This window comes from Bacillus sp. KNSH39 (assembly GCF_052656585.1).
On the sequence record NZ_JBQXYO010000001.1, the window covers coordinates 3,890,001 to 3,940,000 of the forward strand.

Below are 50,000 nucleotides of genomic sequence, written 5' to 3' on the forward strand. Positions count from 1 at the left end.
CCCGTGCGAGGTTAAGCTGAAGAGGCGGAGCCGCAGCGAAAGCGAGTCTGAATAGGGCGTTTAGTACGTGGTCGTAGACCCGAAACCAGGTGATCTACCCATGTCCAGGGTGAAGTTCAGGTAACACTGAATGGAGGCCCGAACCCACGCACGTTGAAAAGTGCGGGGATGAGGTGTGGGTAGCGGAGAAATTCCAATCGAACCTGGAGATAGCTGGTTCTCCCCGAAATAGCTTTAGGGCTAGCCTTAAGTGTAAGAGTCTTGGAGGTAGAGCACTGATTGGACTAGGGGTCCTCATCGGATTACCGAATTCAGTCAAACTCCGAATGCCAATGACTTATCCTTAGGAGTCAGACTGCGAGTGATAAGATCCGTAGTCAAAAGGGAAACAGCCCAGACCGCCAGCTAAGGTCCCAAAGTGTGTATTAAGTGGAAAAGGATGTGGAGTTGCTTAGACAACTAGGATGTTGGCTTAGAAGCAGCCACCATTTAAAGAGTGCGTAATAGCTCACTAGTCGAGTGACTCTGCGCCGAAAATGTACCGGGGCTAAATACACCACCGAAGCTGCGGATTGATACCAATGGTATCAGTGGTAGGGGAGCGTTCTAAGGACAGTGAAGTCAGACCGGAAGGACTGGTGGAGTGCTTAGAAGTGAGAATGCCGGTATGAGTAGCGAAAGACGGGTGAGAATCCCGTCCACCGAATGCCTAAGGTTTCCTGAGGAAGGCTCGTCCGCTCAGGGTTAGTCAGGACCTAAGCCGAGGCCGACAGGCGTAGGCGATGGACAACAGGTTGATATTCCTGTACCACCTCTTTATCGTTTGAGCAATGGAGGGACGCAGAAGGATAGAAGAAGCGTGCGATTGGTTGTGCACGTCCAAGCAGTTAGGCTGATAAGTAGGCAAATCCGCTTATCGTAAAGGCTGAGCTGTGATGGGGAAGCTCCTTATGGAGCGAAGTCTTTGATTCCCCGCTGCCAAGAAAAGCTTCTAGCGAGATAAAAGGTGCCTGTACCGCAAACCGACACAGGTAGGCGAGGAGAGAATCCTAAGGTGTGCGAGAGAACTCTGGTTAAGGAACTCGGCAAAATGACCCCGTAACTTCGGGAGAAGGGGTGCTTTCTTAACGGAAAGCCGCAGTGAATAGGCCCAAGCGACTGTTTAGCAAAAACACAGCTCTCTGCGAAGCCGTAAGGCGAAGTATAGGGGGTGACACCTGCCCGGTGCTGGAAGGTTAAGGAGAGGGGTTAGCGTAAGCGAAGCTCTGAACTGAAGCCCCAGTAAACGGCGGCCGTAACTATAACGGTCCTAAGGTAGCGAAATTCCTTGTCGGGTAAGTTCCGACCCGCACGAAAGGTGTAACGATTTGGGCACTGTCTCAACCAGAGACTCGGTGAAATTATAGTACCTGTGAAGATGCAGGTTACCCGCGACAGGACGGAAAGACCCCGTGGAGCTTTACTGTAGCCTGATATTGAATTTTGGTACAGTTTGTACAGGATAGGCGGGAGCCATTGAAACCGGAGCGCTAGCTTCGGTGGAGGCGCTGGTGGGATACCGCCCTGACTGTATTGAAATTCTAACCTACGGGTCTTATCGACCCGGGAGACAGTGTCAGGTGGGCAGTTTGACTGGGGCGGTCGCCTCCTAAAGTGTAACGGAGGCGCCCAAAGGTTCCCTCAGAATGGTTGGAAATCATTCGTAGAGTGCAAAGGCATAAGGGAGCTTGACTGCGAGACCTACAAGTCGAGCAGGGACGAAAGTCGGGCTTAGTGATCCGGTGGTTCCGCATGGAAGGGCCATCGCTCAACGGATAAAAGCTACCCCGGGGATAACAGGCTTATCTCCCCCAAGAGTCCACATCGACGGGGAGGTTTGGCACCTCGATGTCGGCTCATCGCATCCTGGGGCTGTAGTCGGTCCCAAGGGTTGGGCTGTTCGCCCATTAAAGCGGTACGCGAGCTGGGTTCAGAACGTCGTGAGACAGTTCGGTCCCTATCCGTCGTGGGCGTAGGAAATTTGAGAGGAGCTGTCCTTAGTACGAGAGGACCGGGATGGACGCACCGCTGGTGTACCAGTTGTTCTGCCAAGGGCATAGCTGGGTAGCTATGTGCGGAAGGGATAAGTGCTGAAAGCATCTAAGCATGAAGCCCCCCTCAAGATGAGATTTCCCATAGCGTAAGCTAGTAAGATCCCTGAAAGATGATCAGGTTGATAGGTTCGAGGTGGAAGCATGGTGACATGTGGAGCTGACGAATACTAATAGATCGAGGACTTAACCATATAATATGTAGCAAATGTTATCTAGTTTTGAAGGAATATGCCTTCATAGTTTGGTGATGATGGCAGAGAGGTCACACCCGTTCCCATACCGAACACGGAAGTTAAGCTCTCTAGCGCCGATGGTAGTTGGGACCTTGTCCCTGTGAGAGTAGGACGTCGCCAAGCAACTAAAAACACAAGTCATTTGACTTGTGTTTTTTTGTATTGTTAAAAAGAATGGGAAAGAAGTAATGGAAATACAAACACGTTGCCCAAGAGTTAATCATATTATATAAAAGATGGGTGTATATTTTTCTGTAAATTGTTAAGGATTAGAAGTATAAAATAGGTTCACTTAAATAGGGAGGGAAGATTATGAAATTACAAAGTGAAGTTTGTATTGTTTGTGAGACAAAAAGAAAAGAAGGTATATATGTTTATAATAATTTAATATGCCATGAATGTGAAAAGGATATGGTGAATACAGAGACAGATGATCCGAAATATATATATTATTTAAAGCAGCTTCGAAAATTAGAAGTATCATATTTTTAAATAGGCATATGCCTATTATTTTTTTTGTTCTGTATAATAGATAGAGAATGAATAATAAGGAAGAGATGTAGATGAATCAAAATCGTATGCCTTTATATGAGGCGTTAATAGAGTTTAAAGAAAGAGGGCCGTTATCCTTTCATGTTCCTGGTCATAAGAATGGTTTAAACTTCCCTCAGGAGGCAATAAGAGAGTTTAAAGGTATTCTATCTATTGATGTAACTGAATTAGCAGGACTAGATGATTTGCATAGTCCGTTTGAATGTATAGATGAGGCACAACAATTATTGGCTGAAGTTTATAATACAAAGAGAAGTTATTTTTTAATTAATGGTTCAACAGTCGGGAACTTAGCAATGATTTTGTCTTGTTGCGGGGAACATGATATTGTTCTTGTACAAAGAAATTGTCATAAATCAATTATTAATGGTTTAAAACTTGCAGGAGCAAATCCCATTTTTTTAGATCCATGGATTGATGAAGCTTATAACGTACCAGTGGGAGTTCGTAATGAAATTATTAAGAACGCAATTGGAAAGTATCCAAATGCGAAAGCACTTATTTTAACGCATCCTAATTATTATGGTATGGGGATGGATCTAGAGGCAAGCATCGCTTTTGCACATGCACATAAAATCCCTGTTTTGGTAGATGAGGCACATGGGGCACATCTATGTTTGGGAGAACCATTTCCGAAGTCAGCATTAACATATGGTGCAGATATTGTAGTTCATTCTGCACATAAAACATTACCCGCAATGACAATGGGTTCCTATTTACATATAAATAGTCATTTAGTAGACGAAGATAAGGTTACTACTTATTTAAGTATGCTACAATCTAGTAGTCCATCGTATCCAATTATGGCTTCCTTGGATATAGCACGCTTTACAATGGCGCGTATAAAAGAAGAAGGTCACAGTGAAATTGTTGAGTTTTTACGAAGATTTAAGGAACAATTACGTTCTATTCCCCAAATCGCCATTTTAGAATATCCGTTGCAAGATGAGTTAAAGGTCACCGTACAAACTCGTTGTCAGTTATCAGGGTACGAATTACAGTCTGTATTTGAAAAGGTCGGTATATATACAGAGATGGCTGATCCGTACAATGTCCTATTTATTTTACCCTTACAAGTAAATGAGGGATATATGAAGGTTATAGAGATGATCCGAGTAGCATTGCAACATTATGAGGTGAAAGACAAGAGGGAATCTATTCGTTATACTTATAATGGTGAATTCTCTCTTTTACCGTATACGTATAAACAACTAGACGGATATGAAACAAAGATAGTATCTATAGAAGAGGCTGTTGGAATGATAGCGGCGGAAATGGTGATTCCGTATCCACCTGGAATTCCATTAATTATGTATGGAGAGAGAATTACTTCAGAGCATAAAGAGCAAATTATGTATTTAGAAAGAGCAGGAGCTCGTTTTCAAGGTAATACGAAATATATGAAAGTGTATGATATAGAAAGTAGGTTTTAGGATGAAGGGATTATTTGTAACAATTGAGGGCCCAGAAGGTTCAGGTAAAACAACGTTAATTAAAAGCTTATTGCCATATTTTGAACAAAAAGCACAGAAGGTAATGGCGACAAGGGAACCAGGCGGTATTGCAATTTCTGAGGACATTAGGACGATTTTACATAAACAAGAATATACGATGATGGAAGCACGTACAGAAGCGCTTCTTTATGCTGCTGCGCGCAGACAACATTTAGTAGAAAAAGTTATGCCAGCACTTAATGAGAACTACCTCGTGTTATGTGATCGTTTTATAGATAGCTCTTTAGCATACCAAGGCTATGCAAGAGGATTGGGTATGGATAAGGTATTTGAAATAAATCGTTTCGCAACAGAGGACTGTATGCCTAGTTTAACAATTTATCTAGACATTGAGCCTGAGGTTGGTTTGGCTCGGATTGAAAAAGATGCAGGACGTGAAGTAAATCGACTAGATATGGAAGATATCTCTTTCCATAAAAGTGTGCGCGAAGGGTATTTACAAGTTGTAGAACGTTTCTCGGATCGTATTGTATTGGTAAATGCTGATCAACCGATGGAAAAACTTATAGAAGAAGTTGTTCAGATTATAGAAGATAAATTGTTATAATAGAAGGAAAGAATGAAATAAGTGAGGTATGCATTATGACGAAGACGTGGGAGCAGCTTTCTGCTATACAACCCATCGGTGTAAAAATGTTGATGAATAGCATTGCAAAAGAGCGTATATCCCACGCTTACTTGTTAGAGGGAGGGAAAGGGACAGGAAAGTTTGCGACAGCAATTCAAATGGCAAAGAGTTTCCTCTGTTCTGAGCGGAATGGAGTAGAGCCCTGCCATGTATGTACAAACTGTAAGCGAATTGATTCAGGTAACCACCCTAACTTACATATTGTAAAACCAGACGGATTATCTATTAAGAAGCAGCAAATTCATGATTTACAAGAAGAGTTTTCCAAAACAGGATTAGAGGCAAATAAAAAAATATATATTATTGAGCACGCAGATCGTATGACAGCAAATGCGGCAAATACACTTTTGAAATTTTTAGAAGAACCAAGTAGTGATACAACTGCTATTTTACTTACTGAACAAAGTCATCAAATTTTAAATACGATTTTATCTCGCTGCCAAGTTGTTACGTTTAGACCGTTACCTACGGAATCTTTAATTAGAAGATTACAGGATGAAGGGATTACAGCATCTTTATCGACACTTGCTGCTCAACTTACAAATAGTTTTGATGAAGCTTTAGCTTTATGTAGTGATGAATGGTTTGCACAAGCACGAGCTTTAGTGATAAAATTATGTGAAGCGCTCGAAAAAGATAAAACCTCTATTTTTTTTGTACAAGAAAAATGGGGAAAACACTTTGGAGAGAAAGAACAATTACAGCAAGGTTTAGATATGTTACTCCTTATTTATAAGGATTTATTATATGTTCAACTTGGAGAAGAAGATCGTCTTGTTTTTCATGAGCAGAAAGAGATGTTTGAATCGTTTTCCTATGCTCAGAAGCGCATTGTATCAGCTCTCTTTAATATATTAGAGGCAAAAAATAGAATCAACGCTAATGTAAATGCGCAGCTTGTGTTCGAACAGTTAGTGTTGCGGTTGCAGGAGGGATGACCGTTTTGTATGATGTAGTAGGTGTTCGCTTTAAGAAGGCCGGAAAGGTATATTACTTTGATCCAAACCAGTTCGATATCTCTGAAAATGAGTTTGTCATTGTAGAAACGGTAAGAGGTATTGAATACGGAAAAGTAGTTATTACCAAAAAACAAGTTGATGAAAACGACGTTGTATTACCGCTAAAAAAGGTTATTCGTATTGCAAATGAAAATGATCGTACCATTGTTGAAGAGAACAAACATGCTGCCAAAGAAGCATATCAAGTCTGTCAACAAAAGGTAGTAGAGCATAATCTTGATATGAAACTTGTAGATGTAGAGTATACATTCGATCGTAATAAGATTATTTTCTATTTTACTGCGGATGGTCGGATCGATTTCCGCGAACTAGTGAAGGACTTAGCCGCAATTTTTAGAACAAGAATTGAACTAAGACAAATTGGTGTTCGTGATGAAGCGAAGATGCTAGGTGGTATTGGTCCATGTGGTCGTATGCTTTGTTGTTCTACTTTTTTAGGGGATTTTGAACCTGTATCCATTAAAATGGCAAAGGATCAAAATTTATCATTAAATCCTGCAAAAATCTCTGGTTTATGTGGTCGCTTAATGTGTTGCTTAAAATATGAGAATGATGAATATGAGGCAGCAAAGGAACAACTTCCTGATTTAGATCAACGTATACAAACCCCGCATGGTACTGGCCGTGTTATCGGATTAAATATTTTAGAAAGATTAATTCAAGTGGAACTAGTAGACAAGGAACGGATAGTAGAATATACGTTAGATGAGTTAGTGAATAAAGGGGTCGTTTCGAGTCAAACCACAGATTAATGAGGTGGGTGCTTGTGGAGAAAAAAGATATTTTTGAATCGGTTTCTAGTATGGAAGAGCAAATTGGACATTTATATAAACAGTTGGGAGAGTTAAAACAGCATCTTGCAGAGTTGTTGGAAGAAAACCAGCATATAAAAATGGAAAATAACAATTTGCGACACCGTTTTGAAGAAGTGCAGAATAAAGAAAAACAAAAAACTCAAAAACGTAAAGAAGTGAAGCCGAAAACAGATATTGGTGAAGGCTATGACAATTTAGCGAGACTATATCAAGAAGGTTTTCATATTTGCAATCTACATTATGGAAGTGTACGTAAAGAGGGAGATTGTTTGTTCTGTCTTTCATTCTTAAATAAAAAGTAAAATTACCTTTCCAATTATAATTGGAAAGGTAATTTTTTATACATGAAATAGGGTAGGTTAAGGGTAAGAAAAGGAGCAGTATATGAATTTATATGAAGATGAACGTTTAGATTACTTATTAGCACAAGACATGAAGATTATACAAAGCCCATCAGTATTTAATTTTTCTTTAGATGCCGTTTTACTCGCAGATTTTGCATGGGTACCAATTCAAAAGGGGAATTTACTTGATTTGTGTACAGGTAACGCGGTTGTTCCCCTTCTATTAAGTACAAGAACAAAAGGAAATATTACTGGTGTGGAAATTCAAGAACGCTTATATGATATGGGAGTAAGAAGTGTTCAATACAATGGATTGGAAGAAAGAATTCACCTCATACATGGAGATTTGAAAGATATGCCAGAGAAACTTGGGCGTCATCAATATGATGTTGTTACATGCAATCCACCATATTTTCAAACACCTCAAACTTCAGAGAAAAATATGAATGAACATTTAGCGATAGCTCGTCATGAAATTATGTGTACATTAGAAGATGTTGTATCTGCAAGTAGTCAGTTAGTAAAACAAGGTGGGAAAGTAGCGTTTGTACATCGTCCAGGGCGATTACTAGACATTGTCACATTAATGCGTAAATATAAAATTGAACCAAAGCGTGTGCAATTTGTTTATCCTAAGGTTGGAAAAGAAGCAAATACATTGTTAATTGAAGGAATTAAGGATGGAAATGCAGATTTGAAAATTTTACCGCCTCTCGTTGTATATGAGAACAATAACGAATATACAAAGGAGCTACGTTCAATTTTATATGGAGAAGAATAAGCACTTTTTTTATGTGGTAGAGTGCTCTGATGGAAGTTATTATGCTGGATATACAAACCATATAGAAAAGAGAATTCAGACTCATAATAGCGGCAAAGGGGCTAAGTATACACGCGTCAGGCTTCCTGTCGTTTTAAAATATGTAGAGACCCACGATGATAAGCGTACAGCTATGCAAGCGGAGTATTACTTTAAGCAATTAACGAGAAAACAAAAAGAGGCATATATGCAAAAAGGAGAACGCTATGTGGCAACAAAAAAGCTTTCAACAAAATGAAAAGGGAGTTTTATATTTAGTACCAACTCCTATTGGAAATCTAGAAGATATGACATTTCGTGCAATCCGAATTTTAAAAGAAGTTGATTTAATTGCTGCTGAAGATACGAGACAAACGAAAAAACTTTGTAATTATTTTGAAATTGAAACACCTGTCACGAGTTATCATGAGCACAATAAAGAAGTAAGTGGGAAGAAACTATTAGAGAAATTAGAGGATGGAAAGAATGTAGCACTTGTTAGTGACGCTGGTATGCCGTGTATTTCTGATCCAGGTTACGATATTGTCGTTGAGGCAGTAGCTGAGCAATATCATGTAATTCCGCTTCCTGGAGCAAATGCAGCCCTTACAGCATTAATTGCATCCGGTCTTGAAACAAAGCAGTTTTATTTCTATGGTTTCTTGCAGAGAAACAAAAAGGAACGGAAGATGGAGTTAGAAAAGCTTCGTTATGTACAAACTACAATGATGTTTTATGAAGCACCTCATCGTTTAGATGATACTTTAATTTCGATGCAGGAAGTGTTGGGAAATAGAGAGATTGTATTATGTCGAGAGTTAACGAAAAAATTTGAGGAATTTATTCGAGGAACAATCGAAGAAGCAATTGAGTGGACGAAGCAAAATGAAGTACGTGGTGAGTTTTGTATTTTAGTAGCTGGTTCAACAGAAGAACCTGCTCCAGAAGAACAATGGTGGGAATCTCTTTCGGTATATGATCATATTGAATATTATATAAATGAAAAAAGTATGAATTCAAAAGAAGCGATTAAAACAGTCGCTAAAGATCGAGATTTGTCGAAAAGAGATGTATATCAAATCTATCATGTCGATAAAAAATAAGCTTCTCATAATTGAGAAGCTTATTTTGCTGTTTCGATATAATCTTGAAGTTCGTTTAAGATTTGCTCAGCGCCTTCTTTGCTTAAGATGATTTTACCTTCAGCTAAAGAAAGGTTACCGTCAGATACTTCACCAGTTACTTGGCAAGTCATGTTTGGTTTATATTTCTTTAAGATGATTTTTTCGTCATCAACATAGATTTCAAGAGCGTCCTTTTCTGCAATACCTAAAGTACGGCGTAATTCGATTGGAATTACTACACGACCTAATTCATCAACTTTACGAACAATACCAGTAGATTTCATAATTTTTTTCCTCCTAAATAAATAGTTTATAAGTTTCGAGTCTATTTTTAGATTCGTCATTTTTCGACAAAATACCCTATGGACATATGATACCAATCATTTACATTTCCGTCAATTCTTAAATTCTATATTTTTTAAAAAGATTTATAGATTTCTTATTTCTTATATATAATAGATTGAGAGGAAATTCCACAATTATTTACATTATTTTCTGAAAAAATAATAAATTAAAAGTGGATATTGTATATTTTTTTGAAATATGAGCAATAGATGATAAAGATATTGAGCATTAAGACCTAAATTGAAAATTAGGTTGGCGTAAAGAAGATAAGTTAGATTTGGGCTGCTCGTAAAAGCCCAATTAACGTGGGCTAATAATTAGTGGGGAGGAACAAAAACCCTACTGATTAAAGTTTCACTTTATATATGAGTTTTTGATATACTGTTTATAAATACATATGAGGTTATTCGGGAGGTCCAAAACAATGACAGAGGAAAATAAGTCCTTTTATATTACTACCCCAATTTATTATCCAAGTGGAAAATTACACATTGGACATGCTTATACGACAGTAGCAGGAGATGCGATGGCACGATATAAGCGTATGCAAGGTTATAATGTGCATTATTTAACAGGAACTGATGAACATGGACAGAAGATCCAAAAGAAAGCAGAAGAGTTAAATATTACGCCACAGGCATATGTTGATAACATTGTTGCAGGAATTAAAGAGCTTTGGGAGAAGATGGATATTTCTTATGATGATTTTATTCGTACAACTGAAGATCGTCATAAAGATGTTGTCGAAAAAATCTTTAAACAATTAGTAGATCAAGGTGACATTTATCTTGATGAATATGAAGGTTGGTATTCTGTACAAGATGAGACGTTCTATACAGAGCATCAATTAGTAGATCCAATTATGGAAGGCGACAAAGTAGTTGGAGGAAAAAGCCCAGATAGTGGTCATGATGTAGAACTTGTTCGTGAAGAATCTTATTTCTTTAGAATGGGTAAATATGTCGACAGACTATTAAAGTTCTATGAAGATAATCCACATTTCATTCAGCCGGAGTCTCGTAAAAATGAAATGATTAATAATTTTATTAAACCGGGATTAGAAGATTTAGCAGTTTCTCGTACTTCATTTGACTGGGGAGTTCGTGTTCCTGGTAACCCAAAACACGTTATTTACGTATGGGTTGACGCATTATCTAACTATATTACGGCGTTAGGTTATGGAACAGCAAATGAAGAGAAATATAAAAAATTCTGGCCTGCAGATGTGCATTTAGTTGGGAAAGAAATTGTTCGTTTCCATACAATTTATTGGCCGATAATTTTAATGGCATTAGATTTACCTCTTCCGAAGAAAGTCTTTGCTCATGGCTGGATTTTAATGAAGGATGGAAAGATGAGTAAGTCAAAAGGAAACGTAGTAGATCCAGTTACATTAATCGATCGTTACGGATTAGATGCATTACGTTATTACCTACTTCGTGAAGTTCCATTTGGATCTGATGGCGTATTTACACCAGAAGGATTTGTGGAGCGTATTAATTTCGACTTAGCAAATGACTTAGGTAATTTATTAAATCGTACAGTAGCTATGATTGATAAGTACTTTAACGGAGAAATCCCTGCATTTAAAGCAAATGTGACGGAATTTGATGAAACGTTAGTAGCGTTTGCACAAGATACTTTGAAAAAAGTAGAAGAAGCAATGGAGGATATGGAGTTCTCTGTAGCGTTAGGATCTATTTGGCAACTAGTTAGTCGTACGAATAAATATATTGATGAAACACAACCATGGGTATTAGCAAAAGATGAGAATGATCGTGAAAAGTTAGCCTCTGTAATGGCTCATTTAGCAGAAGTACTTCGTCAAACAGGTATTATGCTTATGCCATTCTTAACAGTAGCACCAAGCAAGATGTTTGCTCAGCTTGGCCTTACTGATGAAGCTCATAAATCTTGGGAAAGTCTATCTACAATTGGCTGCATTCCAGCTGGAACAAAAGTAGAAAAAGGAAACCCAATTTTCCCTCGTTTAGAAATGGAAGTGGAAGTAGAGTACATTAAAGAACAAATGAAAAGCTCTGCTCCTAAAGTAGAAGAGAAAAAAGAAGAAGAACCGAAGGTAGAAGAAATTACAATTGATGATTTCTTTAAAGTAGAATTACGCGTAGCTGAAGTACTATCTGCTGAACCTGTGAAAAAAGCAGACAAGCTGTTAAAAATTCAACTAGACTTAGGTACAGAAAAGCGTCAAGTTGTTTCTGGAATTGCAAAATTCTATTCGCCGGAAGACTTAAAAGGTAAAAAGGTTATTTGTGTAACAAACTTAAAACCTGTAAAATTACGCGGTGAATTATCGCAAGGTATGATTTTAGCGGGTGAAGAGAATGGCGTATTGTCATTAGCATCAATTGACCAAAATCTACCAAATGGTACAAAAATCAAGTAATTAAGACAAGAAAAGAGATGTTTCACGTGTAACATGTGTGAAGCGTCTTTTTTCTTTTTACACTCTCTATTTTTGCATTAAGATTGTAGTATTGTTATCGTTAAGTTATTAAAGAACTTATTTTTGTAGAATAAACTTGATTTCAATATAAAAGGAGTTATGTATTATGTTGTTTGATACACATTCACATTTGAATGCAGAGCAATTCGAAGGAGATTTGCAAGAGGTTATTGCCCGAATGAAAGAAGCGGGAGTTACTTATACAGTTGTTGTTGGTTTTGATGAAGTAACGATAAAAAAGGCGATGGAATTAGCTGAAGCCTATGATTTTATTTACGCTGCGGTTGGGTGGCACCCAGTTGATGCAATCGACATGACAGAAGAACATTTAGCTTGGTTAGAAGAACTTGCTTCTCATCCTAAAGTCGTTGCACTTGGAGAAATGGGCTTAGATTATCACTGGGATAAGTCTCCAAAAGAAATACAGAAAGAAGTATTCCGTAAACAAATTGCATTAGCGAAAAAAGTAAAATTGCCGATTATTATACATAACCGCGATGCAACTCAAGATATTGTTGATATTCTAGAAGAAGAGAATGCAGCTGAAGTAGGAGGCATTATGCATTGCTTTAGCGGCAGTGTAGAGGTAGCAGAGCGATGTGTTGATATGAACTTTTTAATTTCGTTAGGTGGACCAGTTACATTTAAAAACGCTAAGAAGCCGAAAGAGGTTGCTACGGAGATTCCATTAGAGAAATTGTTAATAGAGACGGATTGTCCGTATTTAACACCGCATCCATTTCGAGGGAAACGAAATGAACCGAGTTATGTAAAACTCGTAGCAGAAGAAATTGCGAATTTAAAAGGGATTTCTTATGAGGAAGTAGCAGAAATGACAACTAAAAATGCAAAAGTTTTATTTGGTGTTGAATAAAAAAGAATGGGGAAACCTGTTCTTTTTTATTTTGAGAAAAACTAGTAGAAGTGATGAAGAAAATAAATGTGAATGATGAAGTGTTACAATAAGGACAGAGAACAAAGATTTTTCTATTCTATTTTTTAAAATATAAGAATGGGGAAAATAATAATGGAAAAGTCGTCATTTTTTTGTTTTACTAAGTAGAGACGAAATGAGTGTGGAGGCAAGCATGAAAATAAAAGAGATTATCGTTGTAGAAGGTAAAGATGATACAGTTGCGATTAAGCGTGCTGTTGATGCGGATACAATTGAAACGAACGGTTCAGCAATCGGTGATCATGTTATTGAGCAAGTTAAATTAGCGCAGCAAAAAAGGGGCGTTATTATTTTCACAGATCCGGATTATCCTGGAGAGCGTATTCGAAAAATTATTTCTGACAAGGTTCCTGGCTGTAAGCATGCCTTTTTACCGAAGGAAGAAGCGCTTGCTAAAAGGAAAAAGGGTGTTGGGATCGAACACGCTTCTAATGAGTCGATTCGCCGCGCTCTAGAGAATATACATGAAGAAATGGAAGCTTACACAAGTGAAATTAGTTGGAGTGATTTAGTCGATGCAGGCTTAGTGGGCGGAGAAATGGCAAAGAGCCGCAGAGAAAGAATGGGTAAGCTATTAAAGATTGGTTATACAAATGCAAAACAGTTACATAAACGATTACAGATGTTTCAAGTTTCAAAGGAATCATTTGCAGAAGCTTATAAGCAAGTAATACAGGAGGAAAAAAAATGAAGGATATCGCAACGCCAAATCGTACAAAAGACATTGTTGAAAAGTATGGATTTTCATTCAAAAAAAGTTTAGGACAAAACTTTTTAATTGATACAAATGTATTAAATCGTATTGTCGATCATGCAGAAATTGGTTCAGAAAGTGGTGCAATTGAAATTGGACCAGGTATTGGTGCATTAACAGAGCAATTAGCAAAGCGTGCTAAAAAAGTAGTGGCTTTTGAAATTGATCAAAGACTATTACCAATTTTAGATGAGACGTTAGCGCCATATGGTAACGTTACAGTTATTAATAAAGACGTACTAAAAGCAGATGTACATGAAGTATTTAATGAGCAATTTGAAGAAGGGCAAGATGTAATGGTAGTAGCTAACTTACCATACTATATTACAACGCCAATTTTATTTAAATTGCTTGAAGAAAAGTTACCAGTTCGTGGATTTGTTGTTATGATGCAAAAAGAAGTTGGAGATCGTTTAGCTGCTAAACCTGGAACGAAAGAGTATGGTTCTTTATCGATTGCTATTCAGTATTATACAGAAGTTGAAACAGTTATGACTGTACCGCGTACAGTGTTTGTCCCACAGCCAAATGTTGATTCTGCAATTATTCGCCTTCTAAAGCGTCCGAAACCGGTTGTAGAGGTGACAGATGAAACATTCTTCTTTGAAGTAGTACGAGCAAGTTTCGCACAGCGCCGTAAAACTTTGATGAATAATTTATCAAATAATTTAAATGGTTTCCCGAAAGATAAGGAATTATTGGATCGAATTTTAACAGAAGTAGGAATTGATCCAAAGCGAAGAGGCGAAACGCTATCTATTGAAGAGTTTGCAACATTAAGTAATGCATTAGTTCTTCATAAATTATCATAAGAATATGAAAGGGACAGTTCAACTTGAACTGTCCCTTTTGTCACCTTTCTCTCTTTAAATTCATACTTTAAAAACAGGTAAGATGGCCTAATGAGTTTGGAGGTAGGAGAATGGTTTTACATGTTGGAGAATTAGTGGAACGATATTCTCATAAGAGGGATATTCTTTTTCGTATTATAGAAATAAAAGGCGAGATAGCTATATTGTTTGGAGAGGAAATTAGACTGGTGGCGGATGCGCCACTTGAAGATTTAATTAGTATAGATCAAAGAGAACATAAAAAAAGGGTGAAGCGTGAGAAAGAAACAATGGAGCGCACGTATCGTTTGTTTCAACAAGATTATGTACTGATGAAACAAAGGCATGAACATACTTCAACTGGTGGATACACAAGTGAGGTGAATTATTTTCAAATGCCGGGACGTGTATTGCATATAGATGGAGACCCTTTATATTTGCGCAAGTGCTTAGATTTATATAATAAAATTGGCGTTCCTGTTCAAGGTATTCATTGTAAAGAAACGGAGATGCATGAAAAAGTAGTAGACTTAATAGATCACTTTCGCCCAGACATTCTCGTTATTACAGGGCATGATGCATATACAAAATCAAAAGGAGTGAAGGGAGATTTAGCGGCATATAGGCATTCAAGACATTTTGTACAGGCTGTTCGTGAAGTGCGAAAAAAATATCCATCATTGGATCAACTTGTTATTTTTGCTGGGGCATGTCAATCACATTTTGAGGCACTAATTCGTGCAGGGGCCAATTTCGCTAGTTCACCATCTAGAATTAATATTCATGCACTAGATCCTGTATATGTAGTTGGTAAAATTAGTTTTACTTCATTTATGGAGAGAGTCAATGTATGGGATGTCGTACGTAATACAATTACTGGTGAAAAGGGACTAGGTGGAATTGAAACGAGAGGGATTTTACGAACGGGATTACCTTTTCAACATTACGAAGAGTAAGCAGGATACATATGTATCTTGCTTTTTTGTATGGAAGGATTTAAATGAATTTGGATAAAAAGAGGTAAGAACGTGCAGACTACGTAATGATACTTTTACAATATAGTATTTCTTCTATCTATTCAAACGCAGGATGATATTAGCTGTGAATCGCGGTTAATAATTAGGATAGATATATCGTGCTTTAAGTGTTCAATCTAAATTACAGCGAGGTGTAGCGAAGTATATGTCAAAACGTTTAGATGAAATTAAAAGCGAATTAGATCACCATCTTGGACAGCGACTTATGTTAAAAGCAAATAGTGGAAGAAGAAAAACTGTGGAGCAATCAGGTGTACTAGCAGAAACATACCGTTCCGTTTTTGTTGTACAATTAGATCAACAAGAAGATGCGTTGCAACGTGTATCTTATAGTTATGCAGATGTTTTAACAGAGACAGTAGAGTTAACATTTTATGGAGACCCTCATAATGAGGTCATTTTATAATCCGTATATCATTACATATATTCCCATAAATGAAAAGCTATATTATTTTGCATACTAACTATACCGTAGCAAAATAAGGAGGGACTCTGCATTGAGTAGACGAAGAGGTGTCATGTCAAACCAATTTAAAGAAGAGCTAGCAAAAGAGCTTGGCTTTTATGATGTTGTTCAGAAAGAAGGATGGGGCGGAATTCGTGCGAAAGATGCTGGTAACATGGTGAAACGTGCTATAGAAATTGCAGAACAGCAATTAATGAAACGAAACCAGTAGTTGTAAGATACTTTCTATGCTACGGTAGCCGAGGAGACATTCCTCGGCTTTTTGTACTCTAAAAGGTGCCATCATTTTACATAAGTAGTTTCATTCTGAATGCTTTTCGTTATAATTAGGGAAGTGTCATCGTCTTACTATAAATTTATGGTAAAATAAACGATAAAAGATTGAGTACATAGAGTGGGTGAATAGATTGAAGCTACTAGTGAAAGCACCAGCAAAGATTAATCTGTCGTTAGATGTACTGGGAAAAAGACAAGACGGATATCATGAAGTGAAAATGATTATGACAACCATTGATTTAGCAGATCGTCTAGAACTAACGGAATTAGCAGAAGACCGTATTGAAATTTTATCCCATAATCGGTATGTCCCAGACGACCAACGAAATTTAGCTTATCAGGCAGCGAAATTATTAAAAGAGAAGTTTAATGTAAAAAAAGGTGTATCTATTACTATTGAAAAAACGATTCCAGTAGCAGCTGGATTAGCAGGTGGAAGTAGTGATGCAGCAGCGACATTACGTGGTCTTAATAAATTATGGAATTTAGGGCTTACAATTGATGAGTTAGCAGAGCTTGGCGCAGAAATTGGATCAGATGTATCGTTCTGTGTATACGGAGGCACAGCAATTGCCACTGGAAGAGGAGAGAAAATTGAGCATATAAAGACTCCGCCTTCTTGTTGGGTTATTTTAGCGAAACCACATATAGGTGTATCTACTGCTGATGTGTATGGAAATTTAAAGTTAAATCGAGTTACACATCCGAATGTAGATAAAATGGTTGATGTCATAAATTCTGGTGATTATAAAGGAATTTGTGATACTGTTGGTAACGTTTTAGAAGATGTAACATTTGGAATGCATCCTGAAGTTGCCCGTATTAAATCACAGATGAAGCGATTTGGAGCGGATGCTGTATTAATGAGTGGAAGTGGTCCAACTGTATTTGGACTTGTACACCATGATTCACGAATGCATCGCATTTATAACGGATTAAAAGGATTTTGTGAACAAGTCTATGCGGTACGTTTATTAGGAGAGCGAGAAACGCTTGAATAAAGACGTATAATACGTTATGATTTGTTTAGAATATTCGTGATTTGAGGTGAGAGTATGAAAATTAGAAGAAGTACAAGATTAGTCGATATGACTTATTACTTGCTACAAAACCCTCGTCAGCTAGTATCTCTCACTTTTTTTGCTGAAAGGTATCAATCGGCTAAGTCTTCCATTAGTGAAGATTTAGTTATTATTAAGCAAACGTTTGAACAACAAGGGGTCGGCACATTGCAAACGATACCAGGAGCAGCAGGAGGAGTGAAATATATACCGTATATAAGTGAAGAAGAGGCAGATCTAATTATTGATGAGCTTTGTGGCTTATTTGAAAACCCAGATCGTATTTTGCCTGGCGGTTACTTATACATGACAGATTTATTGAGTAATCCTCGCCATATTAATGGCGCAGGTCGTTTGTTTGCTTCTGTTTTTGCTAGGCAACCAATTGATGCAGTTATGACGGTGGCAACGAAGGGGATTCCACTTGCTTATGCAGTGGCAAATTACTTAGATGTACCAGTTGTAATTGCAAGGAAAGATAATAAGGTAACAGAAGGTCCGACTGTTAGTATTAACTATGTGTCGGGTTCTTCTAAACGAATTCAAACAATGACGTTAGCAAAACGCAGTCTTCCAGAAGGGTCGAATGTTTTAATTATTGATGACTTCATGAAAGCTGGCGGAACAATTCAAGGTATGATGAGTATGTTAGAAGAGTTCAAGGCTAATGTTGTTGGTATTGGTGTATTAGTAGAATCCACAGATATTGAAGAACGACTAATTAATAATTTTGTATCATTAATTCGTCTATCGGAAGTTGATGTGAAAGAAAAAACGATTCAAGTGGAAAAAGGGAATTATTCTCTTGCGCCATTTGATGAAGGGCTTGTAGAGGCGGAATAAAAGATAGAGCAGATAGCTCTATCTTTTTTTATTTTATTTATAGATTATAAAATAGATGGACAAACTGCCTTTCGTACACTATTTTTAAAGAGTAAAATAAATAATAAAAGGGTGAAAAGTATGAAAGTTGTTCAAACAAGCAAGGCACCACAAGCAATTGGACCTTATTCACAGGGGATTATTGTAAATAACATGTTCTATAGCTCAGGACAAATTCCATTGACGGCAAATGGGGAGCTTGTAACAGGAGATGTAACAGTACAAACAGAACAAGTATTTCAAAATTTACAAGCGGTATTAGAGGAAGCAGGTGCTTCATTTGATACAGTCGTAAAAACAACAGTATTTTTAAAGGACATGGATGATTTTAATGCTGTGAATGAAGTGTATAGCTCTTATTTCTCTACTCATAAACCAGCTCGATCTTGTGTGCAAGTAGCAAAATTACCGAAAGATGTTTCCGTTGAAATTGAAGTAATCGCCCTAGTTAAGTAACCTTTTGTAAGCGATAACCTCCACTAATCTCTATATTCAACTACTTTAAAAATTTTTATCTTAAAAATTTTTAAAAAATTAAAGGGAAAATAGAAAATTTGTGGAATTTATACAAATATATCGCTTATTTAGAAAAGGGTGGTGAACACAAGATGGAAGTGACTGACGTAAGATTACGCCGCGTAAACACAGAAGGCCGCATGAGAGCAATTGCCTCTATTACTCTAGACCATGAATTTGTTGTTCATGATATTCGTGTAATTGATGGTAATAATGGATTATTTGTAGCAATGCCAAGTAAACGTACTCCAGATGGAGAGTTCCGTGACATTGCACATCCAATTAATTCTGGTACACGCTCTAAAATTCAAGATGCGGTTTTAACAGAGTATCATCGTTTAGGCGAGTTAGAAGAGGTTGAGTTTGAAGAAGCAGGTGCTTCGTAAAATTCGAATGAAAAGGGCTTTTGACAAAAAGCCTTATAATTTTGTAGCAAACTCCTGTAAGCATTTACAGGGGTTTGTTTTTTTTGCTTTATATTTGGAAACTGCATAATTTATTAACATAAAAAGAAGAAACTACTAATTTTTTCAAAATCATTTTAAATAGTATAGCTTATTTCTTAAAAAAGATACTAAAGAGTAAAACATCTTATAAGAATTATGGTAAAATTTAATAGTTAAAATGTGTTTCTTGAAATATATGATGATTTAGGATAATATCTTTAATGGATAAATAGGTTGCGATGGAGGGTCTATATGTCAAACAGATTTGCAGTGATTCTAGCTGCAGGTAAAGGCACACGTATGAAGTCTAAGCTATACAAAGTGCTGCATCCTGTATGTGGAAAACCTATGGTACAACACGTAGTCGATCAAGTATCTCAATTAGGATTGCAGAAACTTGTAACGGTTGTTGGACATGGTGCTGAAATGGTACAAGAACAGCTAGGGAACGTAAGTGAATTTGCATTACAAGCAGAACAACTTGGTACAGCACATGCTGTAGATCAAGCTGCAAGTGTACTTGCAAATGAAGAAGGAACAACTTTAGTTATTTGTGGTGATACGCCTCTAATAACTGCTGAAACAATGGAAGCATTACTTCAGCAACATAAAGAAGCAGGAGCAATGGCGACGGTGCTAACAGCATACATAGAAGAGCCTGCTGGATATGGCCGTATTGTTCGTAATGAGAATGGTCATGTTGAAAAGATTGTTGAGCATAAAGATGCAAATGAGAAAGAATTAGCTATTAAAGAAATCAATACAGGTACGTATTGTTTTGATAATAAGGCTTTATTTGCTTCACTTTCTAAAGTTTCAAATGATAACGTGCAAGGTGAATATTACCTTCCAGATGTTATTGAGATTTTAAAAAATGAAGGTCATATCGTATCAGCTTATCAAACAGAGCAGTTCGACGAAACGTTAGGTGTTAACGACAGAGTCGCTCTATCGCAAGCGGAAATTATTATGAAAAACCGTATCAACCGAAAGAACATGGTAAACGGTGTTACAATTATTGATCCAAGTAACACTTATATTTCTGCTGATGCAGTTATCGGTAGTGATACAGTTCTTCATCCAGGAACAATTATTGAGGGGAACACTGTAATTGGCTCTGATTGTGAAATTGGACCGCATACAGTAATTCGCGATAGTGAAATTGGAGATCGTACGACAATTCGACAATCTACTGTACATGATAGTAAGCTTGGTACAGAAGTATCGGTTGGTCCATTTGCACATATTCGCCCAGATTCAGTTATTGGAGACGAAGTACGCGTTGGAAACTTCGTGGAAATCAAAAAAACTGTCTTTGGTAATAGAAGTAAAGCTTCACACTTGAGTTATATCGGGGATGCACAAGTTGGAGAAGACGTGAATCTTGGTTGTGGTTCAATTACGGTGAACTATGACGGTAAGAATAAATTCAAAACTGTGATTGGTAATGGGGTATTTATTGGATGTAATTCAAACCTTGTTGCTCCAGTAACAGTTGAAGATGGTGCTTATGTGGCAGCAGGCTCTACAATTACAGAGAATGTTCCATCAAAAGCATTATCGGTAGCACGTGCACGTCAAGTTAACAAAGAAGACTATGTTGATCAATTGCTGAATAAGAAAAAATCATAATGTGGAGGGTTAATCTAGATGTCGACTCAATATCTAAATTCTAATTTGAAAGTATTCTCTTTAAACTCTAATAAGGAACTTGCTGAGCAGATTGCAAAGCATATTGGAGTAGGGCTAGGAAAATGTTCTGTTGATCGTTTTAGTGATGGAGAAGTTCAAATTAACATTGAAGAAAGTATCCGTGGTTGCGATGTATTCATTATTCAATCTACAAGCTTCCCAGTAAACGAACATATCATGGAATTACTTATTATGATTGATGCATTAAAACGTGCATCTGCGAAAACAATTAATATTGTTATTCCTTACTATGGTTATGCGCGTCAAGACCGTAAAGCGCGTTCTCGTGAACCAATTACATCGAAACTTGTAGCAAACTTGCTTGAAACAGCAGGTGCAACTCGTGTAATCACTCTAGATTTACATGCTCCACAAATTCAAGGATTCTTTGATATCCCAATCGACCACTTAATGGGTGTACCGATTCTTTCAGATTACTTTGAAACAAAAGGTCTTAAAGATATCGTAATCGTGTCTCCTGACCATGGTGGTGTAACTCGTGCAAGAAAAATGGCAGATCGTCTAAAAGCGCCAATCGCTATTATTGATAAGCGTCGTCCTCGCCCGAACGTATCAGAGGTAATGAACATTATCGGTAATATTGAAGGTAAAACAGCGATTTTAATTGATGACATCATTGATACAGCTGGTACAATTACATTAGCAGCAAACGCTCTTGTTGAGAACGGTGCTTCTGAAGTATATGCTTGCTGTACACACCCAGTATTATCTGGTCCAGCAATTGAGCGTATTCAAAATTCAAATATTAAAGAGTTAGTTGTAACGAACTCTATCGTATTACCAGAAGAGAAGAAAATCGACAAAGTACATGAACTTTCAGTTGCTCCATTAATCGGAGAAGCAATCATTCGTGTATACGAAGAAGAATCTGTGAGTGTATTATTCAATTAATTGGATAGAATGAGACGTAACCAAAATTGGTTACGTCTTTTCGTATCGAAAAAAGAAAGTAGTGGTACAAGAATGAAATTGATAGTAGGACTTGGGAACCCAGGTAGAGAATATGAATTAACAAGGCATAATATTGGATTTATGGCCATTGATGAACTTGCGAAGCGTTGGAACATTTCTTTGAATGAACAAAAATTTAAAGGTGTATTTGGTGCAGGGTTTGTTAATGGAGAAAAGGTAATCTTATTAAAGCCGCTAACATACATGAACTTATCTGGGGAAAGTATTCGTCCACTCATGGATTATTATAAAATTGATGTTGAGGACTTCGTTGTTATGTACGACGATTTGGACATTCCTGTAGGTAAATTGCGTCTTCGCATGAAAGGTAGTGCTGGTGGACATAATGGTGTAAAGTCAACGATTTCGCACCTAGGAACACAAGAATTTCAACGTATCCGTATGGGAATCGATCGCCCGAAAAATGGAATGAAGGTAGTCGATTATGTATTAGGACGCTTTACATCTGAAGAGATTCCGGATGTTAACCATTCTATTGAAAAAGCAGCGGATGCATGTGAAGAGTGGCTAAATAAGCCTTTTCTCCAAATCATGAATACTTTCAATAGTTAAAAATGAGATTGGGAATATTTCTCTTTTGTTTTACCCATACTAGTAGTAATTGAATTTTTAGGAGGCTAGTATGGAAGGGTATTATTATTGCAGACACTGCGGAGGTAATGTAGGCTCCATTAACGCAGAAAAAGTATATAGCGACGTTTTATTTCAACTAACAGAGCAAGAAGTAGTAGAAATGATTCATTTTCATGAGAATGGAAATATATATATAAAAACGATTTGTGAATCGTGTCAAGAAACGCTCGCATCTTATCCTGAGTATTATGAGTATGAAAAATTTCTGCAATAAAATGTTGTCGCTTTGGCATGTCCAAAGCATTTTTCTGTTTTCCTTTTCCAAAATATTTGCATAAAATAGAATGACTTGCTCTTTATGTTGAGAGGAGTTTTAAAAATGATAGGTTTATTAGAGCAATTTTATAAAAATGAAGAGATACAATCGGTTATTAATGGATTAGAAGATGGGTTAAAAGAACAACTTATATCAGGGATGGCAACGTCTTCTCGTTCGTTATTAATGGCGGCTTTATATAAAAAAACAAAAAAATCACAATTAATCGTGACACATAACTTATACCAAGCACAAAAAGTACATGAAGATTTAGTGGCATTACTTGGTGAAAAAGATGTGTGGCTATATCCAGTGAATGAACTGATAGCATCGGAAATTGGGGTTGCAAGTCCAGAATTGAAGGCGCAACGTATAGAAGTGTTAAATCGCTTGGCTGCGGGAGAGAATGGAATCATTGTAGCGCCAGTGGCAGGATTGCGTAGATTTTTACCAATAAAAGAATTGTGGAAGCAAAAGCAAGTTGAAATCAATCTAGGGCAAGAGATTGATTTAGATGCGCTCTTGCATACTTTACATCATATTGGCTATGAACGTAAGTCGATGGTAGAAGCTCCAGGGGAGTTCAGTTTGCGTGGGGGAATATTAGATATTTATCCTTTAACTGAAGAACTACCATTTCGTATTGAATTCTTTGATACAGAAGTCGATTCTATTCGATTATTTGATGTGGATGAACAGCGTTCTCAAGGTAAAAAAGAAAGCGTTAGGTTTGGTCCGGCAACAGAGTTTTTATTTTCACAGGAAGAATTAAAATCAGGAATTCAGCATCTTGAAGAAGGTTTAACTAAGACGATGCAAAAACTTTCTGATGATAAACTAAAGACTACAGTGCTTGAGACGGTAAGTCATGAAATTGAGATGTTGAAAAACGGGCAAAGTATAGAACAGATGTTTAAATACTTATCTATTTTCTATAAAGAACCTGCTAGTCTGATAGATTATTTACCAGAAGACGGTGTTGTAATTTTAGACGAGATTTCCCGTATTCAAGAAACAGCATCGCATCTTGAAACAGAAGAGGCGGAATGGTATATATCGCTTCTTGGTGAAGGAACAATTATTCAAGATTTATCTTTCTCTCACCCATTCGAGGGGTTTCTTCATCATAAAAAAAGAAGTTTTGTATATTTAACGTTATTCTTGCGTCATATCGCACACACACATCCGCAAAATATTGTTAATGTAACATGTAAAACAATGCAAGATTTCCATGGACAGATGAATTTGTTAAAAACAGAAATTGATAGATGGAATGAAGGGCATTTTACGACTGTTGTACTTGGAACAGATGATGAACGTGTGAAAAAATTACAACATATTTTAAGTGATTATGATATTGAGGCAGATATTGTAGAAGGTACAGATATCTTATTGCCTGGAAGGTTACAAATTGCTGTAGGTGATTTACATGCAGGATTTGAAATGCCGATGCAAAAGCTTGTTGTCATTACTGAAAAGGAGCTTTTTCATAAGAAAGTTAAAAAATCACAACGTAAACAAAAGTTATCGAATGCTGAACGTATTAAAAGTTATTCGGAATTAAAAGTTGGAGATTATGTAGTTCACGTAAATCATGGTATAGGTAAATTTTTAGGTATTGAGACATTAGAGATTAATGGTGTTCACAAAGATTATTTAAATATTAAATATCAAGGTAATGATAAGCTATACGTTCCAATTGAACAAATTGATCAAGTCCAAAAATATGTAGGATCTGAAGGTAAGGATCCGAAAGTTTATAAATTAGGCGGTAATGATTGGAAAAAGGTTAAAACGAAAGTTGAAAAATCTGTACAAGACATTGCGGATGACCTAATTAAACTATATGCTGAGCGCGAAGCTTCAAAAGGCTATGCATATACGCCAGATACGGCAGAACAACAAGAGTTCGAATCCTCTTTCCCATATCAAGAGACAGAGGATCAGTTACGTTCTATTGACGAGATTAAAAAAGATATGGAACGCGGACGCCCGATGGATAGGCTCCTTTGTGGTGACGTAGGGTATGGAAAGACTGAAGTGGCTATTCGTGCGGCATTTAAAGCAATTATGGATGAAAAACAAGTTGCAATTTTAGTACCGACAACGATTCTTGCGCAGCAACACTATGAAACAATTCGAGAGCGTTTTCAAGATTATCCGATCAATATAGGCTTATTAAGTAGATTCCGTACGAGAAAACAACAAAATGAAACAATTAAGGGCTTAAAGGATGGAACAGTAGATATCGTAATCGGAACACATCGTATTTTATCTAAAGATGTTACGTATAAAGATTTAGGGCTTCTTATTATTGATGAAGAACAAAGATTTGGTGTAACACATAAAGAAAAAATTAAACAATTGAAGGCAAATGTTGACGTATTAACATTAACGGCAACTCCGATTCCGCGGACGCTTCATATGTCTATGCTTGGTGTGCGCGACTTATCTGTTATTGAGACACCACCAGAAAATCGTTTCCCAGTCCAAACGTATGTAGTCGAGTATAATCCAGCGTTAATGCGAGAGGCAATAGAGCGAGAGCTTGCAAGAGGTGGTCAAGTTTACTTCCTATATAACCGTGTAGAGGATATTGAAAGAAAAGCAGATGAAATTTCGATGTTAGTTCCAGATGCCCGCGTAACGTACGCACATGGGAAAATGAACGAAAGCGAATTAGAGTCTGTTATGCTATCATTTTTAGAAGGACAGCATGATGTTCTTGTAAGTACAACAATTATTGAGACGGGTGTAGATATTCCGAATGTAAATACGTTAATTGTATTTGATGCAGATCGTATGGGATTATCACAGTTGTATCAGCTTCGTGGGCGTGTTGGACGTTCTAATCGTGTTGCGTATGCATACTTTGCGTATAAACGTGACAAAGTGCTGTCAGAGGTTGCAGAGAAGCGTCTACAAGCAATTAAAGAGTTCACGGAACTTGGATCTGGTTTCAAAATTGCGATGAGAGATTTATCTATTCGTGGAGCAGGTAATTTGTTAGGGGCAGAACAGCATGGATTTATTGATTCTGTCGGATTTGATCTATATTCGCAAATGTTAAAAGATGCAATTGAACAGCGTAGAGGAACAGATGGGGCTGAAAATATAGTTAATGTTGAAATTGACTTAGAGGTAGATGCATATTTACCAGATGCTTATATTTCAGATAGTAAGCAAAAAATTATGATGTATAAACAATTTAGAGGTGTTTCTGCAATTGAGGATATTGAAGAATTGCAGGAAGAAATGATCGATAGATTTGGCGATTATCCACAAGAAGTTGGTTATTTATTACAAATTGCAAATATTAAAGTGTTGGCAATGAAAGAACAAATTGAATTAATTAAGCAGAATAAATTTGAAGTAACATTCCTGTTTTCTGAACAAGCAAGTCAAAATATTGATGGTGGAAAATTATTCATGCTCGGAAATAGTTTTGGACGTATGATCGGTTTAGGAATGGAAGGATCTCAATTGAAAATTGTTATGAAAACAAATGGCTTAGAGACATCGAAGTGGTTAACAATTGCTGAAAATTTATTAAAAGGCTTACCAGATGTAAAAAAAGAAGTAATAAATGCCTAAAATAAGATAAAAAAATACAATTCGACGTGCATAGAAGAACTAATGTGTAAAATACTATGTCTAACAGTTGGTGATTTTTACATGAACAGGTAAATTCACCACTTTGATCATCAGTAGAAAGTGAGGCAGCATTAGAATGAAAGCAACTGGAATCGTACGTCGAATTGATGATTTAGGCAGGGTAGTAATCCCGAAGGAAATTCGTAGAACTTTACGTATTCGAGAAGGAGACCCACTAGAAATATTTGTTGATCGCGATGGAGAGGTAATTTTAAAGAAATATTCTCCAATTAGTGAGCTAGGTGATTTTGCAAAAGAATATGCTGATGCTTTATATGACAGCTTAGGACATAATGTGCTTGTGTGTGATCGAGATTCTATCATCGCAGTATCAGGCGTATCGAAAAAAGAATACTTAAATAAAAGTGTTGGCGATCTAATTGAAAAAACGATGGAAGAACGAAAGTCTGTTATTATGACGGATGAAAGTGATATTTCCATTATTGATGGTGTAACAGAAAAGGTTCATTCTTATACAGTTGGACCGATTGTTGCAAACGGAGATCCGATTGGAGCCGTCATTATTTTTTCAAAAGAAGCCATTATAAGCGAGATCGAGCATAAAGCGGTTAATACTGCTGCCAGTTTCTTAGCGAAACAAATGGAACAGTAAGGGTATATTGATTTTAGAAGTAGCAATCTTTCCTAATTATGATCTTTCTTTTTGAGAAATCAATTATTTGGAGATATATGTATATTGAATGAAGGTAGCACTTTGCTACCTTTTTTCGTTGAATATTTTTAACATTTAGGAACTCATTATTACCCGTGTTGGTAAGGGAGTTTGTTCTTTTCTTTATGATATAATACGAGAGGTGAGAATAGAAAAAGGAGTTTTCTTGTATGGAAGCGAAGAAGTATCAAGCCTTTTGGCGTGGGGCTATTATATTAACGATTGCAAGTTTCGTTACAAAAGTATTAAGCGCTTTTTACCGTATTCCATATCAAAATATAGCGGGGGATATTGGGTTTTATATTTACCAACAAATTTACCCGTTTTATGGATTTTGTTTAATTTTAGCTACTTATGGATTTCCTGTTATCATTTCGAAAATGGTTGCAGAACGACTAGAGCGGGGAAAACAAAAAGAAGCAGAAGAAATTATTTGTGTATCTTTTTGGTTCTTATTAGGGATTGGTTTTATAGGCTTCTTTACATTGTTTTTTGGGGCCGAAACAATTGCGGTAGCTATGGGCGATATACACTTAGATAAGTTACTACGTGTTATTTCATTTTCATTCTTATTGATGCCATTTTTGTCTGTAGCAAGAGGGTATTTTCAAGGATTCAATAATATGATGCCAACGGCTGTTTCGCAAGTAATAGAACAAACAATTCGAGTTTCTATTATTGTATTTTTATCGCTATTCCTAATTGCTCACGGATTTGATTTATATACAGTTGGTGCAGGGGCTATGTTAGGCTCAATTGCGGGTGGACTTATTGGGATTATTGTACTTATATTGTATATGCGTCAAGATTTTCGTTCTATATTCTTCAAAAGTGCAGCGAGAATTAAGGGTAAAAGGAAGATAGTTAAAATCCTTTTTTGGCAGGGGTTAGCGATTTGTGTTAGTAATTTAGTGCTTATTTTTATACAGATGGCTGATTCAGTGTCCTTTTACAGCTTACTTATTGGTGCGGGAGAACAGGCTGAAAATGCAAAGGTATTAAAGGGTGTTTATGATAGAAGTATTCCGCTAATGCAATTAGGTACTGTTGTGACGACTTCTTTCTCGTTGTCACTTATTCCGATTATTACAGCGGCGAAGGAAAGAGGAGATCTTTCCTTTATTCAAGAAAAGGTAAAGTTAGCAATGAAAATAACATTTGTTATTGGACTTGCAGCAGCTATTGGACTAACTTGTATTATTCAACCTACCAATATTATGTTGTTTGAAAACAGTGATGGATCAGATGTTTTATCTATTTTATCGTTATCTATTTTATTTAGTTCATTGTCAATTACGACAGCTTCTATTTTACAAGGATTAGGGCAAACGTTTAAGCCAGCGTTATTTGTTGTATTTGGAGGTTGCTTAAAGTTAGCGTTAAATTATATATTCATGCCTTATTTTGGTGTGAAAGGTGCAGCTTTTGCGACTTTATGTGCGTTAATTATAATCTCTGGATTAAATAGTTTGTTGCTTACGAGAGCTGTATCAGGGTCACTTATCAATAAGCGAAATATGTTAGGGATAGTAATTAGTGGTATCTGTATGGGGTTTGTATTAATGATGTTCACACGTGTGTTACAGATGTCTGGATTAGTAATTAATACGGAACATAGAGGAAGCGCGACGCTTGAAGCGTTGTTAGGTGTAGCCATCGGCGGATTGACATATATGTTTTTTATTTTGAAATTACGTGTATTTACAAAAAAAGAATTAGGAACCGTTATGAAACAAGAGAAAAAAGAAGGTTCATTGAAGAAGAGTGGATAGAGGTGACTAGTTGTGAGTGGAATCATTACTATTTTAGGTTTAGGAGCTGGTGAATTAGATCAGCTAACGATGGGTGTATATCGAAAAATAAAAGAAGCAGACCATCTGTTTGTTAGAACGAAGGAACATCCAGTTATAGAAGAATTGGAGAAAGAAGGCGTACAATATACGTCTTTTGATGCTGTATATGAAGCGCATGATACGTTTGAAATTGTATATGAAACAATTGCGAATAAATTGCTAGAACAAGCTGAAGGTACAGAAATTATCTATGCTGTTCCCGGGCATCCACTTGTAGCAGAAAGAACAGTTCAGCTACTGTTAGAAAAAGGAGAAGTTTCAAATGTTGAAGTGCGAATTGAGGGTGGACAAAGTTTCCTTGATCCTATGTTTGCAAGTCTAAAGATTGATCCGATTGAAGGATTCCAATTACTTGATGCTACATCATTTGAAAGAGGGCAATTAGAACTGCGTCAACATTTAATCTTTTGCCAAGTATATGATGCATTCGTTGCATCTGATGTGAAATTAACATTAATGGAGATGTTACCAGATGATTATGAAGTGTATATCGTAACAGCTGCAGGAACTTCATTTGAACAAGTAAAGAAGGTACCGTTGTACATGTTAGATCATGAAACGGAATTGAATAATTTAACGAGTGTGTACGTGCCGCCAGTTCAGGAGCGTGCGTCCTTGTATCAACAGTTTGATGTTCTTAGAGAAATTATTGCGGAACTTCGTGGTCCAAATGGTTGTCCGTGGGATAAAAAGCAAACACATCAATCATTAAAGAAATATTTAATTGAGGAAGCTTATGAAGTGTTGGAAGCAATCGATGAAGAGGATGATGATCACTTAGTAGAAGAATTAGGTGATATATTATTACAAGTTATGCTTCATGCTCAAATCGGAGAAGATGAAGGTTGGTTCTCTATAGATGATATCATTCGAACTCTATCTGAGAAAATGGTTCGTCGTCATCCGCATGTGTTTGGAAATACGGATGTAAACAGCGCTGATGAAGTGATTGCAAATTGGGAAGAAATTAAAAAACAAGAAAAAGGATTCGTGAAAGAATCTGTTTTAAATGGCGTTCCAAAAAGTTTGCCGCAGTTACTACGCGCCTATGAAATTCAGAAGAAAGCTGGTAAGGTTGGATTTGATTGGGTTGATGTGCAACCGATGATAGAGAAAGCTTTGGAAGAATGGCAAGAGTTCCAACAAGAGGTTACAAATATGGATGAGGAAAAGATGCTGGGTGAGTTTGGTGATTTACTATTTGCATTTGTTAATATAGCTCGTCATTACAAAATAGATCCAGAAGAGGCGTTACGTTCAACTAATGAGAAATTTACTGGTCGTTTTTTATACATGGAGGCAAAAGTAGCTGAAATGAATAAAGAGATGAAAGATTTATCATTAGAACAGTTAGATGTTTTATGGGAAGAAGCGAAACAAACAGAGCGTTAATAGGGGGATTTGATATGCGTCTAGATAAGTTTTTAAAAGTATCACGTTTAATTAAAAGAAGAACATTAGCGAAAGAAGTAGCTGATCAAGGAAGAATATCTATTAATGGCCAAGTGGCAAAAGCGAGTTCTGATGTGAAAGTAGCTGATGAATTAACAATTCGTTTTGGTCAAAAAATAGTGACTGTGAAAATAAATGAATTAAAAGAAACAACTAAAAAAGAAGATGCAGCAAATATGTATAGCTTAGTTCGTGAAGAAAAAGTAAAAGCGGAAGAAGGCTTGTTCTAAAATCATGTATCCCCTCATACATTACTATTAGCTAGTAAAAACCTATGGGGGGATTTACGTGAATAATGGTTACTCACCTACGTCTTCTAATCAACAAAATGTTTCTGTAGAGCATGACATTATTATGCGTGGCAGGCGTATAATTGATATTACCGGTGTGAAGCAGGTAGAGAGTTTTGATAGCGAAGAGTTTTTACTAGAGACCGTAATGGGTTTTTTAACGATTCGTGGTCAAAATTTACAAATGAAAAATTTAGATGTGGAAAAAGGTATTGTGTCGATTAAAGGGAAAGTTAATGAGATGCTGTATATTGATGAAAATCAAGGGGAAAAAACTAAAGGTTTCTTTAGTAAGTTGTTTAAATGAGCTTAACAATTCAGTTGTATACAATGCTTTCAATGATTGGAATGGGTGCTTGGATTGGAGCGTCTTTAGATACATATCAACGTTTTTTAAAGCGCCAAGAACGTAAACGTTGGCTTGTATTTATACATGATATATTATTTTGGATTGTCCAAGCATTATTCGTCTTTTATGTATTGCTTCTCGTAAATGAAGCTGAGCTACGTATATATGTGTTTTTGGCATTATTATGTGGTTTTGCGGCATATCAAAGCTTATTGAAGGCACTATACATGAAGCTGTTAAATTTTCTCATCTATATTTTTATGCAAACAACATATTTTTTTGTTCGAATTATACAGCTACTCATGATAAAACCTGTTATTATTATAGCGCAGCTATTTATTGCATTTATATTATTCTTATTTCGTATACTGCTTTCAATTGGACATGTGTTATGGAAAATGGTGATTTGGATATTACTTTTCATATGGAAAGTTTTTTTCTGGCCTGTTCGATTTATTGCTTCGCTCATATGGAAACTTCTCCCTAATCGTGTTAAACTTTTTATAGTGAAACATATAGGGTTCCTGCAATATATAGCAAAATTGAAGGGACATATCTTCCAACTATGGGAGCATATAAAAAAGAAGTTAGGGGGACCTCGGAAATGAGGGAACTGAGACAAAGAACAATCGAAAAACAGAGTCCAAATCCTGTTAAAGAGCATATAATACAAACGGATGAGAACAGGAAGCGACTTTATCGCCGTTTAGCGGTTTTTCTTGTCTTTACTTTTACAATTATTGCGAGTATTAGTGTAACGTTTTATCAACAAAACAGTTCCATTAAAGCAAAAGAAGCAAAAGTTAAGGACATGAAAAAAGAACTGGATTCATTAACGAATAAAGAAAAAAGTCTAAAAGACGAAGTTCAAAAGTTAAATGATGAAGAGTACGTATTAAAGATTGCTAGAAGGGATTATTTCTTCTCTGGTAAAGGGGAGATAATTTTTCCTGTTTCTAAGTAGAGTATGTCTTATTGACACTATATTTTAGGATTATATATAATAAAGTAAAATTTGACTTTTTAACCACTAAGGAGGAGCATTTTTTTTATGTCAATCGAGGTAGGCAGCAAGTTACAGGGTAAAGTAACAGGTATTACAAATTTTGGGGCTTTTGTGGAGCTGCCAGAGGGCTTAACGGGTCTTGTTCATATTAGTGAAGTTGCTGATAACTATGTAAAAGATATTAACGATCACTTAAAAGTGGGCGACCAAGTAGAAGTAAAAGTTATTAATGTTGAAAAAGATGGAAAGATTGGTTTATCTATCAAAAAAGCGAAAGAACGTGAAAAAACAGAAGGAGATCGTCCACGTGGTGAATACCAACGCGGTGGTGATCAACAACGTTCTGGACGTCCACAACGTAATAATCGCTCTTTCAACAGAGATAATCGCGGTGGCGGTAACGACCGAGCTCCGAAAGAAACATTTGAGCAAAAGATGGCACGCTTCTTAAAAGATAGCGAAGATCGTTTAACTTCTTTAAAGCGTAACACAGAGTCTAAACGTGGTGGCCGTGGCGCGCGTCGCGGATAATAAGGACGTTTAGTTTTTAACATATAGAGAGGTACCCAGAGTAATGTCTCAGGGTGCTTTTTTATATGTAAAAAATATTTTCAAAAAAGTTTTTGAGATGTATTGACTTTAATTAGTATCTGATGTAAGATACTAATTGTCCGTTAAATAAGACGACATGGCGGTGTAGCTCAGCTGGCTAGAGCGTACGGTTCATACCCGTGAGGTCGGGGGTTCGATCCCCTCCGCCGCTATATTTAATTTAACGGCCCGTTGGTCAAGTGGTTAAGACACCGCCCTTTCACGGCGGTAACACGGGTTCGAATCCCGTACGGGTCATCTAAAAAGATCATGCAAATTTGCATGATCTTTTTTTGTTAAATAAATTAAGATATACAACACTTCTACAAAATCACCCTATATTTTCTGAATGTTTAATTAAAATATCGAAAATAACTTACATACCCTGTATATCTGTAGAGTTATTTCGAATAAAAAGTCGAACGATTATAAAAGTGAAAACTGTTGTTTTGACAAAAAAACCAACAATCATCTTTTATAATGACAGTAATTAAACTATGCAGGTGGTGTTAAAAATATGCCTAAAGCAGGAAGGAATACTATGAATACAAGTGCATTGGCAATGAATGAGAGTCAGCTTGATGGAATAAAGTGGACGAGTAAGTTGCGAATGAAATTTGAGCAAGTTTTCTTTAGATGGGGATTTATTATTGTTGTTATTGGTTTTCTTTTGGGACGAGCATATATATTAACAAATATTTTACCGTTTGCACTGCCATTTTTTGCTGCTGTTTATGTTATGAAGCGGGATAAGATGCCGCTAGCATTTTTAGCTCTAATGGGAGGAGCTCTTTCAGTATCGATAGATAATTTGTTTTTTACCTTTGCATCTATCTTTACCTTCTTCATTTATAATATCTTCTTTAGTCGATTTACACGTAAAACTGTTGGACTTGTTCCATTTCAAGTATTTATCTCCGCATTAACCGCACACTTAGTTGTTGTATATTTTGCACAACAAACTGTCACCATGTACGATTTACTCGTTAGTACCATTGAGGCTGGGCTTAGTTTTGTATTAACTATGATATTTTTACAAAGTGTCCCACTTTTAGTGGAAAGGAAAGGAAAACAACAGGCATTAGAGACGGAAGAAATTGTTTGTTTGATTATATTACTAGCATCTGTTTTAACGGGTACAACAGATTGGTTTGTATATGATGCTTCTATTCAACATATTTTTACAAGGTATTTAGTGCTAGTATTTGCATTTATTGCGGGTGCTGCCACAGGGTCTACAGTGGGGGTTGTAACAGGACTAATATTAAGTTTAGCAAATGTGTCTAGCTTGTCTCAGCTTAGCCTTCTTGCTTTTTCTGGATTGCTTGGTGGATTGTTAAAAGAAGGAAAGCGTTTAGGTGTTAGTTTAGGTTTATTAATTGGGACAAGCTTAATTACATTATATGTAGACAAACAGACAAATATTGTAACAACTTTAATTGAGTCAGGTGTAGCGATTGTTATCTTCTTATTAACACCGAAGCTTGTTTTGGATCGTATTGCTAAATTTATGCCAGGTACACAAGAGCATTCGCAAGATCAACAACAATATTTAAGAAGGATGCGTGATGTTACAGCAAATAAAATCAACCAATTTGCAAATGTATTTGCTGCTTTATCTAATAGCTTTTCTGTATATGGGTATGTAGAGGAAGAAGATAAAGAGACAGAAGCAGATTTGTTTTTGAGTACAATTACTGCGAAAACATGTCAAACATGCTTTAAAAAGGATCAATGCTGGGTAGTGAATTTTGATAAAACGTACGATTATATGAAACAAATAATGAATGAAACGGAAGAAGGAACCCTGCAACATAATCGTAAATTAGTTCGTGAGTGGGACAAGCATTGTGTGAGAGGGAAAAAAGTGACGGATTTAGTAGCCGGTGAATTAGATCACTTCTATGAGGGACAAAAATTACGAAAACAAATGAAGGAAAATCGTAGAATAGTAGCGGAGCAACTATTAGGTGTATCAAAGGTTATGGAGGATTTTGCTAAGGAGATACAACGAGAGCGTGAAAATCATCAAGTGCAGGAAGAACAGATTATGCAAGCGTTCCGAGATTTTGGTGTCGAAGTAGAGCATGTTGATATTTATTGTTTAGATAGAGGAAGTATTGATATTGAAATGTTAATTCCAGTTGCATCTAATGAACATGGTGAGTGTGAAAAGTTAGTTGCACCGATGCTTTCAGATATCCTTAAAGAAAATATTGTCGTTAAACATGAAGAAAAGTCTTCTTATCCAAATGGCCATAGTTTAATATCATTTGGTTCGGCGAAGACGTATTCTCTTGATACAGGATTGGCTACAGCTGCAAAAGGCGGTGGATTTGTTTCGGGTGACTCTTATGCGATGATGGATTTAAGTGTTGGTAAATATGCACTTGCGATTAGTGATGGTATGGGTAATGGGCAAAGAGCTCATATGGAAAGTAAGGAAACGGTGAAATTATTACAAAAAATACTCCAATCAGGCATTGATGAAGAAATAGCAATTAAGTCTATCAATTCAATTCTTTCTTTGAGAACGACAGAAGAAATGTTTACGACATTAGATTTAGCTATGGTAGATTTGCGGGATGCGAGTGCAAGGTTTTTAAAGATTGGATCGACGCCGAGTTTTGTTAAACGCGCAAATAATATTTTGAAAATTGAAGCGAGTAATTTGCCGATGGGAATCATCGAAGATGTTGAAGTTGATGTGGTGGGTGAACAATTAAAAACGGGCGATATTCTTATTATGATGAGCGATGGGATTTTTGAAGGAGCACAGCATGTGGAGAATCATGAATTGTGGATGAAACGAAAAATTAAAGAATTGCAAACCGAAGACCCGCAAGAAATTGCTGATATCATTATGGAAGAAGTGATTCGCTCTTGTGATGGTTATATAAATGATGATATGACTATTGTAGTGGCAAAAGTGAAGAAAAATATGCCGAAGTGGGCTACGATTCCGATTGTAGGAATGCAGGCGCAGTAAAATATAAGTGGAATGTTTATCTATAATTTGATTTTAAAAACCTAGGTGAATACCTAGGTTTTTTTGTGGGAAAAGGTAATGTTATTAATTTTGTGAATATACACGGAGGATGTAAGATAAAAATGTAATTTTTGTATATCTTTTTTTTGCACAATGTTTGTAAAAGTTGTACCATTGTAGACAAGGTGACTAAGGTTGCTGTTCTTGTTTAATGAAAGGTGATTGCGAAGTTGAAAGATACATTTGTTGAAAAAGTAGATGACTTTGTAAAGCAGCATGATGTATTAAAGAATGATTCAACAATTGTTGTGGGAGTTTCTGGTGGTCCTGACTCGTTAGCGCTTTTATATTATTTATTAGAAAAAAGAGCGGAAAAACAGTTGGAAATTGTAGTTGCTCATGTGGATCATATGTTTAGAGGTGATGAATCTTATGAGGATTTACAGTTTGTGCAGGGCCTTTGTGAAGAACTGGGAATTATTTGTGAAACGATAAGGATTAATGTATCACAATATCAACAGCAATACGGAATGAATGCACAGGTTGCTGCGAGAGAATGCAGATATGCATTTTTGGAAAGAATAATGAAGAAATATGATGCGAGATATGTTGCTCTTGGACATCATGGAGATGATCAAGTCGAGACAATTTTAATGCGTCTTGTAAGAGGGAGTACTCCGAAAGGATATGCAGGAATTGCAGTGAAGCGTCCTTTTCATAATGGATATTTAATTAGGCCGTTACTTGGCGTAACGAAGGAAGAAATTGTTGATTACTGTAATAAGCTAAATTTAATGCCACGTATAGATCCGAGTAATAAAAAGGAAGTATATACAAGGAATCGATTACGTAAATATGTCCTTCCTCATTTGAAAGAAGAAAATCCACAAATGCATGAGAAATTCCAAAAATTTAGCGTGCAGATGCAAGAGGATGAGGCTTATTTGCAGGAATTAGCTTTTGAGAAAATGAATAAAGTAATTACAAAAAAAAGTGATAAACAAATTAGCTTATCAATTCCTGCCTTTGAATCCATGTCTATGCCTTTACAAAGAAGAGGGATTCAACTAATATTAAACTATCTTTATGAATATAAGATTCCATCTTCTCTTTCTTCTATACATATTGACAAGTTGATTGAGTTTTTTAAGCGGACACAACCTTCAGGTTCACTTGATTTTCCGGGTGATTTGAAAATTGTTCGTTCATACGAGGAGTGTAGCTTTAGATTTAAACAAGAAATTGTCTCTCCTTTTTCACAAGATTTATTAGTACCCGGGACCATTACGCTATTGAACGGGGATGAATTTGTAACAGAGGTGAGCGAAGATATACCAAGTAACATGAATGAAACAGTATTTGTTGCTAAGTATAATGATATATCATATCCACTTCGTATTCGTTCTAGAGAAAATGGAGATCGCATGTCAATACAAGGTATGAATGGCACGAAAAAGATAAAAGCTATTTTTATCGAAGCGAAAGTACCGAAAGAAAAAAGAGAAGAATGGCCGGTCGTTTGTGATGCAAGTGGGACTATTATTTGGGTACCCTTGTTGAAACGATCTGCATTTGCAATTTCGAAAGAGATGGCAAAGAAGGATAAATATATGATTATTCACTACAAAAGCAAGGAGTCTTCCGGGAGGATAATGAAATGATGAATCAAGATATCGAAAAAGTATTAATTTCTGAAGAGCAAATACAAGAAAAGGTGCGCGAACTAGGTGCAATTATTGCAGAGGATTATAAAAACACAGTACCTCTTGCAATTGGTGTATTAAAAGGCGCAATGCCATTCATGGCAGATTTATTAAAGAGAACAGATACATATCTTGAAATGGATTTTATGGCTGTATCTAGTTACGGTCACTCTACAGTTTCAACAGGCGAAGTGAAAATTTTAAAAGATCTTGATACTTCTGTAGAAGGTCGCGATATTTTAATCGTCGAAGATATTATTGATAGTGGTCTTACACTAAGCTACTTAGTAGACTTATTCAAATATCGTAAAGCGAAGTCTGTAAAAATTGTTACATTATTAGATAAGCCAACAGGCCGTAAGGTTGATCTGAAAGCGGATTATGTTGGATTTACTGTTCCACATGAATTTGTAGTAGGATATGGATTAGATTATAAAGAGCAATACCGTAATCTTCCTTATGTAGGCGTATTAAAACCAAGCGTTTACTCAAATTAATTAAATATAGGCTTCACAATTGTATAGGAAAGTTTTTCTATGTTACGATTTACTATAGTGTTTATGCCGTGAGAGGAGGTTAGGAATGAATCGTATCTTCCGTAATACCATCTTTTATTTACTGATATTCTTAGTAGTAATTGGAATCGTGAGCTATTTTAATGGTTCGACACAAAAAACGACATCAGTTAGCTACGACAAATTCATTACTAAACTAGAAAGCGGTGAAGTGCGTAATGTGCAACTTCAACCGAAAAATGGTGTATTTGAGGTAAAAGGACAATTTAATAACTCTAGCCAAGGAGAACAATTTGTTACTTATGCACCAAATACTGAGGAATTACAAAAGAAAATTAATGATAAAGCGAAAGGTGCCGAAGTTAAGTATCAACCAGCAGAAGAAACAAGTGCTTGGGTAACATTCTTTACTTCAATCATTCCATTTGTCATCATCTTCATTTTATTCTTCTTCTTATTAAACCAAGCTCAAGGCGGCGGTAGCCGTGTTATGAACTTCGGGAAAAGTAAGGCGAAGTTATATAATGATGAAAAGAAAAAAGTTCGTTTCAGAGATGTTGCTGGTGCGGATGAAGAGAAACAAGAACTTGTTGAGGTAGTTGAATTCTTGAAAGACCCTCGTAAGTTCTCTGAAGTTGGTGCTCGTATTCCAAAGGGTGTCCTATTAGTTGGACCTCCAGGTACAGGTAAAACTTTATTAGCACGTGCTGTTGCAGGTGAGGCTGGCGTTCCATTCTTCTCTATCAGTGGTTCTGACTTCGTAGAGATGTTTGTCGGTGTCGGTGCATCACGTGTACGTGATTTATTTGAAAATGCAAAGAAAAATGCTCCTTGTATCATTTTCATTGATGAAATTGATGCAGTAGGTCGTCAACGTGGCGCAGGTCTTGGTGGTGGTCATGATGAGCGTGAGCAAACATTGAACCAATTACTTGTTGAAATGGATGGATTCGGTGCAAACGAAGGTATTATTATCGTTGCTGCGACAAACCGTCCAGACATTCTTGACCCAGCGTTATTACGTCCAGGTCGTTTTGACCGTCAAATTACAGTAGATCGTCCAGATGTAAATGGCCGTGAAGCTGTACTGAAAGTACATGCGCGTAATAAACCACTTGATGAGCATATTAATTTAAGAGCAATTGCGACTCGTACACCAGGATTCTCTGGTGCGGATCTTGAAAACTTATTAAACGAAGCTGCTTTAGTAGCTGCACGTCAAGATAAGAAGAAAATTGATATGAGTGATATCGATGAAGCGACGGATCGTGTTATTGCAGGTCCAGCTAAGAAAAGTCGTGTTATCTCTGAAAAAGAACGTAATATCGTTGCTTTCCATGAAGCGGGTCATACTGTAATTGGTGTTGTTCTTGATGAAGCAGATGTCGTTCATAAAGTAACAATTGTCCCTCGTGGTCAGGCTGGTGGATATGCGGTAATGCTTCCGAAAGAAGATCGTTACTTCATGACGAAACCAGAGTTACTTGATAAAATCACTGGTTTACTTGGTGGCCGAGTAGCTGAGGAGATTGTATTTGGTGAAGTGAGTACAGGTGCTCATAATGACTTCCAACGTGCGACTGGTATTGCAAGACGTATGGTTACGGAATTTGGTATGAGTGACAAACTTGGACCGATGCAATTTGGTAGCTCGCAAGGTGGTCAAGTGTTCTTAGGAAGAGACTTCCACTCAGAACAAAACTATAGTGATGCGATTGCACATGAAATCGATATGGAAATGCAATCAATTATGAAAGAATGTTATGCTCGTGCAAAACAAATTCTTACTGAAAACCGTGATAAACTAGATATTATCGCACAAACGTTACTTGAAGTAGAAACGTTAGATGCAGAGCAAATCAATCATTTATGTGATTACGGCAGATTGCCAGAACGTCCAACATCTTCAGATGATGTGAAAGTAAACATCAACATGAAGAAAGACGATGAAGATAAAGAAGATAAGTAAGAAGTGAAGGAGTGACTATCGTCACTCCTTTTTTGTTTGTTAAAATCTTTGTTAATTACTATTGAGAACTTAGTGGATAAAGTAATTTAAGTAAAACTAGTATTAAAAATTGAAATAGAGAGCAATCTTTTTGTAAAATGATGAGGATAGGAAAGCTGATTATATAAGTATGTGTGATATGATGTTTTTATAAGTTTTATACATACTACACAAATATAGATTAAATAAGATAAGTGGTGAGAATATGATTTTTGTATTGGATGTAGGGAACACAAATGCTGTACTAGGTGTGTTTGAAGAGGGGGAACTTCGTCAGCATTGGCGCATGGAAACAGATCGTCATAAGACAGAAGATGAATATGGAATGCTTGTAAAGCAATTGCTTGAGCATGAGGGTCTTTCGTTTGAAGATGTGAAAGGTATTATTGTGTCTTCAGTCGTACCACCAATTATGTTTGCTTTAGAGCGCATGTGTGAAAAATATTTTAAAATTAAACCGCTTGTAGTAGGGCCTGGGATAAAAACAGGACTAAATATTAAATATGAAAATCCGCGTGAAGTAGGCGCAGACCGAATTGTAAATGCAGTAGCAGGAATCCACTTATATGGAAGTCCGCTCATTATTGTTGATTTTGGTACGGCTACTACATATTGTTATATTAACGAAGAAAAACATTATATGGGTGGAGTTATTACGCCAGGAATTATGATTTCAGCAGAGGCTTTATATAGCAGAGCAGCAAAACTTCCTCGTATCGAAATTACAAAACCAAGCAGTGTTGTTGGGAAAAATACAGTAAGTGCGATGCAATCTGGTATTCTTTATGGTTATGTTGGACAAGTGGAAGGTATTGTTAAGCGTATGAAAGAAGAAGCTAGACAAGAACCTAAAGTTATTGCAACAGGTGGATTGGCAAAATTAATTTCCGAAGAATCGAATGTAATTGATATTGTAGATCCGTTTTTAACGTTAAAAGGTTTGTATATGTTATATGAACGTAATGCAAATTTACAGCATGAGAAAGGTGAATAAATACGTATGAAAGATTATTTAGTAAAAGCGTTAGCATTTGATGGAGAAGTGCGTGCGTATAGTGTATGTACAACAAATACAGTAAGTGAGGCGCAAAGACGTCATGATACATGGAGAACAGCTTCAGCGGCACTAGGGCGTTCTTTGACTGCGGGTACAATGATGGGCGCAATGTTAAAGGGTGAGCAAAAGTTAACGATTAAGGTAGAAGGTAACGGTCCAATTGGCCCTATCTTAGTAGATGCTCATGCAAATGGAGATGTACGTGGTTATGTAACGAATCCGCATGTTGATTTTGAAGGAACAGAACAAGGGAAGTTACGTGTATATCAAGCGGTAGGTACAGAGGGGTTTGTAACTGTAATTAAAGATATTGGAATGCGTGAGCCGTTTATTGGTCAATCTCCAATCGTTTCAGGAGAATTAGGAGAAGACTTTACGTATTATTTTGCAGTTTCTGAACAAACGCCTTCTTCTGTAGGTGTTGGTGTTCTTGTAAATGGAGATGATAGCATATTAGCGGCAGGTGGATTCATCCTTCAAATTATGCCGGGTGCGCAAGATGAAACGATTTCATTTATTGAAGACCGTTTACAAAAGATTCCACCTGTATCAACGTTGATTGAACAAGGTCTTTCTCCGGAAGAGCTACTATATGCAGTTCTTGGAGAAGATAAAGTAAAAGTATTAGAAACAATGGATGTTCAATTTAATTGCACATGCTCACGCGAGCGTATTGAGAGTGTATTAATTAGTTTAGGTAAAACAGAGTTAGAGCAAGTTCGTGAAGAAGAGGAAGAGACAGAAGTTCACTGTCATTTCTGTAATGAACGATACAAGTTCTCTAAAGAAGATATTACAAATTTAATCGAGAATTTGTAATAAGGGAATTAAGAGGAGCAATCCTCCAAATGAATTGACAAACAGGGAATTTTCTGACAAAATCTAAATATAGATAAAACCAATAAAAATACTCGGTGTTAGGAGTGACAGGAATGCGAGTGGCACAATCAGTTTCAGAATTAATCGGGAAAACGCCGATCGTTAAGTTGAACCGCATCGTAGAATCAGACAGCGCAGATATATACTTAAAATTAGAATTTATGAATCCGGGGAGTAGTGTTAAAGATCGTATCGCATTAGCTATGATTGAAGATGCTGAAAAAAAGGGATTATTAAAAGAGGGCGATACAATCATTGAGCCGACAAGTGGTAACACAGGAATTGGTTTAGCGATGGTAGCGGCTGCTAAAGGATATAATGCAATCTTAGTAATGCCAGAAACAATGAGTATTGAGCGTCGTAATTTATTACGTGCTTACGGTGCGGAATTAGTATTGACTCCAGGGCCTGAAGGAATGGGTGGAGCAATTCGTAAAGCGACTGAATTAGCAAAAGAACATGGCTACTTTATACCACAACAGTTCAAAAACCAATCGAATCCAGAAATTCACCGTTTAACAACAGGTCCAGAAATTATTGAACAAATGGGCGACCAATTAGATGCGTTTATTGCAGGTATTGGTACAGGTGGAACGATTACTGGTGCTGGTGAAGTACTGAAGGAAGCGTATAAAGATATTAAAATTTATGCAGTAGAACCTGCAGATTCACCAGTATTATCTGGTGGGAAGCCAGGTCCACATAAAATCCAAGGAATTGGGGCGGGATTTGTTCCGGAGACGTTGGATGTAGAAGTATATGATGAAATTATTCAAGTGAAAACAGAGCAAGCATTTGAATATGCGAGAAGAGTGGCTAAAGAGGAAGGTATTTTAGTTGGTATCTCTTCAGGCGCAGTTATTTATGCAGCAACAGAGGTTGCGAAAAAGTTAGGTAAAGGGAAAAAGGTACTTGTTATTATCCCGAGTAACGGTGAACGTTATTTAAGTACACCACTTTATCAATTTGAATCCTAATTAAACGCGATTGAAAAAGCATCCTTGAAAAAGGGTGCTTTTTCTTTTGGGATTGGAAATAGGAAAAGAGTGAATGACTAGAAAACTTCATGTAAAATAAGAGGTAGTATAATTAAATTATTTTCACTAGCCTTCGAGTATAATCAATCTCTATATAAATAACTTATGTAGTTTGAGCTGGTTTATCTAAGAGGGTGGGATAAAAGAAGACGGGGTGTTGATATGCAACGAAGAAAATCTTTAGCGCTTTCTATTCCATATCAGTTAGATTTCTTTAAGCAATATAAATTTCTTTCTCAGGGTAAATCGCAACATATTTTGTTAGAAAGCGGCCGTGGCGGTCGTTATAACATTGTAGGGCTGAACCCAGTAGCGGTAATCCGAGGGAAGGGTGAAATGTTACATATAAGTGAAAGTGGTAAGGAAACAATAAAACGAGGGAATCCGTTAGATTTAATGCAAGAATATATGGAACAATGGAAGACGGACTATAACCCAGAGTATCCGCCTTTTCAAGGTGGTGCAATTGGCTATTTCAGTTATGACTGTATCCGTTATATTGAAAAGCTGCCTTCTCTTGCGGAAGATGATATTGATATACCTGACATCTTCTTTTTATTATTTGATGACGTATTTGTCTATGATCAAAAAGAACAAGTGTTATGGGTTATTACGCATTATGTAGATAAATATGAAGAGGCGAAAGAACGGCTAAATGAGTGGAAGAGTCTTTGGATGACAGAAGCGCCTGAAGTGACCGTGCCCTTTGAAAGTCCTGAAAAGAAAAGTGAAGCAGTTGCTTTTACTGAAGCTGGCTTTATGAAGGCAGTTGAATGTATTCAAGAATATATTGGAGCGGGTGATGTGTTCCAAGTAAACTTGTCGACGAGACAAGAAAGAACGTTACAGACACACCCACTAGAAATTTATACAAGTCTTCGTGAAATTAATCCATCTCCATATATGGGTTACCTGGAGCTTGGGGATTTTCAAATCGTTAGTGGATCGCCAGAGTTGTTAATTAAGAAACAAGGAACTGAAGTAAGTACAAGACCAATTGCTGGAACGAGATCTAGAGGCGCGGATGAGCAAGAGGATGAAGAATTAGCAAGAGAATTAATTGAGAACGAAAAAGAAAGAGCAGAGCATGTAATGCTTGTGGATTTAGAAAGAAATGATTTAGGACGTGTTTGTAAATATGGCACTGTAGAAGTAGATGAATTTATGGTAATTGAGAAATACTCACATGTTATGCATATTGTTTCTAATGTGCGTGGTGAGGTGGAAGAAGATAAAGATGCTTTTGATTTAGTGAAGGCTGTATTCCCTGGGGGAACAATTACTGGTGCCCCAAAAATACGTACGATGGAAATTATTGAGGAACTAGAACCTGTTCGAAGAGGGATTTATACAGGTTCAATCGGTTGGATTGGTTATTCTGGAGATACAGAATTGAATATTGTAATTAGAACACTTCTTGCTAAAGATGGAAAAGCTCATGTACAAGCAGGGGCGGGAATTGTAATTGATTCAAATCCGGAAAATGAATATAAAGAGTCGTTAAAAAAGGCGATTGCTTTATGGCGTGCAAAAGAACGTAGTGAAGAAACGGTTAGGTGAGAGAAATGATATTAATGATTGATAATTATGATTCTTTTACATTTAATTTAGTGCAGTTTCTTGGAGAACTTGGACAAGAGCTCGTTGTTAAACGTAACGATGAAGTGACTATTTCAGATATTGAGAATATGAAACCAGATTTTCTAATGATTTCTCCAGGTCCGTGCAGTCCTAATGAAGCTGGGATTAGTATGGAAGTTATTAAATACTTTGCTGGAAAGATTCCGATTTTTGGTGTTTGTCTAGGGCATCAATCCATTGCACAAGTGTTTGGTGGAGAGGTTGTCCGTGCAGACCGATTAATGCATGGAAAAACGTCGCTTATGCATCATGATGGAAAGACGATTTTTTCGGATATTCCTAATCCGTTTACTGCGACGCGCTATCATTCCCTTATTGTTAAGAAAGAGACGTTACCCGATTGCTTAGAGGTAACATCTTGGACAGAGGAAGGGGAAATTATGGCACTTCGTCATAAGACATTACCGATAGAGGGTGTGCAATTCCATCCAGAATCTATTATGACTTCTCATGGGAAAGAGCTGTTGCAGAATTTCATTCGTAAATACAGTCCAAGTGCGACATTATGTTAATTTACGTAAATGGTCAGTATGTAGAAGCAAGTGAAGCGAGAATTTCTCCTTATGATCATGGTTATTTATATGGTCTTGGAGTTTTTGAAACGTTTCGTATTTATAATGGTCATCCTTTCTTATTGGATGATCATTATAACCGTTTAATAGAGGCGCTGGATACATTGCAAATTAAATGGACAATGACAAAAAATGATGTGATGCTTATTTTGAAAGATTTACTCGCTAAGAATGAATTGAAGCATGCATATGTACGTTTTAATGTATCGGCGGGTATAGATGAAATAGGATTACAAACGGAAATGTATGAAGAGCCTTCTGTTATTGTTTTTATAAAACCTTTAACAGCTCCAGGGGATGTAGTGGAAAAAGAAGGTGTTATTCTAAAACAAGTGCGAAATACACCGGAAGGGACATTTCGCCTGAAGTCTCATCACTATTTAAATAATATTTTAGGGAAGCGTGAAATTGGAAATGTTGTGAGTAAGGAAGGTATTTTCCTCACTGAAGCAGGTTATGTTGCAGAGGGCATTGTTTCGAATCTATTTTTTGTGAAAGGTGATGTTTTATATACACCTTCGTTAGAGACAGGGATTTTAAATGGTATCACTCGTGCGTTTATTATAAAGAGTGCTGAAGAATTAAATATAGAAGTAAAGGAAGGTTTCTTTACAAAAGATGAGCTACTTTCAGCGGATGAAGTCTTCGTAACAAACTCCATTCAAGAAATTGTTCCGCTTTATCGTATAGAAGCGCAGGATTTCCCGGGTAAAGTAGGAGTGGTTACAAAAAGTTTAATGTACCTTTATGGAATGCAAAGAGAGAAATTATGGAGCAGAAATGAATTACGAAGAGGAGATGTGTAGTTTGAAGTGGGATTATGATTTGCGCTGCGGCGAATATACATTGAATTTAAATGAAAAAACATTAATTATGGGGATTTTAAATGTAACACCAGATTCGTTTTCTGATGGTGGGAGTTACAACGAGGTAGATGCTGCGGTACGTCACGCAAAAGAAATGCAAGGTCAAGGTGCTCATATTATTGATATTGGTGGCGAATCTACTCGCCCAGGTTTTGCTAAAGTATCAGTAGAAGAAGAAATAAAGCGAGTTGTCCCGATAATTCAAGCAGTTTCAAAAGAAGTAAAATTGCCTATATCTATCGATACATATAAAGCTGAAGTTGCAAAGCAAGCAATTGAGGCTGGTGCTCATATTATTAATGATATTTGGGGAGCGAAGGCGGAGCCAAAAATTGCTGAAGTCGCAGCTCATTATGATGTACCCATCATTTTAATGCATAACCGCGATAATATGAATTATCGTAATTTAATGGCGGATATGATTGCTGATTTGTATGACAGTATTAAAATTGCTAAAAATGCTGGTGTGCCAGATGAGAATATTATTTTAGATCCAGGTATCGGTTTTGCTAAAACACCTGAGCAGAACTTAGAGGCGATGCGTAATTTAGAACAGTTAAATGTGCTAGGTTATCCAGTTCTCTTAGGTACTTCGAGAAAGTCCTTTATTGGGCACGTATTAGATTTGCCAGTGGAGGAACGCCTTGAGGGAACAGGAGCTACCGTTTGTCTTGGTATTGAAAAGGGCTGTGAGTTTGTTCGTGTCCATGATGTGAAAGAAATGGCGCGTATGGCTAAAATGATGGATGCGATGATTGGTAAGGGGGTAAGGTAATTGGATAAAATTTATATCCATGATATGGAGTTTTATGGTTATCATGGTGTGTTCCCAGAGGAGAATAAATTAGGTCAGAGATTTAAAGTTGACTTAACGGTGGAGTTGGATTTAAAGCGTGCAGGGGAAAGTGATGACTTAGAGCATTCGGTCAATTATGGAGAGCTTTTCGAATTATGTAGAAAAGTTGTTGAGGATAGAAAGTATAAGCTTGTGGAGAGTATCGCTGAAAATATTGCTGCAGATATATTAAAACAATATGAAAGTATTTCACGCTGTACAATTAAGGTAATTAAGCCGGATCCACCGATACCGGGTCATTATCGTGCTGTAGCAGTAGAAATTACGAGAGAACGTCCATGAACAATATAGCTTACATTGCATTAGGGTCAAATATTGGAGAGCGTTATACGTATCTAACTGAAGCGATTCAGTTTTTAAATAAAAATCCTTATATTCAGGTTGATGATATTTCATCTGTATATGAAACTGAGCCAGTTGGCTATACTGACCAAAGTTGCTTTTTAAATTTAGTTATAAAAATTTCTACCAATTTATCACCACAAGAGTTATTGAAAGTAACACAAAAAGTAGAAAATGACCTAGGAAGAAAAAGGGAAATTAGGTGGGGGCCGAGGACTATCGACCTTGACATTTTACTTTATAATCAAGAGAATATTGAAGCAGAGAATCTTATTGTTCCGCATCCGCGGATGTTTGAAAGAGCTTTTGTTATCGTTCCGTTGTTAGAGATTAATCAAGACATAAAACAAAATATTTCACGTTCACAAGTAGAAGAAATGAAAAGGCGAGAGGGAGTAACGGTATGGAAGCAGAAAAATGGGGAAGACGCATTCGTGCTTTTCGAAAGCTAAAAGGCTATACACAAGAAGGTTTTGCTAAAGAACTAGGGGTATCTGTATCTGTTTTAGGTGAGGTTGAGAGAGGGAATAGATCGCCTTCTCAAGATTTTGTAGTAGAAGTTGCTAAGGCATTAAATGTTTCGATAGAGGAATTAATGCCAAAGTGATTGTACAGGAAGGAGTAGGTTGATTGTTAAAGATTGCAAATATCGAGATGAAAAATCCGGTTGTACTAGCACCGATGGCGGGAGTGTGTAACTCTGCATTCCGTTTAACAGTAAAAGAATTTGGTGCCGGCTTAGTTTGTGCTGAAATGGTAAGTGATAAGGCAATATTACTTAATAATAAAAGAACATTAGATATGTTATATATCGACGAGAGAGAAAAGCCATTAAGTTTACAAATTTTTGGTGGAGAGAAAGAAACTCTTGTAGATGCTGCGAAATATGTAGATAAATATACGACAGCAGACATAATTGATATTAATATGGGTTGTCCAGTGCCGAAAATCGTTAAATGTGATGCGGGGGCAAGGTGGCTTTTAGATCCGAATAAAATATATGAAATGGTAGCAGCGGTTGTAGATGCTGTAGAAAAGCCGGTTACAGTTAAAATGCGTATCGGTTGGGATGAAGAACATATTTTCGCAATAGAAAATGCTAGGGCTGTTGAGCGTGCTGGTGGCCAAGCTGTGGCGGTTCACGGACGTACACGAGTGCAAATGTATGAAGGAAAAGCGGATTGGGATATTATTAAACAAGTAAAACAATCTGTAAATATCCCGGTTATCGGAAATGGTGATGTCGCAACGCCGCAAGATGCAAAGCGTATGCTTGATGAAATTGGTGTAGATGGTGTTATGATTGGTCGTGCGGCTCTTGGAGATCCGTGGATGATTTATCGTACGGTAAAGTATTTGGAGACAGGTGAATTAATGCCGGAACCAACAGTGCGCGAGAAAATTGATGTATGTATGTTACATCTAGATCGTCTTATTGACTTAAAGAACGAAAGTGTCGCTGTAAGAGAGATGAGAAAACATGCAGCTTGGTATTTAAAAGGTGTTCGTGGTAATGCGAGTGTACGTAATGGTATTAATGCTTGTAACACACGGGAAGACCTTGCGAATGTGTTAGGTACATTTGTAGAAGAAGTGGAAGCGAAACAACAAACAATTTACGTTGGTTAATAATGGACATAGGAGATTGACATTCTTCTATACACTTCCTATAATTACGTGAAAGAAAGAAGAGCTGCCAGTTAGTTGCTGGCAGTTTTTCTAGTTGAGTAGAAAATGCTATACTGTATATATTGTAAAATTAAATAGAGCTGGAGTGATATCAATATCATGGATAACATGAACCACGAAGAATTAAACGACCAATTGATTGTTCGTCGTGAAAAGCTACATAATTTACGTGAACAAGGAATTGACCCGTTCGGTAAAAGATTTGAACGCACAAATTCAACAACTGATTTAGTGAGTCTATATGGAGAGTTCTCTAAGGAAGAATTAGAGGAGAAGGAAATCGCTGTTTCTATCGCTGGTCGTATTATGACAAAACGCGGAAAAGGGAAAGCTGGATTTGCACACGTTCAAGATTTACATGGACAAGTTCAAATTTATGTTCGTAAAGATGCTGTTGGAGATGACGAGTACGAATTATTTAAAACAGCAGATTTAGGTGATTTAGTAGGTATTGAAGGTAAAGTGTTCAAAACAAATGTTGGAGAACTTTCAGTAAAAGCAACAGGCTTTACGCTATTAACGAAATCTCTTCGTCCATTACCAGATAAATACCATGGATTAAAAGATGTTGAACAACGATACCGTCAACGTTACTTAGACTTAATTACAAGTATGGAAAGTCGTGAAACGTTCGTTACTCGTAGTAAAATCATTCGTGAGATGAGAAGATACCTAGATGACAACGGTTATCTTGAAGTGGAAACACCTATGATGCATGCAATTGCAGGTGGAGCTTCTGCGCGTCCTTTCACTACACATCATAATGCGTTAGATATGGAATTATATATGCGTATCGCAATTGAGCTACATTTAAAGCGTCTTATTGTGGGTGGTTTGGAAAAAGTATATGAGATCGGCCGTGTATTCCGTAATGAGGGTGTATCAACTCGTCATAACCCTGAGTTTACGATGATTGAATTATATGAAGCATACGCTGATTATAAAGATATTATGAAGTTAACAGAAGATATGGTTGCTCATATCGCGAAAAAAGTACTGGGTACAACAACAATCCAGTATGGTGATTATGAAATTAATCTAGAACCAGAATGGACACGTCTTCATATGGTAGATGCGATTAAGCAATACTCTGGAGCTGATTTCTGGAATCCGATGAGTGTAGAAGAAGCGCGTGAGCTTGCAAAAGAACATAATGTAGAAATTAAAGATACAATGGAAGTTGGTCATATTATAAATGAATTCTTCGAACAAAAAGTAGAAGATAAATTAATCCAACCAACATTTATT

At 36.8% G+C, this 50,000-nt stretch carries 50 protein-coding genes, 2 tRNA genes and 2 rRNA genes (2 of these 54 cut by a window edge); 53 read left to right on the forward strand and 1 reads right to left on the reverse strand.

What is annotated here, in order from left to right; all coding sequences use genetic code 11:
• The 11 genes from ACUL40_RS19840 to rsmI all read left to right on the forward strand — a co-directional run.
• A 23S ribosomal RNA gene (locus ACUL40_RS19840) occupies positions 1-2,284 on the forward strand (it extends 638 nt beyond the left edge of the window).
• Positions 2,285-2,333: 49 nt separating this feature from the next.
• Positions 2,334-2,449, forward strand: a 5S ribosomal RNA gene (rrf, locus tag ACUL40_RS19845).
• Between the two features lie 189 nt (positions 2,450-2,638).
• Positions 2,639-2,818 (forward strand): sigma factor G inhibitor Gin, encoded by a 180-nt coding sequence (locus tag ACUL40_RS19850; protein ID WP_000776278.1) that lies wholly within the window; start codon positions 2,639-2,641, stop codon positions 2,816-2,818.
• Between the two features lie 71 nt (positions 2,819-2,889).
• Positions 2,890-4,311, forward strand: coding sequence for an aminotransferase class I/II-fold pyridoxal phosphate-dependent enzyme (locus ACUL40_RS19855; RefSeq protein ID WP_001075300.1), 1,422 nt, complete (start codon positions 2,890-2,892; stop codon positions 4,309-4,311).
• 1 nt (position 4,312) lies between these two features.
• Positions 4,313-4,939, forward strand: a complete 627-nt coding sequence (gene tmk, locus ACUL40_RS19860) for a dTMP kinase (protein ID WP_000677221.1) — start codon at positions 4,313-4,315, stop codon at positions 4,937-4,939.
• A 35-nt stretch (positions 4,940-4,974) separates the two neighbouring features.
• On the forward strand, positions 4,975-5,958 hold the full coding sequence (gene holB / locus ACUL40_RS19865; protein ID WP_000169561.1) for a DNA polymerase III subunit delta': 984 nt from the start codon (positions 4,975-4,977) through the stop codon (positions 5,956-5,958).
• Between the two features lie 5 nt (positions 5,959-5,963).
• Entirely contained in the window at positions 5,964-6,791 is an 828-nt protein-coding gene (locus ACUL40_RS19870) for a PSP1 domain-containing protein (RefSeq protein ID WP_000272429.1), read from the forward strand.
• Positions 6,792-6,805: 14 nt separating this feature from the next.
• On the forward strand, positions 6,806-7,156 hold the full coding sequence (gene yabA / locus ACUL40_RS19875) for a DNA replication initiation control protein YabA (RefSeq protein WP_000412063.1): 351 nt from the start codon (positions 6,806-6,808) through the stop codon (positions 7,154-7,156).
• Between the two features lie 82 nt (positions 7,157-7,238).
• A complete protein-coding gene (locus ACUL40_RS19880) occupies positions 7,239-7,979 on the forward strand; it encodes a tRNA1(Val) (adenine(37)-N6)-methyltransferase (protein WP_001055366.1) in 741 nt (246 codons plus the stop codon).
• Positions 7,966-8,256, forward strand: a complete 291-nt coding sequence (locus ACUL40_RS19885) for a GIY-YIG nuclease family protein (protein WP_000414350.1) — start codon at positions 7,966-7,968, stop codon at positions 8,254-8,256. Before ACUL40_RS19880 ends, ACUL40_RS19885 begins: the two co-directional genes overlap by 14 nt.
• On the forward strand, positions 8,225-9,100 hold the full coding sequence (rsmI, locus tag ACUL40_RS19890; protein ID WP_000267821.1) for a 16S rRNA (cytidine(1402)-2'-O)-methyltransferase: 876 nt from the start codon (positions 8,225-8,227) through the stop codon (positions 9,098-9,100). Before ACUL40_RS19885 ends, rsmI begins: the two co-directional genes overlap by 32 nt.
• Before the next feature lie 20 nt (positions 9,101-9,120).
• Here rsmI and ACUL40_RS19895 read toward each other — a convergent pair whose 3' ends face one another.
• Complete coding sequence (locus ACUL40_RS19895) at positions 9,121-9,405, reverse strand: AbrB/MazE/SpoVT family DNA-binding domain-containing protein (RefSeq protein WP_000843036.1); 285 nt, start codon at positions 9,403-9,405, stop codon at positions 9,121-9,123.
• Between the two features lie 485 nt (positions 9,406-9,890).
• Between ACUL40_RS19895 and metG the strand changes: the two genes are divergently transcribed.
• The 42 genes from metG to lysS all read left to right on the forward strand — a co-directional run.
• Positions 9,891-11,873, forward strand: a complete 1,983-nt coding sequence (metG, locus tag ACUL40_RS19900; protein WP_445423119.1) for a methionine--tRNA ligase — start codon at positions 9,891-9,893, stop codon at positions 11,871-11,873.
• A gap of 166 nt (positions 11,874-12,039) precedes the next feature.
• Positions 12,040-12,807, forward strand: a complete 768-nt coding sequence (locus ACUL40_RS19905; RefSeq protein ID WP_000895851.1) for a TatD family hydrolase — start codon at positions 12,040-12,042, stop codon at positions 12,805-12,807.
• A gap of 214 nt (positions 12,808-13,021) precedes the next feature.
• Entirely contained in the window at positions 13,022-13,579 is a 558-nt protein-coding gene (rnmV, locus tag ACUL40_RS19910; RefSeq protein ID WP_000692835.1) for a ribonuclease M5, read from the forward strand.
• The gene (gene rsmA / locus ACUL40_RS19915; protein ID WP_000651548.1) at positions 13,576-14,454 is read left to right on the forward strand and encodes a 16S rRNA (adenine(1518)-N(6)/adenine(1519)-N(6))-dimethyltransferase RsmA; all 879 of its coding nucleotides are present in this window, start codon (positions 13,576-13,578) and stop codon (positions 14,452-14,454) included. Before rnmV ends, rsmA begins: the two co-directional genes overlap by 4 nt.
• A 110-nt stretch (positions 14,455-14,564) precedes the next feature.
• A complete protein-coding gene (gene yabG / locus ACUL40_RS19920) occupies positions 14,565-15,428 on the forward strand; it encodes a sporulation peptidase YabG (RefSeq protein ID WP_000242868.1) in 864 nt (287 codons plus the stop codon).
• A 226-nt stretch (positions 15,429-15,654) separates the two neighbouring features.
• Positions 15,655-15,915, forward strand: a complete 261-nt coding sequence (gene veg / locus ACUL40_RS19925) for a biofilm formation stimulator Veg (protein ID WP_000044347.1) — start codon at positions 15,655-15,657, stop codon at positions 15,913-15,915.
• A 91-nt stretch (positions 15,916-16,006) separates the two neighbouring features.
• Complete coding sequence (gene sspF / locus ACUL40_RS19930; protein ID WP_002094215.1) at positions 16,007-16,186, forward strand: acid-soluble spore protein SspF; 180 nt, start codon at positions 16,007-16,009, stop codon at positions 16,184-16,186.
• A 196-nt stretch (positions 16,187-16,382) separates the two neighbouring features.
• Positions 16,383-17,252 carry a 4-(cytidine 5'-diphospho)-2-C-methyl-D-erythritol kinase gene (gene ispE / locus ACUL40_RS19935; protein ID WP_000772104.1) on the forward strand — a complete coding sequence of 290 codons (870 nt, stop codon included), beginning with the start codon at positions 16,383-16,385 and terminating at the stop codon, positions 17,250-17,252.
• A gap of 54 nt (positions 17,253-17,306) precedes the next feature.
• Entirely contained in the window at positions 17,307-18,155 is an 849-nt protein-coding gene (gene purR, locus ACUL40_RS19940) for a pur operon repressor (RefSeq protein ID WP_000702466.1), read from the forward strand.
• Positions 18,156-18,275: 120 nt separating this feature from the next.
• Positions 18,276-18,650, forward strand: coding sequence for a RidA family protein (locus ACUL40_RS19945; protein WP_000869815.1), 375 nt, complete (start codon positions 18,276-18,278; stop codon positions 18,648-18,650).
• Positions 18,651-18,802: 152 nt separating this feature from the next.
• A complete protein-coding gene (gene spoVG / locus ACUL40_RS19950; RefSeq protein ID WP_000454041.1) occupies positions 18,803-19,096 on the forward strand; it encodes a septation regulator SpoVG in 294 nt (97 codons plus the stop codon).
• Between the two features lie 312 nt (positions 19,097-19,408).
• Positions 19,409-20,788, forward strand: a complete 1,380-nt coding sequence (gene glmU, locus ACUL40_RS19955; protein WP_000071041.1) for a bifunctional UDP-N-acetylglucosamine diphosphorylase/glucosamine-1-phosphate N-acetyltransferase GlmU — start codon at positions 19,409-19,411, stop codon at positions 20,786-20,788.
• 18 nt (positions 20,789-20,806) lie between these two features.
• Complete coding sequence (locus tag ACUL40_RS19960) at positions 20,807-21,760, forward strand: ribose-phosphate diphosphokinase (protein ID WP_000107420.1); 954 nt, start codon at positions 20,807-20,809, stop codon at positions 21,758-21,760.
• Between the two features lie 72 nt (positions 21,761-21,832).
• Positions 21,833-22,393, forward strand: coding sequence for an aminoacyl-tRNA hydrolase (gene pth / locus ACUL40_RS19965; RefSeq protein WP_000767702.1), 561 nt, complete (start codon positions 21,833-21,835; stop codon positions 22,391-22,393).
• Positions 22,394-22,463: 70 nt separating this feature from the next.
• Positions 22,464-22,688 carry an anti-sigma-F factor Fin family protein gene (locus tag ACUL40_RS19970; protein ID WP_000399438.1) on the forward strand — a complete coding sequence of 75 codons (225 nt, stop codon included), beginning with the start codon at positions 22,464-22,466 and terminating at the stop codon, positions 22,686-22,688.
• 105 nt (positions 22,689-22,793) lie between these two features.
• Positions 22,794-26,324 (forward strand): transcription-repair coupling factor, encoded by a 3,531-nt coding sequence (gene mfd / locus ACUL40_RS19975; RefSeq protein WP_000579688.1) that lies wholly within the window; start codon positions 22,794-22,796, stop codon positions 26,322-26,324.
• A 136-nt stretch (positions 26,325-26,460) separates the two neighbouring features.
• Entirely contained in the window at positions 26,461-26,997 is a 537-nt protein-coding gene (gene spoVT / locus ACUL40_RS19980; protein WP_000648302.1) for a stage V sporulation protein T, read from the forward strand.
• 230 nt (positions 26,998-27,227) lie between these two features.
• Positions 27,228-28,829, forward strand: a complete 1,602-nt coding sequence (locus tag ACUL40_RS19985) for a putative polysaccharide biosynthesis protein (RefSeq protein ID WP_000387586.1) — start codon at positions 27,228-27,230, stop codon at positions 28,827-28,829.
• Positions 28,830-28,841: 12 nt separating this feature from the next.
• The gene (gene mazG, locus ACUL40_RS19990) at positions 28,842-30,302 is read left to right on the forward strand and encodes a nucleoside triphosphate pyrophosphohydrolase (RefSeq protein ID WP_000014239.1); all 1,461 of its coding nucleotides are present in this window, start codon (positions 28,842-28,844) and stop codon (positions 30,300-30,302) included.
• Positions 30,303-30,316: 14 nt separating this feature from the next.
• Positions 30,317-30,592, forward strand: coding sequence for an RNA-binding S4 domain-containing protein (locus ACUL40_RS19995; protein ID WP_001234876.1), 276 nt, complete (start codon positions 30,317-30,319; stop codon positions 30,590-30,592).
• A gap of 58 nt (positions 30,593-30,650) precedes the next feature.
• Complete coding sequence (gene yabP / locus ACUL40_RS20000) at positions 30,651-30,959, forward strand: sporulation protein YabP (protein ID WP_001059104.1); 309 nt, start codon at positions 30,651-30,653, stop codon at positions 30,957-30,959.
• Complete coding sequence (gene yabQ, locus ACUL40_RS20005) at positions 30,956-31,609, forward strand: spore cortex biosynthesis protein YabQ (RefSeq protein WP_000059772.1); 654 nt, start codon at positions 30,956-30,958, stop codon at positions 31,607-31,609. The genes yabP and yabQ overlap by 4 nt, the downstream gene beginning before the upstream one ends.
• Positions 31,606-31,965 (forward strand): cell division protein DivIC, encoded by a 360-nt coding sequence (gene divIC / locus ACUL40_RS20010; protein ID WP_001208739.1) that lies wholly within the window; start codon positions 31,606-31,608, stop codon positions 31,963-31,965. Before yabQ ends, divIC begins: the two co-directional genes overlap by 4 nt.
• An 87-nt stretch (positions 31,966-32,052) precedes the next feature.
• Positions 32,053-32,538, forward strand: a complete 486-nt coding sequence (locus ACUL40_RS20015) for a S1 domain-containing RNA-binding protein (RefSeq protein WP_000021451.1) — start codon at positions 32,053-32,055, stop codon at positions 32,536-32,538.
• Between the two features lie 159 nt (positions 32,539-32,697).
• Positions 32,698-32,771 (forward strand) — tRNA-Met (locus ACUL40_RS20020).
• A 13-nt stretch (positions 32,772-32,784) separates the two neighbouring features.
• Positions 32,785-32,856: transfer RNA gene (locus ACUL40_RS20025), tRNA-Glu, on the forward strand.
• A 259-nt stretch (positions 32,857-33,115) separates the two neighbouring features.
• Entirely contained in the window at positions 33,116-35,587 is a 2,472-nt protein-coding gene (gene spoIIE / locus ACUL40_RS20030; RefSeq protein ID WP_001123541.1) for a stage II sporulation protein E, read from the forward strand.
• Positions 35,588-35,817: 230 nt separating this feature from the next.
• Complete coding sequence (gene tilS / locus ACUL40_RS20035; protein WP_000655463.1) at positions 35,818-37,248, forward strand: tRNA lysidine(34) synthetase TilS; 1,431 nt, start codon at positions 35,818-35,820, stop codon at positions 37,246-37,248.
• The gene (hpt, locus tag ACUL40_RS20040) at positions 37,245-37,787 is read left to right on the forward strand and encodes a hypoxanthine phosphoribosyltransferase (protein ID WP_000981842.1); all 543 of its coding nucleotides are present in this window, start codon (positions 37,245-37,247) and stop codon (positions 37,785-37,787) included. Before tilS ends, hpt begins: the two co-directional genes overlap by 4 nt.
• An 85-nt stretch (positions 37,788-37,872) precedes the next feature.
• Positions 37,873-39,774: an ATP-dependent zinc metalloprotease FtsH gene (gene ftsH / locus ACUL40_RS20045; protein WP_001079674.1), complete on the forward strand. Its 1,902-nt coding sequence runs from the start codon at positions 37,873-37,875 to the stop codon at positions 39,772-39,774.
• A gap of 244 nt (positions 39,775-40,018) precedes the next feature.
• The gene (locus ACUL40_RS20050; protein WP_000578368.1) at positions 40,019-40,807 is read left to right on the forward strand and encodes a type III pantothenate kinase; all 789 of its coding nucleotides are present in this window, start codon (positions 40,019-40,021) and stop codon (positions 40,805-40,807) included.
• A gap of 6 nt (positions 40,808-40,813) precedes the next feature.
• Positions 40,814-41,689 carry a redox-regulated molecular chaperone HslO gene (gene hslO, locus ACUL40_RS20055; RefSeq protein ID WP_445423118.1) on the forward strand — a complete coding sequence of 292 codons (876 nt, stop codon included), beginning with the start codon at positions 40,814-40,816 and terminating at the stop codon, positions 41,687-41,689.
• Positions 41,690-41,802: 113 nt separating this feature from the next.
• Positions 41,803-42,726, forward strand: coding sequence for a cysteine synthase A (cysK, locus tag ACUL40_RS20060; protein WP_001261712.1), 924 nt, complete (start codon positions 41,803-41,805; stop codon positions 42,724-42,726).
• 222 nt (positions 42,727-42,948) lie between these two features.
• Positions 42,949-44,346 carry an aminodeoxychorismate synthase component I gene (pabB, locus tag ACUL40_RS20065; RefSeq protein ID WP_001189726.1) on the forward strand — a complete coding sequence of 466 codons (1,398 nt, stop codon included), beginning with the start codon at positions 42,949-42,951 and terminating at the stop codon, positions 44,344-44,346.
• Positions 44,347-44,351: 5 nt separating this feature from the next.
• A complete protein-coding gene (gene pabA / locus ACUL40_RS20070) occupies positions 44,352-44,939 on the forward strand; it encodes an aminodeoxychorismate/anthranilate synthase component II (RefSeq protein ID WP_000602293.1) in 588 nt (195 codons plus the stop codon).
• On the forward strand, positions 44,933-45,805 hold the full coding sequence (pabC, locus tag ACUL40_RS20075; RefSeq protein ID WP_000909884.1) for an aminodeoxychorismate lyase: 873 nt from the start codon (positions 44,933-44,935) through the stop codon (positions 45,803-45,805). The genes pabA and pabC overlap by 7 nt, the downstream gene beginning before the upstream one ends.
• On the forward strand, positions 45,780-46,640 hold the full coding sequence (gene folP / locus ACUL40_RS20080; protein WP_002183026.1) for a dihydropteroate synthase: 861 nt from the start codon (positions 45,780-45,782) through the stop codon (positions 46,638-46,640). Before pabC ends, folP begins: the two co-directional genes overlap by 26 nt.
• Positions 46,641-47,003 (forward strand): dihydroneopterin aldolase, encoded by a 363-nt coding sequence (gene folB / locus ACUL40_RS20085; RefSeq protein ID WP_000358062.1) that lies wholly within the window; start codon positions 46,641-46,643, stop codon positions 47,001-47,003.
• On the forward strand, positions 47,000-47,515 hold the full coding sequence (folK, locus tag ACUL40_RS20090; protein WP_001059450.1) for a 2-amino-4-hydroxy-6-hydroxymethyldihydropteridine diphosphokinase: 516 nt from the start codon (positions 47,000-47,002) through the stop codon (positions 47,513-47,515). Before folB ends, folK begins: the two co-directional genes overlap by 4 nt.
• Positions 47,467-47,670, forward strand: coding sequence for a helix-turn-helix domain-containing protein (locus ACUL40_RS20095; protein WP_000387031.1), 204 nt, complete (start codon positions 47,467-47,469; stop codon positions 47,668-47,670). Before folK ends, ACUL40_RS20095 begins: the two co-directional genes overlap by 49 nt.
• Positions 47,671-47,693: 23 nt before the next feature.
• On the forward strand, positions 47,694-48,692 hold the full coding sequence (gene dusB, locus ACUL40_RS20100) for a tRNA dihydrouridine synthase DusB (protein ID WP_000912251.1): 999 nt from the start codon (positions 47,694-47,696) through the stop codon (positions 48,690-48,692).
• A gap of 159 nt (positions 48,693-48,851) precedes the next feature.
• Positions 48,852-50,000, forward strand: partial view of a lysine--tRNA ligase gene (lysS, locus tag ACUL40_RS20105; protein WP_000369668.1) — the 5' portion only. The gene runs 351 nt beyond the window's last position; the window shows 1,149 of its 1,500 coding nt (coding positions 1-1,149); its start codon is at positions 48,852-48,854; its stop codon lies off the right edge, out of view.

Excerpts from the sequence above, each read along its gene's own strand:
- hpt (WP_000981842.1), top strand. The coding sequence starts at position 37,245 with ATGATGAATCAAGATATCGAAAAAGTATTAATTTCTGAAGAGCAAATA.
- purR (WP_000702466.1), top strand. The coding sequence starts at position 17,307 with ATGAAAATTAGAAGAAGTACAAGATTAGTCGATATGACTTATTACTTG.
- pabB (WP_001189726.1), top strand. The coding sequence starts at position 42,949 with ATGCAACGAAGAAAATCTTTAGCGCTTTCTATTCCATATCAGTTAGAT.
- ACUL40_RS19970 (WP_000399438.1), top strand. The coding sequence starts at position 22,464 with ATGGAAGGGTATTATTATTGCAGACACTGCGGAGGTAATGTAGGCTCC.
- ACUL40_RS19880 (WP_001055366.1), top strand. The coding sequence starts at position 7,239 with ATGAATTTATATGAAGATGAACGTTTAGATTACTTATTAGCACAAGAC.
- pth (WP_000767702.1), top strand. The coding sequence starts at position 21,833 with ATGAAATTGATAGTAGGACTTGGGAACCCAGGTAGAGAATATGAATTA.
- spoVG (WP_000454041.1), top strand. The coding sequence starts at position 18,803 with ATGGAAGTGACTGACGTAAGATTACGCCGCGTAAACACAGAAGGCCGC.
- rsmA (WP_000651548.1), top strand. The coding sequence starts at position 13,576 with ATGAAGGATATCGCAACGCCAAATCGTACAAAAGACATTGTTGAAAAG.
- veg (WP_000044347.1), top strand. The coding sequence starts at position 15,655 with ATGTCAAAACGTTTAGATGAAATTAAAAGCGAATTAGATCACCATCTT.
- ACUL40_RS20050 (WP_000578368.1), top strand. The coding sequence starts at position 40,019 with ATGATTTTTGTATTGGATGTAGGGAACACAAATGCTGTACTAGGTGTG.
- spoVT (WP_000648302.1), top strand. The coding sequence starts at position 26,461 with ATGAAAGCAACTGGAATCGTACGTCGAATTGATGATTTAGGCAGGGTA.
- ACUL40_RS19850 (WP_000776278.1), top strand. The coding sequence starts at position 2,639 with ATGAAATTACAAAGTGAAGTTTGTATTGTTTGTGAGACAAAAAGAAAA.
- folP (WP_002183026.1), top strand. The coding sequence starts at position 45,780 with ATGAATTACGAAGAGGAGATGTGTAGTTTGAAGTGGGATTATGATTTG.
- cysK (WP_001261712.1), top strand. The coding sequence starts at position 41,803 with ATGCGAGTGGCACAATCAGTTTCAGAATTAATCGGGAAAACGCCGATC.
- glmU (WP_000071041.1), top strand. The coding sequence starts at position 19,409 with ATGTCAAACAGATTTGCAGTGATTCTAGCTGCAGGTAAAGGCACACGT.
- mfd (WP_000579688.1), top strand. The coding sequence starts at position 22,794 with ATGATAGGTTTATTAGAGCAATTTTATAAAAATGAAGAGATACAATCG.
- holB (WP_000169561.1), top strand. The coding sequence starts at position 4,975 with ATGACGAAGACGTGGGAGCAGCTTTCTGCTATACAACCCATCGGTGTA.
- ACUL40_RS19895 (WP_000843036.1), bottom strand. The coding sequence starts at position 9,405 with ATGAAATCTACTGGTATTGTTCGTAAAGTTGATGAATTAGGTCGTGTA.
- ACUL40_RS20015 (WP_000021451.1), top strand. The coding sequence starts at position 32,053 with ATGTCAATCGAGGTAGGCAGCAAGTTACAGGGTAAAGTAACAGGTATT.
- ACUL40_RS20095 (WP_000387031.1), top strand. The coding sequence starts at position 47,467 with ATGGAAGCAGAAAAATGGGGAAGACGCATTCGTGCTTTTCGAAAGCTA.
- ACUL40_RS19855 (WP_001075300.1), top strand. The coding sequence starts at position 2,890 with ATGAATCAAAATCGTATGCCTTTATATGAGGCGTTAATAGAGTTTAAA.
- ftsH (WP_001079674.1), top strand. The coding sequence starts at position 37,873 with ATGAATCGTATCTTCCGTAATACCATCTTTTATTTACTGATATTCTTA.
- pabA (WP_000602293.1), top strand. The coding sequence starts at position 44,352 with ATGATATTAATGATTGATAATTATGATTCTTTTACATTTAATTTAGTG.
- yabG (WP_000242868.1), top strand. The coding sequence starts at position 14,565 with ATGGTTTTACATGTTGGAGAATTAGTGGAACGATATTCTCATAAGAGG.
- yabQ (WP_000059772.1), top strand. The coding sequence starts at position 30,956 with ATGAGCTTAACAATTCAGTTGTATACAATGCTTTCAATGATTGGAATG.
- rsmI (WP_000267821.1), top strand. The coding sequence starts at position 8,225 with ATGTGGCAACAAAAAAGCTTTCAACAAAATGAAAAGGGAGTTTTATAT.
- ACUL40_RS19960 (WP_000107420.1), top strand. The coding sequence starts at position 20,807 with ATGTCGACTCAATATCTAAATTCTAATTTGAAAGTATTCTCTTTAAAC.
- rnmV (WP_000692835.1), top strand. The coding sequence starts at position 13,022 with ATGAAAATAAAAGAGATTATCGTTGTAGAAGGTAAAGATGATACAGTT.
- spoIIE (WP_001123541.1), top strand. The coding sequence starts at position 33,116 with ATGCCTAAAGCAGGAAGGAATACTATGAATACAAGTGCATTGGCAATG.
- metG (WP_445423119.1), top strand. The coding sequence starts at position 9,891 with ATGACAGAGGAAAATAAGTCCTTTTATATTACTACCCCAATTTATTAT.
- ACUL40_RS19945 (WP_000869815.1), top strand. The coding sequence starts at position 18,276 with ATGAAAGTTGTTCAAACAAGCAAGGCACCACAAGCAATTGGACCTTAT.
- ACUL40_RS19885 (WP_000414350.1), top strand. The coding sequence starts at position 7,966 with ATGGAGAAGAATAAGCACTTTTTTTATGTGGTAGAGTGCTCTGATGGA.
- ACUL40_RS19985 (WP_000387586.1), top strand. The coding sequence starts at position 27,228 with ATGGAAGCGAAGAAGTATCAAGCCTTTTGGCGTGGGGCTATTATATTA.
- ACUL40_RS19905 (WP_000895851.1), top strand. The coding sequence starts at position 12,040 with ATGTTGTTTGATACACATTCACATTTGAATGCAGAGCAATTCGAAGGA.
- folK (WP_001059450.1), top strand. The coding sequence starts at position 47,000 with ATGAACAATATAGCTTACATTGCATTAGGGTCAAATATTGGAGAGCGT.
- ACUL40_RS19995 (WP_001234876.1), top strand. The coding sequence starts at position 30,317 with ATGCGTCTAGATAAGTTTTTAAAAGTATCACGTTTAATTAAAAGAAGA.
- hslO (WP_445423118.1), top strand. The coding sequence starts at position 40,814 with ATGAAAGATTATTTAGTAAAAGCGTTAGCATTTGATGGAGAAGTGCGT.
- tmk (WP_000677221.1), top strand. The coding sequence starts at position 4,313 with ATGAAGGGATTATTTGTAACAATTGAGGGCCCAGAAGGTTCAGGTAAA.
- pabC (WP_000909884.1), top strand. The coding sequence starts at position 44,933 with ATGTTAATTTACGTAAATGGTCAGTATGTAGAAGCAAGTGAAGCGAGA.
- divIC (WP_001208739.1), top strand. The coding sequence starts at position 31,606 with ATGAGGGAACTGAGACAAAGAACAATCGAAAAACAGAGTCCAAATCCT.